At 53.7% G+C, this 57,671-nt stretch carries 56 protein-coding genes and 1 pseudogene; 7 read left to right on the forward strand and 50 right to left on the reverse strand.

Going from position 1 to position 57,671, the window contains the following annotated elements:
* Positions 1-284: 284 nt before the first annotated feature.
* The 10 genes from EDC14_RS21110 to EDC14_RS21155 all read right to left on the reverse strand — a co-directional run bounded on the left by EDC14_RS21110 (position 285) and on the right by EDC14_RS21155 (position 10,252).
* The gene (locus tag EDC14_RS21110; protein WP_243663058.1) at positions 285-1,058 is read right to left on the reverse strand and encodes an SDR family NAD(P)-dependent oxidoreductase; all 774 of its coding nucleotides are present in this window, start codon (positions 1,056-1,058) and stop codon (positions 285-287) included.
* A 294-nt stretch (positions 1,059-1,352) separates the two neighbouring features.
* Positions 1,353-2,468 carry an enolase C-terminal domain-like protein gene (locus EDC14_RS21115; RefSeq protein ID WP_132016303.1) on the reverse strand — a complete coding sequence of 372 codons (1,116 nt, stop codon included), beginning with the start codon at positions 2,466-2,468 and terminating at the stop codon, positions 1,353-1,355.
* Between the two features lie 69 nt (positions 2,469-2,537).
* Positions 2,538-3,380, reverse strand: coding sequence for a carbohydrate ABC transporter permease (locus EDC14_RS21120; RefSeq protein ID WP_132016304.1), 843 nt, complete (start codon positions 3,378-3,380; stop codon positions 2,538-2,540).
* A 12-nt stretch (positions 3,381-3,392) separates the two neighbouring features.
* The gene (locus EDC14_RS21125; protein WP_243663059.1) at positions 3,393-4,310 is read right to left on the reverse strand and encodes a carbohydrate ABC transporter permease; all 918 of its coding nucleotides are present in this window, start codon (positions 4,308-4,310) and stop codon (positions 3,393-3,395) included.
* Between the two features lie 81 nt (positions 4,311-4,391).
* Complete coding sequence (locus EDC14_RS21130) at positions 4,392-5,675, reverse strand: ABC transporter substrate-binding protein (RefSeq protein ID WP_132016305.1); 1,284 nt, start codon at positions 5,673-5,675, stop codon at positions 4,392-4,394.
* A 105-nt stretch (positions 5,676-5,780) separates the two neighbouring features.
* Complete coding sequence (locus EDC14_RS21135) at positions 5,781-6,551, reverse strand: SDR family NAD(P)-dependent oxidoreductase (RefSeq protein WP_132016306.1); 771 nt, start codon at positions 6,549-6,551, stop codon at positions 5,781-5,783.
* Entirely contained in the window at positions 6,548-7,765 is a 1,218-nt protein-coding gene (locus EDC14_RS21140; protein ID WP_132016307.1) for a UxaA family hydrolase, read from the reverse strand. Before EDC14_RS21140 ends, EDC14_RS21135 begins: the two co-directional genes overlap by 4 nt.
* 24 nt (positions 7,766-7,789) lie before the next feature.
* Positions 7,790-8,131: a UxaA family hydrolase gene (locus tag EDC14_RS21145; RefSeq protein ID WP_132016308.1), complete on the reverse strand. Its 342-nt coding sequence runs from the start codon at positions 8,129-8,131 to the stop codon at positions 7,790-7,792.
* A complete protein-coding gene (gene uxaC, locus EDC14_RS21150; protein ID WP_132016309.1) occupies positions 8,132-9,535 on the reverse strand; it encodes a glucuronate isomerase in 1,404 nt (467 codons plus the stop codon).
* A 51-nt stretch (positions 9,536-9,586) separates the two neighbouring features.
* A complete protein-coding gene (locus EDC14_RS21155) occupies positions 9,587-10,252 on the reverse strand; it encodes an RraA family protein (protein ID WP_132016310.1) in 666 nt (221 codons plus the stop codon).
* A gap of 120 nt (positions 10,253-10,372) precedes the next feature.
* Here EDC14_RS21155 and EDC14_RS21160 point away from each other — a divergent pair, with 120 nt between their 5' ends.
* Positions 10,373-11,242 carry an AraC family transcriptional regulator gene (locus EDC14_RS21160; RefSeq protein ID WP_132016311.1) on the forward strand — a complete coding sequence of 290 codons (870 nt, stop codon included), beginning with the start codon at positions 10,373-10,375 and terminating at the stop codon, positions 11,240-11,242.
* A 131-nt stretch (positions 11,243-11,373) separates the two neighbouring features.
* Here EDC14_RS21160 and EDC14_RS21165 read toward each other — a convergent pair whose 3' ends face one another.
* From EDC14_RS21165 to EDC14_RS21190, 6 genes are all read right to left on the reverse strand, one after another.
* Complete coding sequence (locus EDC14_RS21165; protein WP_243663060.1) at positions 11,374-12,957, reverse strand: glycoside hydrolase family 43 protein; 1,584 nt, start codon at positions 12,955-12,957, stop codon at positions 11,374-11,376.
* 51 nt (positions 12,958-13,008) lie between these two features.
* Entirely contained in the window at positions 13,009-13,899 is an 891-nt protein-coding gene (locus EDC14_RS21170) for a carbohydrate ABC transporter permease (RefSeq protein ID WP_132016312.1), read from the reverse strand.
* A 126-nt stretch (positions 13,900-14,025) separates the two neighbouring features.
* The gene (locus tag EDC14_RS21175) at positions 14,026-14,934 is read right to left on the reverse strand and encodes a carbohydrate ABC transporter permease (RefSeq protein ID WP_165908197.1); all 909 of its coding nucleotides are present in this window, start codon (positions 14,932-14,934) and stop codon (positions 14,026-14,028) included.
* Positions 14,935-15,120: 186 nt separating this feature from the next.
* Entirely contained in the window at positions 15,121-16,392 is a 1,272-nt protein-coding gene (locus EDC14_RS21180) for an ABC transporter substrate-binding protein (RefSeq protein ID WP_132016314.1), read from the reverse strand.
* A gap of 274 nt (positions 16,393-16,666) precedes the next feature.
* Positions 16,667-18,841 carry a glycoside hydrolase family 3 C-terminal domain-containing protein gene (locus tag EDC14_RS21185; RefSeq protein ID WP_132016315.1) on the reverse strand — a complete coding sequence of 725 codons (2,175 nt, stop codon included), beginning with the start codon at positions 18,839-18,841 and terminating at the stop codon, positions 16,667-16,669.
* Positions 18,842-19,057: 216 nt separating this feature from the next.
* The gene (locus tag EDC14_RS21190; protein ID WP_132016316.1) at positions 19,058-20,116 is read right to left on the reverse strand and encodes a LacI family DNA-binding transcriptional regulator; all 1,059 of its coding nucleotides are present in this window, start codon (positions 20,114-20,116) and stop codon (positions 19,058-19,060) included.
* 576 nt (positions 20,117-20,692) lie between these two features.
* Between EDC14_RS21190 and EDC14_RS21195 the strand changes: the two genes are divergently transcribed.
* The gene (locus tag EDC14_RS21195; RefSeq protein WP_132016317.1) at positions 20,693-21,094 is read left to right on the forward strand and encodes a hypothetical protein; all 402 of its coding nucleotides are present in this window, start codon (positions 20,693-20,695) and stop codon (positions 21,092-21,094) included.
* Here EDC14_RS21195 and rbsD read toward each other — a convergent pair.
* The 11 genes and pseudogenes from rbsD to EDC14_RS21250 form a co-directional block, all read right to left on the reverse strand.
* Positions 21,075-21,438 (reverse strand): annotated as a pseudogene (gene rbsD, locus EDC14_RS21200) (D-ribose pyranase). The gene EDC14_RS21195 and the pseudogene rbsD overlap by 20 nt on opposite strands.
* A 49-nt stretch (positions 21,439-21,487) precedes the next feature.
* Complete coding sequence (locus EDC14_RS21205) at positions 21,488-22,552, reverse strand: ABC transporter permease (protein WP_132016318.1); 1,065 nt, start codon at positions 22,550-22,552, stop codon at positions 21,488-21,490.
* 26 nt (positions 22,553-22,578) lie between these two features.
* Entirely contained in the window at positions 22,579-24,138 is a 1,560-nt protein-coding gene (locus EDC14_RS21210; RefSeq protein WP_132016319.1) for a sugar ABC transporter ATP-binding protein, read from the reverse strand.
* On the reverse strand, positions 24,139-24,849 hold the full coding sequence (locus EDC14_RS21215; RefSeq protein WP_165908198.1) for a DUF2291 family protein: 711 nt from the start codon (positions 24,847-24,849) through the stop codon (positions 24,139-24,141).
* A 112-nt stretch (positions 24,850-24,961) separates the two neighbouring features.
* Positions 24,962-25,918, reverse strand: a complete 957-nt coding sequence (locus EDC14_RS21220; RefSeq protein ID WP_132016321.1) for a D-ribose ABC transporter substrate-binding protein — start codon at positions 25,916-25,918, stop codon at positions 24,962-24,964.
* 87 nt (positions 25,919-26,005) lie between these two features.
* Entirely contained in the window at positions 26,006-27,418 is a 1,413-nt protein-coding gene (locus EDC14_RS21225; protein ID WP_132016322.1) for an L-fucose/L-arabinose isomerase family protein, read from the reverse strand.
* 41 nt (positions 27,419-27,459) lie between these two features.
* Positions 27,460-28,947 (reverse strand): glycerol kinase GlpK, encoded by a 1,488-nt coding sequence (glpK, locus tag EDC14_RS21230; protein WP_132016323.1) that lies wholly within the window; start codon positions 28,945-28,947, stop codon positions 27,460-27,462.
* 45 nt (positions 28,948-28,992) lie between these two features.
* Positions 28,993-29,940, reverse strand: coding sequence for a transketolase family protein (locus EDC14_RS21235; RefSeq protein WP_132016324.1), 948 nt, complete (start codon positions 29,938-29,940; stop codon positions 28,993-28,995).
* A 90-nt stretch (positions 29,941-30,030) separates the two neighbouring features.
* Positions 30,031-30,795 carry a DeoR/GlpR family DNA-binding transcription regulator gene (locus EDC14_RS21240; RefSeq protein WP_132016325.1) on the reverse strand — a complete coding sequence of 255 codons (765 nt, stop codon included), beginning with the start codon at positions 30,793-30,795 and terminating at the stop codon, positions 30,031-30,033.
* Between the two features lie 4 nt (positions 30,796-30,799).
* Positions 30,800-31,660 carry a transketolase gene (locus EDC14_RS21245; protein WP_132016326.1) on the reverse strand — a complete coding sequence of 287 codons (861 nt, stop codon included), beginning with the start codon at positions 31,658-31,660 and terminating at the stop codon, positions 30,800-30,802.
* A gap of 22 nt (positions 31,661-31,682) precedes the next feature.
* Positions 31,683-31,985: a hypothetical protein gene (locus EDC14_RS21250; RefSeq protein ID WP_132016327.1), complete on the reverse strand. Its 303-nt coding sequence runs from the start codon at positions 31,983-31,985 to the stop codon at positions 31,683-31,685.
* 242 nt (positions 31,986-32,227) lie between these two features.
* Here EDC14_RS21250 and EDC14_RS21255 point away from each other — a divergent pair, with 242 nt between their 5' ends.
* Complete coding sequence (locus EDC14_RS21255; RefSeq protein ID WP_165908199.1) at positions 32,228-33,238, forward strand: alpha/beta hydrolase; 1,011 nt, start codon at positions 32,228-32,230, stop codon at positions 33,236-33,238.
* An 18-nt stretch (positions 33,239-33,256) separates the two neighbouring features.
* Complete coding sequence (locus EDC14_RS21260; RefSeq protein ID WP_243663061.1) at positions 33,257-34,027, forward strand: rhamnogalacturonan acetylesterase; 771 nt, start codon at positions 33,257-33,259, stop codon at positions 34,025-34,027.
* Positions 34,028-34,057: 30 nt separating this feature from the next.
* Here the strand turns inward: EDC14_RS21260 and EDC14_RS21265 are convergent, their stop codons facing one another.
* Both EDC14_RS21265 and EDC14_RS21270 read right to left on the reverse strand, forming a co-directional pair.
* A complete protein-coding gene (locus EDC14_RS21265; RefSeq protein ID WP_132016329.1) occupies positions 34,058-34,438 on the reverse strand; it encodes an avidin-fold protein in 381 nt (126 codons plus the stop codon).
* A 517-nt stretch (positions 34,439-34,955) separates the two neighbouring features.
* Positions 34,956-35,975, reverse strand: coding sequence for a zinc-dependent alcohol dehydrogenase (locus tag EDC14_RS21270; RefSeq protein WP_165908200.1), 1,020 nt, complete (start codon positions 35,973-35,975; stop codon positions 34,956-34,958).
* A 467-nt stretch (positions 35,976-36,442) separates the two neighbouring features.
* On the opposite strand from EDC14_RS21270, the gene EDC14_RS21275 reads away from it, so the two are divergent.
* Genes EDC14_RS21275 through EDC14_RS21285 form a run of 3 tightly spaced genes read left to right on the forward strand, consistent with a single transcriptional unit; the run spans position 36,443 to position 39,667 of the window.
* Positions 36,443-37,102: an ECF-type riboflavin transporter substrate-binding protein gene (locus EDC14_RS21275; protein ID WP_132016331.1), complete on the forward strand. Its 660-nt coding sequence runs from the start codon at positions 36,443-36,445 to the stop codon at positions 37,100-37,102.
* A gap of 25 nt (positions 37,103-37,127) precedes the next feature.
* A complete protein-coding gene (locus EDC14_RS21280) occupies positions 37,128-38,843 on the forward strand; it encodes an ABC transporter ATP-binding protein (RefSeq protein ID WP_165908201.1) in 1,716 nt (571 codons plus the stop codon).
* Positions 38,840-39,667, forward strand: coding sequence for an energy-coupling factor transporter transmembrane component T family protein (locus EDC14_RS21285; RefSeq protein WP_132016333.1), 828 nt, complete (start codon positions 38,840-38,842; stop codon positions 39,665-39,667). Before EDC14_RS21280 ends, EDC14_RS21285 begins: the two co-directional genes overlap by 4 nt.
* Positions 39,668-39,829: 162 nt before the next feature.
* Here the strand turns inward: EDC14_RS21285 and EDC14_RS21290 are convergent, their stop codons facing one another.
* The 21 genes from EDC14_RS21290 to EDC14_RS21390 form a co-directional block, all read right to left on the reverse strand.
* Positions 39,830-40,594, reverse strand: a complete 765-nt coding sequence (locus tag EDC14_RS21290) for a nucleotide-binding protein (protein WP_132016334.1) — start codon at positions 40,592-40,594, stop codon at positions 39,830-39,832.
* An 87-nt stretch (positions 40,595-40,681) separates the two neighbouring features.
* Positions 40,682-41,482: an ABC transporter ATP-binding protein gene (locus EDC14_RS21295; RefSeq protein WP_132016335.1), complete on the reverse strand. Its 801-nt coding sequence runs from the start codon at positions 41,480-41,482 to the stop codon at positions 40,682-40,684.
* Positions 41,483-42,520, reverse strand: coding sequence for a FecCD family ABC transporter permease (locus EDC14_RS21300; protein WP_132016367.1), 1,038 nt, complete (start codon positions 42,518-42,520; stop codon positions 41,483-41,485).
* Positions 42,521-42,547: 27 nt separating this feature from the next.
* Positions 42,548-43,681 carry an ABC transporter substrate-binding protein gene (locus EDC14_RS21305; protein ID WP_165908202.1) on the reverse strand — a complete coding sequence of 378 codons (1,134 nt, stop codon included), beginning with the start codon at positions 43,679-43,681 and terminating at the stop codon, positions 42,548-42,550.
* A 200-nt stretch (positions 43,682-43,881) separates the two neighbouring features.
* Positions 43,882-44,154, reverse strand: a complete 273-nt coding sequence (locus EDC14_RS21310; protein ID WP_132016337.1) for a hypothetical protein — start codon at positions 44,152-44,154, stop codon at positions 43,882-43,884.
* A 56-nt stretch (positions 44,155-44,210) separates the two neighbouring features.
* The gene (locus EDC14_RS21315) at positions 44,211-44,930 is read right to left on the reverse strand and encodes a nitrogenase component 1 (RefSeq protein ID WP_132016338.1); all 720 of its coding nucleotides are present in this window, start codon (positions 44,928-44,930) and stop codon (positions 44,211-44,213) included.
* Positions 44,931-44,941: 11 nt separating this feature from the next.
* Positions 44,942-46,255 carry a nitrogenase component 1 gene (locus tag EDC14_RS21320; protein ID WP_165908203.1) on the reverse strand — a complete coding sequence of 438 codons (1,314 nt, stop codon included), beginning with the start codon at positions 46,253-46,255 and terminating at the stop codon, positions 44,942-44,944.
* A 491-nt stretch (positions 46,256-46,746) separates the two neighbouring features.
* Positions 46,747-47,196, reverse strand: coding sequence for a hypothetical protein (locus tag EDC14_RS21325; RefSeq protein ID WP_132016340.1), 450 nt, complete (start codon positions 47,194-47,196; stop codon positions 46,747-46,749).
* A 128-nt stretch (positions 47,197-47,324) separates the two neighbouring features.
* Positions 47,325-47,528 carry a hypothetical protein gene (locus EDC14_RS21330; RefSeq protein WP_132016341.1) on the reverse strand — a complete coding sequence of 68 codons (204 nt, stop codon included), beginning with the start codon at positions 47,526-47,528 and terminating at the stop codon, positions 47,325-47,327.
* Positions 47,529-47,592: 64 nt separating this feature from the next.
* Positions 47,593-48,096: a hydrogenase 3 maturation endopeptidase HyCI gene (locus EDC14_RS21335; protein ID WP_132016342.1), complete on the reverse strand. Its 504-nt coding sequence runs from the start codon at positions 48,094-48,096 to the stop codon at positions 47,593-47,595.
* Positions 48,093-48,446, reverse strand: coding sequence for a 4Fe-4S binding protein (locus EDC14_RS21340; RefSeq protein ID WP_132016343.1), 354 nt, complete (start codon positions 48,444-48,446; stop codon positions 48,093-48,095). The genes EDC14_RS21335 and EDC14_RS21340 overlap by 4 nt, the downstream gene beginning before the upstream one ends.
* Positions 48,447-48,474: 28 nt before the next feature.
* Complete coding sequence (locus tag EDC14_RS21345) at positions 48,475-49,422, reverse strand: complex I subunit 1 family protein (RefSeq protein WP_132016344.1); 948 nt, start codon at positions 49,420-49,422, stop codon at positions 48,475-48,477.
* Between the two features lie 17 nt (positions 49,423-49,439).
* Positions 49,440-50,636: a hydrogenase large subunit gene (locus tag EDC14_RS21350; RefSeq protein ID WP_132016345.1), complete on the reverse strand. Its 1,197-nt coding sequence runs from the start codon at positions 50,634-50,636 to the stop codon at positions 49,440-49,442.
* Complete coding sequence (locus EDC14_RS21355; protein ID WP_132016346.1) at positions 50,629-51,096, reverse strand: NADH-quinone oxidoreductase subunit C; 468 nt, start codon at positions 51,094-51,096, stop codon at positions 50,629-50,631. The genes EDC14_RS21350 and EDC14_RS21355 overlap by 8 nt, the downstream gene beginning before the upstream one ends.
* Complete coding sequence (locus EDC14_RS21360) at positions 51,083-51,601, reverse strand: NADH-quinone oxidoreductase subunit B family protein (RefSeq protein WP_132016347.1); 519 nt, start codon at positions 51,599-51,601, stop codon at positions 51,083-51,085. Before EDC14_RS21360 ends, EDC14_RS21355 begins: the two co-directional genes overlap by 14 nt.
* A gap of 7 nt (positions 51,602-51,608) precedes the next feature.
* Positions 51,609-51,938 carry a hypothetical protein gene (locus EDC14_RS21365; protein WP_132016348.1) on the reverse strand — a complete coding sequence of 110 codons (330 nt, stop codon included), beginning with the start codon at positions 51,936-51,938 and terminating at the stop codon, positions 51,609-51,611.
* A gap of 5 nt (positions 51,939-51,943) precedes the next feature.
* Positions 51,944-52,252, reverse strand: coding sequence for an NADH-quinone oxidoreductase subunit NuoK (locus EDC14_RS21370; protein WP_132016349.1), 309 nt, complete (start codon positions 52,250-52,252; stop codon positions 51,944-51,946).
* On the reverse strand, positions 52,245-52,745 hold the full coding sequence (locus tag EDC14_RS21375) for an NADH-quinone oxidoreductase subunit J (protein ID WP_132016350.1): 501 nt from the start codon (positions 52,743-52,745) through the stop codon (positions 52,245-52,247). Before EDC14_RS21375 ends, EDC14_RS21370 begins: the two co-directional genes overlap by 8 nt.
* A 13-nt stretch (positions 52,746-52,758) precedes the next feature.
* Complete coding sequence (locus tag EDC14_RS21380; RefSeq protein ID WP_132016351.1) at positions 52,759-54,207, reverse strand: complex I subunit 5 family protein; 1,449 nt, start codon at positions 54,205-54,207, stop codon at positions 52,759-52,761.
* A gap of 92 nt (positions 54,208-54,299) precedes the next feature.
* The gene (locus EDC14_RS21385; RefSeq protein ID WP_132016352.1) at positions 54,300-56,138 is read right to left on the reverse strand and encodes an NADH-quinone oxidoreductase subunit 5 family protein; all 1,839 of its coding nucleotides are present in this window, start codon (positions 56,136-56,138) and stop codon (positions 54,300-54,302) included.
* Between the two features lie 3 nt (positions 56,139-56,141).
* On the reverse strand, positions 56,142-57,563 hold the full coding sequence (locus tag EDC14_RS21390; protein ID WP_132016353.1) for an NADH-quinone oxidoreductase subunit 5 family protein: 1,422 nt from the start codon (positions 57,561-57,563) through the stop codon (positions 56,142-56,144).
* Between the last annotated feature and the right edge of the window lie 108 nt (positions 57,564-57,671).

Raw genomic sequence — 57,671 nt, forward strand, 5'->3', positions numbered from 1 at the left:
TACTATACACTTTCCGTTCTTTGACCACTACACTCAGCTCCTTAGTTCTTTATTCTACCCTTTAACTGAGTGTCTGGCAATTCGGGTAAAAGTCATCCCTTACAAGGATGGTTCTCATCCTAACAAGGATGAAGAATATCCTAGTTGGACGGAAGATCATACCTGACACGAGAGGGGATAGACTGATATATTAGGGAGCCGGGATGAGGATTCGATGGAGCCGGACAACCGGACGCGCCGGCGGAAATAGAATGTGGCCGTTCGTCCGTCCTGGACCTTTCTATTCAAAAGCCGAACGCCAACGCGCCGCCGTCCACCGCAAAATCCTGTCCGGTGATGTACCGGGCGGCGTCGCTCACTAAAAACAAGGCCATCGCCCCGATATCCGTGGGTTCGCCGAACCGGTGCAGCGGCATCCGATTCAAAATCTTCTCCCGCCGCTCTTCATCCATGACCCGCAGCGCCATCGCCGAAGGGAACCAGCCCGGGGCAAGCGAGTTTACCCGGATGTTGTCGCCCGCCCACTCCACCGCCAACCCGCGCGTCAGCCCGATCACCGCCGCCTTCGACGAACAATAAGGCGTCACTTCCGAAAATCCCAGATGCCCGGCCATGGAGGAGATATTAACGATCCGCCCGACATGCTCCGATCGTTTCAAATAAGGGTAGACGATCTGCGACAGATGAAATACCGCGTCCAGGTTGACCTCATGGATTCGCTCCCACAGATCGGCCGGAAATGACTCGGCCCTGGCACGATGAGTCATCCCGGCGTTGTTGACGAGAAAGTCGATCCGGCCCGTTCCGGCGGCAATCTCGGCCACGATTCGCTCTACTTTCGGCCGGTTGGTGACATCGGTTTGAATGCTGATGATCCGGTCATCCGCCATGACGCTGGCAAGAGCCGGAGTCCGGCTCAAGTCGTAGATCCGGGCGCCGGCCGCCGCCAATGTCTTGGCGATGGCTAGACCCAGACCGCTGGATCCTCCGGTGACGATCCCCACCCGACCCTCCAATGAAAATAACTCTTCCAGCGCAGCCGCGACTCTTGATTCCAAAACAATTCTCCCCTTTCAAAGCGTTGTGATAAACCCCGTCCGAAGGTCAGGGTGAACACAAAAGCTCAGAGAAGCAAGTGATAAAGTCGATATTTAAACCTTTTCAGGCTGAACTGATTGGAAAGAGACTTTATCCCATGGCTTTTAAAAGCGTTGTAATAAACCCTGTCCGAAGGCCAGGGTGAAGATAAAAACTCAGAAAAGCAAGTGATAAAGTCGTTTTTTAGTCCATTGAAAGGATAATTTCCGAATTGAAGGACTTTATCACCTGGCTTTTACATCAAAATCATTCGCTCATTCCAGGACCCGATACGATACACACTGCCGCTCAATCAACTCCCAATCGAGCTCTACTCCGATTCCGGGTCCCTCGGGAACCGTGATCATTCCTTGACCGTCGATGGGCAGCCTTCCTTTCATCGGGAATTGAAAATGGTCTTCCGGAACGAAGTATTCAAAATAATCGCAGTTCCGGATGGCGCAGGTCACGTGCAGATTGACCATATCCATATAATTCATGGTAGTGGTATGAATCTCGCAGCGCAGTCCGAACGCTTCGGCCAAATGAGCGATCTTCAAGGTCCCGGTGACGCCGTTCTTCCAGGAGACATCAGCCCGAACAATATCAGCGGCATGGCCGGCCACCGACTGCGCCACGCCCCAATGGCAGCCGCGCGTGGTTTCGGTGGCCGCCACCGGAATGTCCAGGCTCCGGCAGAGTTCCTGGTATTTGTACAGCTCGAAGTCGCGGAACGGCTCCTCCAGCCAGACATAGTTTAATTTTTCAAGCTGCCGGCCGACCTTGATCGCCTCATCCAGACTGTATTCGGCCACTGGATCGCTGAAGAGCAGACAGTCGTCTCCCACTCCTTCACGCAATGCCTGATGCACCCGAAGATCGATTTGAACCGGTCCGGGCGGATGGGCCTTATACGCCTTGATCCCTTGAGACTGATAATATAACGCTTCCCGGACGTAATCATCGACCGTGGCGTGAAATAAGCCGCTGGCGTATACCGGAACCTGTCTTCGATACGCTCCCAAATACCGGTATAGCGGCAGCCCTGCCGCCTTGGCCGCGATATCCCATAACGCCACGTCCACCGGGCCGGTCAGATAGACGGGAAAAAAAGTCAAGTGCCGGTCGATATTCCAAAGTTCCTGCCAGATCGCTTCCCGGTCGTATGGATCCCGGCCGACCAGGATCGGGGCCACATTCTCCTGCAACAGGGCTTCCGTTACGACTCCCGAACGGGCCGCCAATGCGGTCGCGAGTCCTTCAATCCCGCTATCGGTGGTAATTTTAATGACTATCACATCCCACGGCATGTTGCTCTTGCCCTGCCGTTTCCGGTCGAACAGGCACTGATCCCGTTTGACCCACCAGGTCTCAACTTTTACGATTTTCACAGTCATTTCTCCCTTCATGCCGATGAAACAGCCACGTCCGCCGGAACGGCGGGCTTTTCCGGCGGCCTTTTATCCCTTCAGAGCCCCTTCCATCAGCCCTTTTTCAATAAAATAATTCTGCATGCTCAAAAAGACGATCAACAAGGGGATCAGGGTCAGCGTAATCACCGCGCACAATGTCCCATATTGCCAGGAAGCGGCCTCATCCCGCAAGAAGGTGATCCCCACCGCCAAAGTCTGCGCAGCCGGCGAACTGGTAAGAGTCCGGGCAAACATGAATTCGCCCCAAACATTAATGAAAGCGAAGATCAGCACCACTGCCAGGCCCGGCCGGGACAACGGCAGCATTACCTTGGACCAGACCTGATAGAAGTTGCACCCGTCGATCCAGGCCGATTCGGCGATCTCATTGGGAATATTGATGAATATCCCACGCATTACGAAGATCGACATCGGCAGGTTGATGGCGATGTATGGCAGGATTAACCCCAGATGCGAGTCAACCAGTCCAGCCCGGTTTTCCATGATATAAATCGGAATCAAATAAATCGCATACGGTAAGGTCAGAATGATCATGATAAACATCAGATATATTTTCTTACCAAAAAAATCCAGTTTGCCAAAAGCATATCCCATCATCGCGCTCAACAGAACCGTCCCCGCCACACTCCAAAAGGTGATCGAGACCGTATTCCAGAAGAAATTGACGAACTCTTTCATCTGAGTCAAAACTTTCACATAATGCTCCAGTGTAACCACGGTCGGCAAGATAATGATCTGGCTCGAATAGATCTCCTGGTTGGTTTTGAGCGATGTGAACAACGTCCATAAAAACGGCACTAAAAACAGGAATGACAGCGTCAGAAGCAGCAGGAAAATGATTCCTCGGGCGAGGGAGAATGGCGCTTTCATAGCATGGCCTCCTTATTCGGCGCGGCTTAATTTCATATTTAACAACGACAGGATCAAAATAATGGCTCCCATCACATAAGCAATGGCTGAAGCATAGCCCATTTCGTAAAACTTAAATGCATTTTCCCAAGTGTACTGATAAAGAACCAGCGTCGACGTTCCCGGGCCGCCTTGAGTCATGATAAACGGTTGCTCAAAAACTTTGATCGATTGAATAATTGCCCAGATCCCGCAGATCACAAAACTTTCTCGCAGGTTGGGGAGGGTGATGCGCCACGCTTTCTGGAACTCCGACGCCCCGTCCACGGTGGCGGCTTCGTATAATTCCCGGGGAATGCTTTGCAACCCCGCTAAAAACAGCACCACCAGCATTCCCATGTATTTCCACAAGCTGACCCCAACCAGGCTCAGCATGGCCCAGTGTTCGTCGCCCAACCAGTTTTTGGTCAGAAAACCCAAACCGAGCAGGTCACTTAGGAAAAAATTCAATAACCCGTAATTCTGATGCAAGATCCATTGGAATACGATGCCGGTCAGAGACAGCGGGATCACCACCGGCAGAAAAATGGAGGTACGAAAGAACCCGGACCACGGCACCCGCTTGTCCAGAATGATCGCGACCAATAACGATAAAATCATTACCGCCGAGAAGAAAAGGGCGCTGAAAAACATGGTGTTTGCGAATGCGGCGGTAAAATAATTGTCAGTCAGCATTTTGGCGTAATTTTGAAACCCGTTGAAAACCGGCTTGGTGTCGAAGGCGAAGTTGTATGAGCAAAAACTTAAATGGAGCGAGTAAAACAACGGATAAATCATGAAGACGAAGATAAATAGGAACCCGGGCATCAAAAAAAAGTAACCGGGAATTTGCCGCTTCAACCATTGCCGGACTCCGGAATTGGGGCGGCTCCCCGCTGGCATTGCGTTCATTATTATCACCCCATGGCTTTAACGGGAATCGCGGCCGTTTCCGGCCCGCGATTCCCGTCATAAATTTCGGCGCTCTAATCGTTACTTCAATCCGGTGCTCAGATCCAGTGAGCTGATGGTTCTTTTCAGGTTGCCCAAGGTTTCCTCGACCGATTGTTTGTCGGTCAGGCATTTCTGAATCTCCACCTGCAGGGTCTTGTCAAACTTAGTCCAGTCTTTGTACAGCGGTTCGGCAACACCCCGTTTCACCGTTTCCAGCACCAGCTTCCATTCGGGTGCGATGGCGCTGGAGTAATGGGCCGCCATCGGTGACATCTTGCCGTATTTATTGACCGAATACATCTGGAAGTCCCGGCTTAGAAGCTGTTCCTTGATAAATTGCTTGGCCAGGGTTTGCGCACGCGAGACCTTGGGAATGACGATTCCGTGCATGTACACCACTGACCCGCGCCGGTCGGTTCCGGGGAGCGGAATGACCGAGACGTTGGCGGCTCCCAGCAGATCGCCGGCCTCAATCCAACGGGAGGCCGCGCTGATATGCATCGCCACTTTACCCGCTTTAAAATTGCTGCGGCCCGCGTCCATATCGGCGAAAGTGTCGGTGGGGCTGTAGCCGTCCTTGACCAGGCGTTTCCAAATCGATAAAAGCTCTTTCGCTTCCTTGCTGGTGAAATCGATGGTCCGCTTGTCGGACTCATACATGCTGCCGCGCATTCCCTGCAGAGACGCCAGATAGGAATGGGCCATGAAATTGGCGCCCCAGTCGATTGACAAGCCGGTTTGGACCACTTTTCCGTTCTCGATAATCGTCGCCTTTTTGGCAAACTCGTATAACTCGTCCCAGGTGGCCGGAATTCTTACATTACCGGCTCCATCCACCAACCCGGCGTTTTTCATTAACTTCTTATTAACCACGATGGACATTACTTCGCCGAGAAGCGGCAGCATATACTGGGTGCCTTCAAAATTGCCCATTTCCAAAAATACCGGGGAAAAATCATTTTTCTGCAATTTTCTGTCGAAAAAACCTTTATCGAAGTTGATGATGTAATCTCTCGCGGCAAAGATCACCGCTTGCGACGAGAGCGGCCCCAACACCAGATCGCAATTGGTTTTGCCCTGGGACCATTGCAAGACGTAAGTGGTGGCGTCGGAATTGTCAACCTTGTCGAAAGTGACCTTGACGCCGGGATGAGCCTTGGAGAATTGCTCTGCGGCTTCGGTAAGCCGGTATTTACCGAACAGCCACGCCTGAGCGCTGATCCGAAGCTCCTTGGGGGCCGCCAAACCCAACGTCCCCAATGCCGCGCAGAGCATTGCCACGATTAAAGTCGCGGCGATGACCCGTTTGGGATTTCTTTGCATCTTTCATTCCTCCCTTTTATTGATACACGGTGAATTTTCACCGCAATTCTATCTGTAGCCATGGGGCTCCCACTTCCCGGTCGGGGCGGACTCGTCCTCCCGTCCCTAAAATCCAATTAATGCTCCTCCGTCCACCGGCAAGACAATGCCGTTGACGAACGAGGCGGCGGGAGAAGCCAGATAAACACCGGCCCAGCCGATATCTTCGGACTTGCCGAATCGGGCCATGGGCGTTCGTCCCAGAATCTTGTTTTTCCGTTCCGGATCCCCATTCAATGCCTGATGCAGCATAGGGGTTTCGATCCAGCCCGGCGCGATGCCGTTGACCCGGATCCCGTACTCTGAAACCTCGGTAGCCAATGTCCGGACCATGCCCAAATACCCCGACTTGGCGCAGGAATAGGCGATCACATAGGGCTGTCCGATGAACGCAGTCATCGAGGCCTGAAAGATGATGTTCCCTTTCCCCTGCGCCTTCATATATGGAATCACCGCCCGCGACAGGGCGAACGCCCCCATCACATGCACGTCGATGACTTTCCGGAAATCGGCGTCGGTCGTCTCCTCGATCGGTTTTTTGCAATGAACCCCGGCATTGTTCACCAAAATCGTAACCGGCCCCAGCGTCTCGACCACTTCCCGGACGAAGTCCCCGGTCCGCTCGGTAGCGACAATGTCAAACCGTCGGTAATGAGCTTGCGGTCCCAGCTCTTCGCAGACTCGGCGGCCGGTCTCCTCATCCTCCAGCCCCACCAGAACCACTTCCGCGCCGGCGCTGACGAAACAGCGCGCCATGGCGTGGCCGAGGCCGGTGGTTCCTCCGGTGATCAGCGCCCGTTCGCCCTTCAGGCTGAACATTTCTTGATAGTCCTTCATGAGTTGCACCTCTTTGTTGATGTTTCCAAATTTTGATATTTATAGGGGATATAATATTCCTTGTGCCTCAGACGCTCGGCTTTGGTCGGCCGGCCGGCGCAGGCTTCCATCACGGCTTCGAGCAGTTCGGCGGCGAGTTCCGCCAAGGTTTTCTCGCCGCTGAGCGCCGGCCCGGCGCAAAAATCCAGATCATCCTCCATCCGCCGATAGGTGCGTTGGTTGCCAGTAATCTTGAGCACCGGCGCGACCGCGTTCCCCACCACCGTGCCCCGGCCGGTCACTAAAAACAGCAGTTGCGCGCCGCAGGAAGCCAGCACCGTCAGCCCCTCGTTGTCATTGGGATTGGTATAGCCGAATCCCATCCAATAAGGGTCGGGCGTGCTGTCCAGCAGCCACAGTCCCTTGCATTCCGGCCGCTGGGATGCTTTCAGCACCCCCTCGATGGGCCGGGAACCGCTTTTGGCCAGCGCTCCCATGCTCTTCTCCTCGATGGTGCTCAGCCCGCCCGCGAAGTTTCCCGGCGAAACTGAGAACTGGCGCACCGACTTGCAATACTCCAGCGCCTTGTCATAGGTGGCACCGATCTCCCGCCGGGCCCAGTCGGTCCGGCCCCTGGCCGTCAACTGCTCCCGCAGGCCGACCGCCTCGACGATCTCTTCGAAGATCGCGGTGCCGCCTGAGTCCACCAGCAGATCGAAGCATTTACCGACCACCACATTCCCGGCCAGTCCCGAGGTGAAGTCGGAGCCGCCGCATTCGGCGCCGATGATCAGATCGGCCAGGCCCATCGTTACGCGGACCGACTCGGCGGCTAACCGCTTCAAGAAATCCCGCACGATCTCCCGGCCCCGCGCCACGGATCCCGGAGTGCCGCCGCTCTCTTGAATCAGCAGCCACGCGCCGGGTTTGCCTGCTTCCCCGGCTTTCCGGGCCAAGCGGTCGGCCTGAATGTATTCGCAGCCCAGGCCCACCGCCAGCACCGCTCCCACATTGGGATGGCGGATCAGGGCCAGCAACATCCGGACGGCGTACTCATTGTCAGTGCAACCTTGGAAACCCACCACGTCCACGTCATCCTCGGGAAAGTCCGCCCCAATCGCCTTGGCGACGAATGAAGCGCATTCCACAGTATAGATCACCAACACTTTGTTCCGGATTCCCTTGGACCCGTCTCGACGCAAAAACCCCTGCCAGCTTCGAATGGGATCGCTCATCATCGCTGCTCCTCGGCCATTTTTTTACTTGTAGCGCGTGTCCGTCGGCGCTCCGGTCTCCGGATCCAGCGTGGACGAGCGCGCGTCATAGCGGCTGCGGCAGTTGTGCAGGTGCACCCATTCGCCCGCGCCGATAAGCCGGGTGGCCTCTCCGATGGCGATCCCGTATTTGATGATCGCTTCTCCGGCGCCGATGGGCCGGTTGGCCAATTTATGCCCGTTTTTGATCGGCGCGGCGATCGCAATCGCCGGATAGGCCGGTCCGCCGGTTACTTTCACCCATCCCGGCTCCAGATCGGAGAGGGCCGTGCAGACATTGTCCGCCGCTTCAATCTGAAAACACGTCTGGTGAAACCGGTCCGCCATTTACATCGCCTCTTCCCCGGAAAAATAACGCCGCGCGTTATGAAAGCAAATATCCTCCACCATCTTCCCCATCCGGTCCAGGTCGCGCGGGGCCCGGCCCGACTCGATCCAGCCTCCCAGCAAATTGCAGAGGATCCGCCGGAAATACTCGTGGCGGGGATAGGATAAGAAGCTTCTGGAATCGGTGAGCATCCCCACGAACCGGCCGAGCAGCCCCAGATTGGCCAGGGCCTGCAATTGCCGGAGGATCCCGTCTTCCTGATCATTGAACCACCAGCCCGAGCCGAACTGGATCTTCCCCGCTACCCCGCTGCCCTGGAAATTGCCGATCATCGTCGCCACCACCTCATTGTCGCTGGGGTTGAGACAATAAAGGATCGTCCGCGGCAGCTCATCACGCTGATCGAGCGCGTCCAGCAACAGGGCCAGGGGCTTGGCGAAGGGCCGGTCGCCGATGGAATCGAACCCGAACACTCCTTGCATCCGGGTGTTATTGAAACGCAGCGCGCCGATATGCAACTGCATCGCCCAGTCCAATTCGTGATAAAGCCGGCCCAGAAACAGCAGGGTCTCGGTTTGGAATGCCTCCGCCGCCGCTTGGGAGATCTCCCCGCCGCGCATCCGCCGGCGGAACGTCTCCGCCAGCGCGCCGGGGTCAGCCCGTTCGAAAACAACCTCATCCAAGGCGTGATCCGAGAGCTGGCAGCCCCGGGCGTGGAAGAAACGAGCCCGTTCCTCCAGCGCCTCCAGAAACCGGTGATAGGAATCATGGATCGCGATCCCGGCCGACTCCGCCAAGCGCTCCACCCAGTCCGGAAATTCGTCCGCCGCGATGGCCAGGGCGCGGTCGGGCCGGAAGGCCGTGGACACCCGGACCTGAAAATCGAAATCCTCCCAGATCTTTTGATGGCTCGACAGCGTATCCAGCGGATCCTCGGTGGTCATTATGGTATGCACGTTGGAGCGGCGGAGCAGATTCTTGACCGAAAACGCCTCGGTGGCCAACAGCGTGTTGCATCGCTCCCAGATCGAGGCCGCACTGTTCTCGTCGAGCAGGTCCCGAATACCGAAATACCGTTGCAATTCGAGATGGGTCCAATGATACAGCGGATTGCCGATACAATACGGCACCGTCGCCGCCCAGGCCCGGAATTTCTCATCATCCGGCGCGTTGCCGGTGACGAACCGCTCGTCAATCCCATTGCTTCGCATCGCCCGCCATTTGTAATGATCGCCGCCCAACCAGATCTCAGTCAGGTTGGCGAAGCGCCGATCGACGGCGATCTCCTCCGGCGGCAGATGACAGTGGTAATCGTAGATCGGCAACTTGGCGGCATAGCCGAAATACAGCTCGCGGCCGGCCGCGTTGTCCAGCAAAAAATTTTCGTCCAAAAATTCTCTCATGGCATGCTCCCGTCGTCACTGATTTCCAGAGGTCCCCCACGGGTACTCCGGCTACAAGATCCCGAACTGCTTAAACGCGTCGGTACTGGACATGCCGTTCTCGATCGCCCGGCGCACCACCTTTTCGCCGCGCGCCTTCTCCAGCGCTAGCGTGATCACGTCCGCCTCCAGCTCCGACGGGATAATTAACACCCCGTCCTGATCGGCGAAGACCAGATCGCCCGGACGGACCTCAACCCCGCCCACCTCAATGGGGCAACGATAATTGAGCACCTGGGTCCGGACTGACGAATCCTGTGCATAACGGCCCCGGGAAAACACCGGCCAATTTTGCTCCAAAACCATGGGCGTGTCCCGGTGGAAGCCGTTGATCACCGCGCCGGCCGCACCCCGTTTCCTGGCGGTGGCAGTCAGCAACTCTCCCCAATAAGCGCAACGCATCTCGCCGCCGCTGGCCAGGTAAACCTCGCCCTCCCGCAACTGGTCCAGAGCCTCCGTCAACAGTCCGAATGGTTTGGCCTGCTGGCCATAGACGTCGATCATTAGCACCGGCATCGCCCGGCCCGCCAGTACCATGCTCTCGCGCAGCGGCTGGATCGGCTGGGGCAGGAACTGATGATATCTTCCTTTTTGGTCGAGGATATCCCCGACCACCGGCGTATACAATTCGCTTTGCATCAGTTGGAAAAGCTCGCGGTCACTAGCCCATTCCGGCATGTTAAATCATCCTTTATTGATTGCTCGTTTACCTAATTGTGTTATAATTATAATATAGCTGTAACAAGATTACATTGCGAATAATTGCTTGAAAATCTATAAAAATTGCGGGAGTTTCCGATGAGCCGGTACTTGTACAAAGTCAACGACGCCTTCCTGCCGAAGTCGAAATTCATCTTGTATACCCCTGGCCCGTCCGCCAAAAGACTACCCTTCCGAGTCACAGCCTGTGGCCATTTTTTCGCTACCGCCGCCTACGAGGTGGAACGGGAAGGGTTGAATAATTGCCTGCTGATCCTCACCGTTTCGGGCACGGGAGAGATCACCTACGCCAACCGGAAATTTCAAGCCCAAAAGGGCCAGGCGTTCCTGATCGATTGCAACGGATATCATCATTACCGGACCGTGGGGGACGAATGGGAGATCCTCTGGGTACGTTTCGACTGCCACCCGGAGATCGATTACCTGCACCTGCTCAATGGCGACTCATTCGAGATGGTTCGGTTTGAGAACACGTCCAAGATTGAAAAAAACATCGAAAAAATTCTCGAATTGACCCAACGCCGCGAGTCGACCGTGGACTTAAGCCTCTCGCATCTGATGAGCAGCCTCCTTACCGAGCTCAGTCTCCGCAAACAGGAGCAGTCCGCCTCGCATCTACCATTGTCGGCTAAAACGATCATCAGCGACGCGAGCGCCTTTCTAGAAGCCCATTTTGCCGAAGAGATCCACATCGGTCAACTCGCCCGGAACTATTTTCTAAGCCAATACGCGTTTATACGCCTCTTCAAAAAACAGACCGGCCTGACACCGTATGAGTATTTGCTGAAGATCCGGATCACCGAGGCCAAGATCCTGCTGGAACGGAGCGACCGCACCATCAATGAAATCGCCGGGCTGGTCGGTTTCAACAATCAGAACAATTTCATCCGCAAGTTCAAGCTACTGGTCTCTACCACGCCATTACGCTACCGCAATCTGAACCGGTGACCTGGGCGGAGTGAAACGGGATTTACGATAAAAAAAGCCTCCGGTATTTGCGTCTTTTTTACTTAACGCAAATACCGGAGGCTTTTTCACGGGTTCATCCCGTGGTCACCAAAATGCCGTCCCGAAGCCGATTACTGAAAAAGCTCAACTCCCCGATACTCAAACCAGTCAAAATCGGCATGATTTTGGCTGGGCCGGCCATTGCTGCTGGTAAACATGCCAAGGTAGGTACCGACAAATCCTCCGGCCACATCGGTGCTGAGCATCCGGCCATCAACCTTCTCGATCAGCGCCTCTCCACAGGCCTCGTCCGCGCCATAATAAAAGCTGTACTCCTGGCCTCGCGCGGTGACTTTCAGATAGAGACAAGGCGAGCCAAAAGCTCGCTCCGCGAGGATCTCCTCTTCCCCGGCGGCGCAACGCACCAGGCGAAGCAGGGGTTGCCCGTCCCGTAAGGAATATTCGAAACGGAAATGATATTGGTTGCTCTGGACCAAGGCCAGGCCGGCGGTTTCCGCTACGCTGCCGGGCCGGAACTCCATTGCCGTGACGGCGACGAAATTCCGGTGTTGCTGCCGCCGCCCCACGAAAGCCGGATTCACCGTTTCCGAAAGTCTCTCGGGTTTGGTCCCAAGCCGCAACATTCCCGGACGCGCCGTAAGGCTCCAGAAGGGTTCCCGGGGCGTCCGGATGAAATTCCAAGTGTCATCGAGCCGGTCCTGATCGAAATCATCGCGGGCCGCCCGGATGGGGACCGGAGCTTCCGGCAGATGGGGCGCAGGATACCGCTCTTCGATCCTCCCGCTGCCCGGGCTGACGATGGGCCATTCATCCTCCCATTGCAACGGGATTAAAAATGTCTCCCGCCCCAGATTGCGATAGTAGCCGCCGTAGGGACGGGAGGCCAGGGCTACCATCCACCATTCCCCATGCTGAGTCCGGACCAGATCGGCATGACCCACATTGACAATGGGATAGGCTTTCCCCAAGTGACGATGGGTCAGGATGGGGTTGGCGGGATTTCCTTGGTAAGGTCCGGTCAGTTGACGGCTGCGGGCGATGGTCACCGCGTGGTGGTAGTCCGTGCCGCCCTCGGCAATCATGAGATAAAACCAATTCCCGATTTGGTAGAGATGAGGGCCCTCGGGCCAGATCGCCTCGCGGAGCGCACCGCGCCACAGCGGATATTTTTCACCGATCAACGCCATTCGGCCGAGGTCCAATTCCTGCAGCCAGATCTCCCAATTACCGAAATAACGCTCGCCCTCCGGCGCCGGCCGCGTACCGACGTAATAAGCCCGGCCGTCATCCGTAAAAAATAACGAAGGGTCGATCCCGGGGGCGTCCGGCAACCAATAAGGCTCCGACCACGGTCCGGCCGGATCGGCGGCGGTGACGACGAAATTGCCGCCTTTGGAGATATTGGTGGAGATCACATAAAAGAGCCCTTGATGATAACGGATCGTCGGAGCAAAGATCCCCTCGGAGTGGCCCACCCCATCCAGATCGAGTTGAGACGGGCGGTCCAGAACATGGCCGAGCTGTTCCCAATGGACCAGATCTCGGCTGTGGAAGATCGGTATCCCGGGAAAATAGGCAAATGACGAAGTCACCAGATAATAATCCTCAGCCACACGGCAGATCGACGGGTCAGGGTAAAATCCGGACAGAATCGGATTGTCGAAAGAAAGATCCGCTGTCATTGTTGGGTTCATGCCTCACCTTTATGCAAAGAATTGGAATCCGCGTTGCGACGCTCCGGAAAATCAACCTTTCAGCGCGCCGGCCAACGTGGTTCCCTCGATAATCTTCTTTCGGAAGATGATATATAAAATTATGGTCGGAGCGGCCGAAATGATCACTCCCGCGGCATACTGCGGGAAATAGTTGGCCCCCATCTGTCCCATGAATTGGGACACGCGCAACTGCAATGTGAAAAGATTCTGCGAATTGAGCAAAATGAGCGAGAGCATGAAATCGCTCCAAGCGCCCATGAAAGTGAGCAAAACCGCCAAGATCGAAGCGGACTTTGTCAAGGGAAGCATGATCCGGAAAAAGATCATCCAGTGCCCCGCGCCGTCAATCTTGGCCGCCTCCATCAGTTCCGCGGGCAGCGTACTGAAGAAAGAACGGTAAATCATAGTCCAAAACGGTATCCCAAACGTGGCGATGGCCAGGAACAAGCCCGGCAGCGTGTTGATCAGCTGCAGCTTGAGATCCAGTTTATACAGAGGAATCAAAACCATTTGCGCCGGCACAAAAAATCCGGCCATCACGACGTAGAATAGCACATTCGTCACCTTGGTGCGGTAGCGGGAAAAAATATAACCAGCCATGGCCGCAGGCGGAACTGTGGTAAGAATGGCGCCCAGACAGACAATGAAGGTGTTGAACATCCCCTGGCCAAGCTTCACCGCTTCCCAGGCGATCTGAAAGTTTTCCAACCGGAACTGCTGCGGTAAATTCCAAGGATGATAGGCAAATTCCAACGGAGTCTTGAATGCGAATAAAAATGGCAAAATCAACGGCAGGATAACCGCGCTCGCCAAAATGATCAGTATCAGGTGAATGACAACCGACGCAAGGCTAGGCCTGTTCTTTCTCGACTCTTCCAAATCCTCCAGCCCGGTCATTTTTAAATCTGGCTGCAATTTCATTCATGGTTCCCCCTTATCGCTTTTTACTCTAGGGACGCTATATAGGTTGAATTAAATTTCTATAGCCGATTTTAGGATTGCAAATCGTAGTAAAGAAATTTATTTCATCCTATCCAACGCCTCTCGCTAGTTCTGCGACTCCCGTTGTAAAGAGAATTGAACGATGGTGAAGGCCAGCGAGAGTAAAAAGATAATCACTCCAATGGCTGCCGCTTTTCCATACTGCCAATTTAGAAATCCTTCACGATACAACGTAATGCCCAAAGTGACCGTGGAAGTCCCGGGCCCCCCAGTGGTAACCATCCAGGGCAGGTCAAAAAGCTTCAGGCTGCCCACCGTGCAGAGGATCGCCTGAATGCGGAGCGCGTAGGATATCTGCGGAACCACAATGTAACGGGCGTATTGCCATTTATTGGCGCCATCAATCACTGCCGCTTCGCGAAGCTCGGCCGGGATCTGCTCAATATTCGCCATGAAATAAATAATGCCGAACCCGATATAAGCCCAGGTAGCCAAAGCAAAAACCGACCAGAAGGCCAGCTTGGGATCGCCGAGAAAGTCAATCCGTTCAAGCCATCCCCAACCTAACGTTTTCGCCAGGGTGACAATAACGCCGGAGTTGGGCTGAAAAATAAACAGCCCCAACATGGCGGTGATGGCCGACGGCAAAACATTGCTCAAGTAATAGACACCGCGCAACCCTTTGATCAAGCGCGTTTTGTAATTGGTACAGGTAAAAGCGATGAAAAAAGCGAGCGGGATTTGAATCACCACACTCCAAAATGCCCATTGAAAGACATGGAGTAAGCCCGCGAGAAACTCTTCGTTCGAGAATAGCTTGATATAGTTGTAAAAACCGATGAATACCTCCTCGCCGAGGCCACTGGCGCGCATCAGCGAGATGCGGAACGTCTCCACGATGGGATAAAACATAAAAATTCCGAGTATCAAGAATGCCGGCAATAAAAGCACAATCTTAAAAATCAGTTCCGACCAGTCAAAGCTCTTTTTCATCGTGTTTTGGGCAGTTGCCATGGATATACCACCCCGATTTTCGTAGTGATGAGTTTTGTTCTGCATTGATTCCGGAGAGAAGATTTTCATCCTCTCTCCGGAATCAATATTACATCCCTATCTGTTGAACAAGGTTTAATACCCGGTTGTTCAACAGACTCCTTATAATTCAAAAAAATTCTTCTGGCATCGCCAATTGAGGAATTGTTACTTCTTTATCGGACCCATGTTTTCTTCGACCAACTCTTCGAATTTGGTAAGCGCTTTTTTCACGTCCGTATCGGGGAGGTAGAAAGTCTGGATGGTAGTATTGATCGGCGTAGAGACCGTGGCGGGAAGATCCTGGTCCCACCAGAACTGTACTCTTTTCGCCTTCCCCAGAACATTGCTGGATGCCATGCCAGTGAGGCGCGTCGGCGGCTTGACACCGGGAACGGAACAAACCCGTCCGGTTTCGGCTTCGCAAGCTTCCACGCTCATCGCATATTTCATGAAACGGACAATGGCGGCTTTTTTCTTCTCGCCGAGCTTCGTGGCTGCGAATCCGACATCCGTCATTCCCATGACATCGCTGACCAAACCTTTGCCGCCCTTCAAAACCGGGACCGCGTAACAACCGATGGTCTGATCGGTCTGCTTCGGATCCGAGTACAGTCCGCACAACCAGGAACCGGAAATTTGCATCGCCGCTTTGCCCGTGGACATCAGCAACTGAGCGTCGCCATAACCTTCAGACAGCGGTTTTGTTCCAAAATACCCTTTTTTGGCCCAGTCCTGATATTTCTGAGCGGCCTGCACAAAAGGAACGGAATCAAACCGGACTTTTCTGTCGACGGCTTGCGGAAACACGTTGCCGCCGTAACGGTTGACCAGGTACATATAGGTGGCGAGGACCGGCCATTGATCCTTGGCGCCCACCGCAAACGGCTGAATGCCTTTGGCCTTTAAGGCATCGGCCACTTTTTCCAGCTCATCAAAGGTGGTTGGCACAGACAGCCCCAGTTCCTTGAATTTCCCCTCGTTCACAAACAAGCCGGCTACTGCGAAAAACGGCGCGACCCCGTATACCCGGCCCTTGTAACTCATCGCCGCTCTGGCAGCGGAGCTGGTTGGGACCTTGGCCAAATCTTTGGTCAAATCCAACAATTTGCCGGCCGCGGCAAACTGACCCATGAAAGAACCGCCCCAGGACTGGAAGATATCCGGGCCCTGGTTATTCGGCAGGGAAACCTTCAACTTATCATTCAAAGGCGAACCCTGGGTGCCGAAAGTAATCCAGTCCAGTTTGATGTCGGGATTTTTGGCTTGGAAATTTTTGAATAAGGCTACAAAATAAGCCGCTTGCGGATTTTGTGTTTCTGTCGGACCGTTAACGCCCCAGACGGTCAATGTTATCTGGGGAGCCGCGTAGACCGGAACCAATAAAGCAATCATCAAAGCCAGTACACAAACCATACAAAACAGTCTGGTGTTTTTCATTTCTTTATTTTTCCTCCCTTTCAAATTTGTCCGAATCGCTCATTACGTAAGCCAATGCCACGACGACCCGAGCCTTTTTGGATCAAAAACAAGCACCGTCTCCAATTTCATAAATCGTCCGGCTCGGCGCCGTTGCATAGAATATTCGTTTATGCTCTCACCTCCCTTTCGAAATGCCGATTGCGAAATTACGACTCCACATCATCCCCCTTGTGGTTATTTGTTCACTATCAACTCTCGACACGAATGTAAACCGGTAATATTCGACTTGGCATCAATATTCGATCTCCATTGCCGACCCTGTCACTTCGAATGTATCCCGCAACACTTTGGCTCCGGTTAACTTCTCACTCCTCGTATCCGGCTGGCTCCCTCCAACATAGACCTCGAACAAGCCCGGTTCCAGAATACATTTTCCGCTTTGATCCACAAGCGCCATCGAGCGCGGGGTTAAAAAAAACTCCACTTCCTTTTCTTCACCGGGATTGAGGTGAATTTTCCGTAAGCCTCGCAATTGCCAGCGGGGGACCTCCACACTGGCCTCGACATCTTTCAGATACAACTGGACTACTTCATCCGAGGCATATTTGCCAATATTCTTAACTTTAGCGCTACAAATAACGGTTTCACCCGCGTTAATTCGGTAACGATCCAATGTAAGACCGCTGTATAGAAACCGGGTATAACTTAACCCATAACCGAAGGGATAAAGCGCTTCGCAAGTCATATACCGATAGGTCCGATTTTTCATCGAATAATCACGAAAATCGGGAAGCTCTTCACTCGTCCGGTAAAAAGTTACCGGCAGCCGCGCCGACGGACTGTATTCTCCAAACAACAAAGCAGCAATCGCTTTTCCTCCCTCGGCGCCGGGATACCACGCTTGGATAATGGCTGGAATATTCTCATCCGCCCAGCCAACGGCCAGGGCACTCCCTGAGAGCAGGACCAGAATCACGGGTTTTCCGACTTGGAAAACCGCTTCTAAAAGTTGTTGCTGTAAACCGGGAAGACTGAGATCATTCTTGTCACCGCTGGCATATTCGTTGGAAGCATCCCCTTCTTCTCCTTCGATGCTTTCGTCCAATCCGAGACAGAGAATAACCACGTCACTCATTTCCGCGGCAGAGACGGCTTCGGCCAATCGATCCCCGGGTTCTCCCAGCCCTTCAGTTTTATCCTTATAAAGATGACAACCTTCGGCGTAATAGATTCGGGCATGTTCCCCGACCGCGGCGGTGATGCCTTCCAGGACCGTCGTATATTGGGAGGCGGTTCCATGGTAATTGCCGATCAACGCTTTTCGGCTGTTCGCATTGGGTCCAATGACCGCGATCGAGCCAATTTTGGTTTTATCCAAAGGAAGAAGCTGATCGGAATTTTTTAATAACACCAGGGATTTTTTCGATACTTCCAAGGAAAGTTCTCGATGTTCCCGGCAGTCGTTCCTTGCATACGGGATGGATGCATAAGGAACATGTTCGGGATTATCAAACATTCCCAGCTTCATCCGCGTCACCATCAGCCTGGTTACAGCCCTGTCGATGGTACTTTCATCCACGAGCCCTTCCTGACGGGCAATGAGCAAATTCAGATACATGTTGCCGCAATTCAGATCACAGCCGTTATTTACCGCAAGCGCCACCGATTCCGGAGCCGTACTGGTAACTCCATGGCCTTCATGAAAATCTTTAATCGCCCAGCAGTCGGAGGTGACATGACCTGAAAACTCCCACTCCTCGCGAAGTATCTTTTTTAGCAACCTTTCGCTGCCGCAGCAAGGTTCGCCATTGGTCCGGTTATACGCGCCCATAACCGCCTCAACCTTGGCTTCTTTGACACATTCCTTAAAAGCGGGGAGATAGGTTTCGCGCAAATCTTTCTCCGTAACCACCGCGTTAAAACTATGCCGTTCACTTTCCGGCCCGCTATGAACCGCAAAGTGCTTCGCGCAAGCAGCAACCTTTAAGTATTTTGAGTCATCTCCTTGAAGGCCTTTAATGAAAGCAACGCCTAACCTTCCGGTTAGATAAGGATCTTCTCCATAGGTTTCATGTCCTCTTCCCCAGCGGGGATCGCGGAATATATTGACATTGGGCGACCAAAGGGTTAATCCTTTATAGATGCCGTGGTCTCCTTTTCTTTGAAATTGATGGTATTTTGCTCTGGCTTCCGTGGCGATCACGTCCGCCACTTGATGGAGCAGATCTTCATCGAAGGTTGCCGCCATTCCAATCGCCTGGGGAAAAACTGTAGCCGTTCCGGCCCTGGCTACCCCGTGTAAACCCTCGCTCCACCAGTTATACGACGGAACCCCCAGCCTCGGTATTGCCGGTGCGGTAAAAACCATCTGGGAAACTTTTTCTTCCAGGGACATCCGGGAAACCAAGTCTCTCGCTCGCTCCTCAAAACTTAAGCCTTCATTTTGATATGCAGGTATTTCAGACATGGGTACCTCCAACTCTGATATGTTGATCTCGCTGCTTAAAGCCTTGCCTGGAAAGCATCCGGATTCCGAAACGATTTTTTACTCCACTCAACCAGGTAAACCATTCATATCACGCCATTTCAACGTTTCATCGTTCTAAAACAGAAGCTGGCGGGATGAAATGACTAATTTATTCCGGGAACGTTCCCGGAATAAGAAAAAATGCTTAACCATCCTTTACAAATGAACAACCGTTCGTGTTTCATTCCAGTCTTTATCCGCATTGTCAACCACTGCGCCACATGATTTTCGAACGACCAATTCTACCGGAAGGATTTTTTTAATTATATCCGCGTCTTCTCCCAACTCAATCCGATCAATTAAACTTTGAGCAGCCAACGAACCCATTTCAAACAAAGGCTGTCGAACTGTGGTCAACTGCGGATAAAACATCGCGGCGAAAGTAATGTCGTCATACCCGACCACGGCAATGTCACGGGGAACCGATAGGCCAAACTCGTTGATGGCGAGAATGGCGCCAAACGCCATCATGTCGTTGCAAGCGAATACCGCAGTCGGCCGTTGATTCAGGGATAATAACTGTTTCATCCCTTCATAGCCCTTTTCGTAGTGAAATCCTCCAATGGCGATGAGTTCTTCTTCTATCGCAAATTGATGGTTTCCGAGAGTGGCTTTATATCCTTCCAAACGCTCGATCGCGGTTTGATACAACAAATTTCCCGTTATACAGCCAATTCGCCGGTGTCCTAACCGGATCAGATGCTCTACCGCCAGAACAGCACCTTGGCGATTGTCCGTGACAATGCATGGAACCTTGGAGTCGGTGAAATACCGTTCAATCATCGCAATGGGAAAACCGCGGTTGATAATCTCCAGAATGGTTTTTTTATCCCCCAAATAGCTGCCGACTACAATCACCCCGTCCACTTTGTTGCTTTCCAGGACAGAGGCGATCAATAGCTTATGGTTCTGCAAATCATCGTCGGAATTATAAAAAACGACCCCCATGTTTCGGGCTGCTGCTACCGACTCAATCCCTTTGATGATTTTTTCATAAAACGGGTCCGAAACATGCGCCAGCATGACTCCGATCATATCCGTCTTCTGCCGGACCAAAGCTCTTGCTGAGGCGTTGGGATGATAATTCAATTCCCGGACAGCTTGCCATACGGCTGCAGCCGTTTTGGGATCCACATCGTTTTTCCCGTTTAATACTCTGGATACGGTACTTCTGGATACTCCGGCTCGTCTGCCTACATCATAAATGGTTGACATCAATGCTCCAAAAATTCATTTGCTTTATTCCGGCCTCCAAAAACCATCTTGGCTTACTGTTTTTACGCATTCAGGCCCATAAATTGCGTCATTATTCCGGGAACGTTCCCGGTATTATATATATTCAACCTTCCAATGGGAAGATCCTTCCTTCAGTTACAAATTTTTTAAGATAATTTAAGTATATAAGTTGAAATCAATTTTTGAATACGCTTTTCCATCCGTGAGAGCGGCTAGAAAAGGACCAGTCACGGTATTTATTTCAACTTATGAATCAAGGAATTATGTTGCAATGATTTTGAAGGTACAAAAACTGATTGCAACATATATAGTTGAACGGTCATCCCATGGATATGTTAAAAAACCCGCAGCTTACGCCCGGGCATTCCTTGATAATTTTCAATTTTCTCCTGCGTCTCCTCTTCCGCCGGATTTGCCTTAAGAAAAACCATCGCTATTTGTCGACCCACAGCGGCTTCATTTTCACTCCTTCATTATCCGCGGAAGCCGACCCGGACGACTTGGCCCTGATTCATCACGCAACTCGCTTGACTCCATGCATCCAGTCCGCATTCGATGCGGCACTTTTCTTTCTTTCTGACTAAAGCCCTGCAAGCAACGACTGCACATGTCCTTTTTATTCTCCAAGATCCTTCCAGAACCATTAAAGATGCCCGTTCAACAACAGAGAATGCCTACTTTGTTACGAAAGCCATACGCAAAGTTGCTGCACATGCTCTCTCGGTTACTGCACATGCTTTCTCGGTTACTGCACATGCTTTCTCGGTTACTGCACATGCTTTCTCGGTTACTGCGCATGCTTTCTCGGTTACTGCGCATGCTCTCTCGGTTACTGAAGATGTTCGCTCAGCTGTTGGGGATGTTTCTTCAGCGATTGAAGAAACTCTTTTAGTTGTCAAAGATGATTCCTTGGAAAAGAAGCTTCCTTGGCATCGTCCTACCGGAACAGCGTTTTGACTCCGGAAACCAGAATCATATTGGCATACGGGATGACTTCTCCGGTTCTTACCACAAATTTAGCTTCGGAAACTTTCTTTTTGAATTCGCGATGCGGTAAAAACTCCATGGGTATTTCTTTCAACAAATCGGATAATTTTTCGAAGAGCAACGGACTTTCCGTCCGAATCTCCTCCGCCAGAATCACTTTTTCCAAATCAATCTCCCGGGACTAAAGCGAGATCAATCCGACGGGACGTTCCGGGAATGGGAAGCCCGGCATCACAGATCACCGCCGTGTCATAATGCCCGAGTTCAGCCAGGGCTCCGCTCAAGGGAGCGTTTAGAATGCCACTTTTCTTCATCTTCCACACCTCGTCGCTATCCTTTACCTGCTGGCAGATCCGCCTCACGTTAAGCCTCTTTGTTCATTAAAGCCAGTTTGCTTTGGAGATTCCGCTGGAACTGATCGACGATGACGGCCAGGATAATCACCAGGCCTTTAATGACCATCTGCCAAAACTCGGAGATCCCGATCATCACCATGCCATCATTCAACACTCCAATGACAAAGGCACCGACGATGGTGCCGCCGATCGTTCCTATTCCGCCCGCCATCGAGGTCCCGCCCAACACTGCCGCTGCGATGGCGTTCATCTCCCAGGATTCGCCGGTGGCAGGATGAGAGGCGACCAGTTGGGAAGAGACGATCAGCCCGACCAAGGCCGAGCAAAAGCCGGAGAACATATAAACAAACAGCTTGACCCGGTTGACCCTGACCCCCGAAAGCTCCGCCGCCCGCTGATTGCCTCCCACCGCGAAGATGTGCCATCCCAACGGGGTCTTCTTAAAGATGTACGCCGCGATCAGCCCTATCACAATCAAAATCCAGATCGAGATCGGGATCCCCAGGAAATTGCCGGCCCCCAGAACCGGGAAACCGGTATTCCCCAACTCCGGTTCACCAATGAGATTGGGAAAAGTCTCGCCGCCCGACCGCAACAACGCAAAACCGCGCGCGATATACATGGTACCAAGCGTGACAATGAAAGGCGCCACTTTAAAACGGCTGATTAGAATGCCATTCACGGCGCCGACCAGCACCCCCAGGAGCACCGCCAGCAACATCACCATAAATATATTGAAATAGATCGCCACACCGAACATCGGTAAAACCAGGCCCTCATAAATGAGGCCACCGGCGAACATTCCGGTCAGGCCGACGATGGAACCGACCGACAGATCGATCCCGCCGCTGACAATGACGAAGGTCATGCCGATCCCGAGCAAGGCATACAACGTGACGTGCTTGGCCACCAGGATCAGGTTGTTGGTGGAAAAAAAATTTGGAGCAACAATGGAAAAGACTATCGTCAGGATGATTAAAGCAATGAACGTCCGGGCCTTTAAGAGAATCATTCCGAGCGATATTTTTTGCCGGGAGTCCCGCTTCACTTCCGGTTGAGTGATTGCATTCATAGAAGACAATCTCCTTTTACTTATGTTTACTTTTCGAACGGTTCGTGCCCAACCGCGGAGGCTTTGACCAGCGCTTCCTCGTGAATCTCTTCCCCGGCAAACTCTCCGGTTATCTTGCCATGGGACATTACCATGATCCGGTCTGATATGCCGATAATCTCTTTCAACTCCGAAGCGACTAAAATGATGGCCAGCCCTTGATCGGACAACATATCGATGATCCGGAAGACATCGGCTTTGGCGCCGATATCGATGCCGCGGGTCGGCTCATCCAGCAGCAATATCTTGGGATCGGTCAGGACTCCTTTGCCGATGACCACTTTTTGTTGATTGCCCCCGCTGAGGGATAAGATTTGCAACTTGGTGTCCGCCACCTTGATCCCGAGCTCTGCAATGATCTTCGCAATGCTTTGCTCTTCCCGCTCCCGGATCAGATGAAAACAGCGCGTGTAATTACCCAAGCTCGCCAGCGAGATATTTTTAGCGATCGATAAGGTTTGAATCAGCCCTTCGCGCTGGCGATCCTCGGGGATATGGGCAAAACCGCGCTCAATCTGTTCCCAGATATTTTGAGCCGCCATTTTTTTCCCTTCAAGATAAAGCTGACCGCGGTATTGCGGATTTAATCCCATCAGCGTTTCGATTAACTCCGTCCGTCCCGAACCCAACAAGCCATATATTCCCAAGATTTCGCCGCGGCGGAGTGAAAAGGATACCCGGTTTAGCGTGTATCCCCCACCTTCCCGGGGCAGCGTCAAGTCCTCCACTTTCAATATTTCCTGATCGGAAGGGCTTTTTTGCCGCCGTACCGTCCTGGCGATACTCTGGCCGACCATGTTCCGGACGATCCAGGCGATATCCACGTTCGCCGTGGGCGCCTCCGCCACCAGCCGGGAATCGCGCAGCACAGTCACGTAATCGCTGATCCGGGTGATCTCTTCCAACCGGTGCGAGATATAGACAATCGAGATCCCCTGCGCTTTCAGGTCGCAAATCAATTTAAACAGCACTTCAACTTCGGCGTTGCTCAATGAGGAGGTCGGTTCATCCATGATCAGGATATTCATGTGGGGTTGGATCATGGTTTTGGCGATCTCGACAATCTGTTGCTCGCCGACTTTCAGGCTGCTCACCAGCTTATTGGGGTCCAAAGGATGTTCCAGCCGCCGCAGCAAGTCCGCGGTCTCGGCGAGATGCTGCTGATGATCGAGAATGAAGCCGTGGCGCTTATGCTCCTGCCCCATAAATATGTTTTGGGCGATGGTCAGGTTGGGGAACAGGTTTAGCTCCTGATGGATGATGCCAATCCCCCTGGCGACCGCCTCGCGGGGATTATGAAGCTGAATGGGCGCGCCATCTAGATAGAGGCTGCCTTCGTCCGGCTGTTCGATCCCGGCGATAATCTTCATCAAGGTCGATTTCCCGGCGCCGTTCTCGCCGATCAAGGCATTCACCTTGCCCCGGTATACATTGAAATTGACCTTGTTCAAAGCTACTGTGCCGGGATAAACCTTGGTGATCGCCCTTGCGGCCAGACGGATTTCAGTTGTCTCCCGCGCTTCACCCGCTGCTGATTTCGGACTCATTTATTCGCCCCCTCCAACCGGCGCGACCCGGACCGGAACAATCATCAGCGCTCCGGAACCGTCGGCTGTAAACGTCCCGTCAAATTCCACTTCCTTATCTTTGAGGCTTTCAAAATTCAATTTTGACAGGATTTGGTTATATATTCTCAGATTGAAGGCATTGGCCAACCGGGCAAATTCGATCTGGTTCTCAAAATCATCGAAAGAGATGAAGTTCAGGGTATCGCGGATCGAAGTTCCTTTGATGACCGGTCCGATCTGAATTTTCAAGTCCGGCTGGTTGTCATAGGGCGGCAAATCCAGATCCACCGTTCCATTGCGGGAGACTGTATGGACGGCGACGATCCTGCCTCTGCCTTTGACAATAAAATTCCAAGGACTGCCCTCCGCGGAATCGCGGATGCCGTATTTCGAGCCGGCGGCATCGGTGCCCTTTTTCAGCTCCGGGATGACCAGCCGGACATCCACGGCTTTAGCCAGGATATAGGGGACGACCTTCTTCTCCCAGATGGCATCGACGTACTTGTCGGCGTCAAAGGCATTGTTATCGAAATATACCTTTACCTCCTGCCCCGCGTCAGCGTTTTTCTCCAGTCTTACCACGGTATATAATCTGCACGACGATAACAGGGCGGCCAACGCCAAGAGCAATATCGCCCCTAAGCCTGCTTTTAAAAACTTTATCCGCTCCATCCGAAAGATCCGTTGCATCGGCTTTTCACCTACAATTTCTCGACTTGTTGAAAACCATTTGGCTTTGGACCTAAAGAGGCGGGACTGGGCGGAGGTGGAATGACGCCATCTCCGCCGCGCCGCTTTTAGCCTAATTCTTGAGCATAAAAGTTTCCAGTTTATTGGCATTGGCCTTGTTGATCAAGATGCAATCCTTGAGCTGCTTCTCCCGTTCACCGGTGGAACCGGTCCGGAGATACCGGTCCGCTTGTTCCACGGCCAACTGGGCAATGCGATAGGCCGGTTGCAAAACCGTCGCTTTGATCTCCCCCCGGAGGATCGAATCCCGTACATCATTGCTGCCATCGAATCCCACTACAATCACATGCCCCATTCCGGCGGCTTTCAACGCGGCCATCGCGCCCATCGCCATCGTGTCGTTGCCGCAAATGACGCCTTTGATATCTTTGTTAGCCTGAATGATCGATTCCATCTTGGAAAAAGCCTCGGTCTGGCTCCAATTGGCACTCTGACGGGCCACCAGTTTCAAGTCGGGATATTGGTCGATGACCTCATGATATCCTTTGGAACGGATCCCGGCGTTGGTGTCGGACTCTTTCCCCACCAGCTCCACATACTTGCCCTTCTCCCCCATCAGGCGCACGAATTCTTCGCCGCCGAGTTTGGCGCCTTGATAGTTATTGGAGACGATCTGGGCCACCGCGAGGCCGGTGGCGTTGATCTCCCGGTCCACCAGGAAGGCGGGAATCCCGGCGGCTTTCGCCCGCCGCACCGGAGCGATGGTCGCGTCGGCGCCGGCGTTGTCGCAGATGATCGCCGCCGCTCTCCGGGCGATGGCCGTGTCGAACAGTTCATTCTGCTTATTGGCGTCATCATTGTGGATCAGCGTCAAGGTCTGGTAGCCCAACTCCTTGGCCCGCGCCTCGGCTCCGACCGCTTCCGCCTTGAAGAACGGGTTATCGTGTGACGGGGTGATGATCACGATCAGATTGGAATTCCGCTTCGCCGCGAAGACGCTCAGCGAACCGATCAAAAGGAACAGCGCAACCAACCATAGCAAACCTTTCTTCAACTCTATCCCTCCCATTTTCTCCTTATCGTTATTCGGCCTTCGATCCAGATTTCCGATACATCCCTCCTTTGTAAAGGCTGGGGAAATGATACGGATCCATGTCTAGCTGTCAGGATGGTGGTAAGTCTCCCAACCGAAATAGGTTACAAACGCCTCTTCCAGGATGACGGCGGTATGCGCCGGATTCATGGCGGTGTGATGTTCAAAACCGTTCTGGCAGATGAAACGGAGCAATTCTTGCAGGCGGGGAACAGCGATCACGGCGCGGCTTCCGAAAGTATCCAACGGATCAGCGGTATAAGTTCCCTCTCCGACGTAAGTCCGGATCGTCCCGTGCCGGTCATCGGTGCTGATCCGGGCGTAGCTCATGGGGCCGGATGCCACGCGCCCGACGATGGTGCCATAGGTATTTTCCCTTCCTAAGGTCGTGCCGAGAATCTCGGCCCATCCCATACAGGTCGCAGGGAAAAAGCTTTTAGCCCAGTTCCCGCAGTGGAACAGCACGCATTTATCGGGATCGTCGGCGTAATTGTTGTTCCAGTCCACCAAGGCGCTGGGCCGGCCGGAGGCCAACTGTAAGGCATACATCGATACCGCGCCGGTGACATCCACCTCACAAGCGCTCGGGAATAAGCGCTTGCTCATCATGCTCATCAACGCGCAGACATTGATGGCGTAATTGCTTTGCAACGAGTCCCAGCATTGAATGGCGGTGGCGTGCAGCTCGTTCGCAGTCATCCAATCGGTGATGACCGTTCCCAATTTGGCCATTTTCAGCAGGGGAAGTTCCGGCACAGCCGCGGTATCGGTATAATCCCTGATTTTATTCAGAAACTCCTTCACTTGCGGGTGGTCATCGGCCAACCGTTGGGTGGCTCCCAAAACCTCCGAAAGATCCAGGGTATTGACGGAGATTCCGTTGGCCTGCAATAGTTTTTCACTGTACCGGACGGTATTGAAAGCGGCCGGGCGCGCCCCGATGGCTCCCATCCTGGCCGTACGCACGCCATTCACCACCCGGCAGACTGCGGCGAACTTTTGTAACTCCGCTTTGAACTCCGCGCTATCGGGGTGCACGGTATGCGATTGGGTCAGGGAAAAGGCGTAACCGTACTGGCGCAGGTTGTTACAGACCGAGATCTTGCCGCAGAACGCATCACGGCGGTGCTCGACATTGAAACGGTCCAAATCATCGGGATAAGCCTGGATCAGAATGGGAACCCGCAATCCGGAGAGTTTGACCGTATCCGCCACGGCTCTCTCATCGCCGAAATTCGGCAGGATCACCAAGATACCGGCAATTCGGGAACGGTGTTTTTGAAACAGCTCCGCGCAGATCTTGGCGTCTTGCCAGGTCTCCACCGCGCCCAGCTTGGTCTGGTCCTCTCCCAGCATGACGGCGTCCATGTCCAGCTCGGCGAGGAGCTTGACGATATCCCGGCGTCCCTCCGCCACCAGGTGATCGGGGAAAAAATCACGGTTGCTGATGATGACGCCCAACGTTATTTTATTCATCCGACACTACCTCCCCAAAGAATCGTTGTAAAACTGGATGGTTACCGGGTGAGCGCCCGGGCCACCGCCTCCCGCCATTCTCCGAACAGCCGCTCCCGGACGGCGGCCGCCATTTGCGGATAAAAGCTGCGTTCGGCCCGCCAGTTGCCGGCAATCTCCGCCAAACTGCGCCAAAGGCCGGTTCCCAGACCCGCCAGATAAGCGGCGCCCAGAGCGGAGACTTCTCGGGCATGGGGCCGGGTGACGGGCACATTTAAGATATCCGCCTGAAACTGCATCAAAAATTCATTGCCCGCCGCGCCGCCGTCGGCACGTAACGCCGCCACCCCGATGCCGCTCTCCGCCTGCATCAGGTCGACGACTTCCCGCACTTGATAGGCGATGGCTTCCAGTCCGGCCCGGATGAGGTGTCCGCGGCCGGTGGCCCGGGTCAAACCGGTAATGATCCCGCGCGCTTCCATATCCCAATAAGGCGCAGCCAAGCCCACAAACGCCGGGACTAGATAAACTCCGTCGTTCCCCGGTAATTGGGCGGCAATCGCCGAACTGGCCGCCACATCGTCGATGATCCCCAAACCGTCCCGCAACCATTGCATGGTAGCGCCGGTCACATTGATGATCCCCTCATACGCGTAGTTGACCTCATCCCGCAGGCCCCAGGCCAACGTGGCGGCCAGCCCCTGGCTCGAACGGACCGGACAACTGCCGGCCTGCATCATCAGGGAAGTACCTGTGCCATAGGTGGCCTTGATCATGCCCGGCTCAAAACAGCCCTCGCCAAACAGCGCCGCCTGGGAATCGCCGATCAGGGCGGCGATGGGTAAGCCGGCCGGCAGGCCGCCGACCGCCGCCGTTTCTCCGTACCGATGAGCCGAGGGTAAAACCGCGGGCAGCATAGCCCGGGGAATTCCCAAAATGTCGAGGAGTTCTTCATCCCAATCCAGATCATAAATGTTATAAAGCAGCGTCCGGGAAGCGTTGGAGTAATCGGTGGCAAAGACTTTGCCCCCGGTAAGATTCCATAGCAGCCAGCTGTCGATGGTGCCGAAACAGACCTCGCCGCGCTGCGCCCGCGCCCGGAGCCCGGGAACCTGGTCCAGGATCCATTTCAGTTTGGTTCCCGAAAAATAGGGATCGAGGGGTAAACCGGTTTTCCGGCGGAAGAGCGCCTCATAGCCCCCGGCGATCAATTCCTTGCAAATTCCCACGCTACGGCGGCATTGCCAGACAATGGCGCGGTACAAGGGACGCCCGGTCCCGCGTTCCCATACCAAAGTGGTCTCGCGCTGATTGGTGATGGCCAACGCCCGGATCGATCCGCCGGCCGGCGTCTTGGCTAGAACCTCCTGAAGCAGATCGGCCACGCCGAGCCAGATCGCCATGGGATCGTGTTCGACCCATCCGTTCTCCGGGTAGTACTGTTGGATCTCGCCATAGGCCCGGCTCACGATCCGCGCTTGGCCATCGATCAACAAAACCTTGCTTCCGGTCGTCCCCTGATCAATGGCCAGGATGAACCCTTCGGACATTCACGATCCCTCCCTCGGATTGGTGTGCTATGGAGGATATTGGATTCAGGCGGAAGCTTTCGTGCTGCGGAGAAGCTCCTCAGCCTTTTGAGCCAGCGTTGCGGCAGTTAAACCGTAATGCTCCCAGATCTCCCGCTGATTGCCGACGACGGCAAATTCATCGGGAATGGCCATGATCTGCAGCGGCCGTGGCCGACAGCGACCGAGCAGCGCGGCGATGCTGCAGCCCAGACCGCCGTAAATGCTATGCTCCTCCATGACAATCAACGCTTGCGTTTCCTGCGCGGCTTGCAAGACGATCCGTTCATCCAGGGGTTTAATGGTATGAATCTCAATGATACGGGCGCTGATTCCTCTTTGATGCAAGATCTCACCGGCATCCAAAGCGATCCGGACCACTTCTCCCGTCGTCACAATCGTCAGATCCGTTCCCGGCAGCAGCAAACAGCCCTTCCCGATCTCCGGCACAAAAGCCCCATCATGAACATCGGGAACCGGCCCCCGGCCGGTTCTCAGGTAGACTGGACGGTCATAGCCGGCCAATAAACGGGTCAAATGCGCCGTTTCCCGGTTATCTGAGGGAATGATCACAGTCAAATCGGGTATTGCCTGCATTACGGCGATATCTTGCAACGAATGGTGCGTCGCGCCCAGGGCGCCGTAGCTTACACCGCCGCTGATTCCTACCAGCTTGACATTTTGATGGGAGTACGCCACATCGACTTTGATCTGCTCCACGCTGCGCATGGTCAAAAAGCAAGCGGGAGAGCAAGCGAACGGTTTTTTCCCACAAGACGCCAGGCCGGCGGCGATCCCCACCAGATTCTGTTCGGCGATCCCCACCTCGACGAATTGCTCCGGCAATTCGTCGGCAAACCGGTCCAAAGATGCAGACCCCCTGGAATCGCAAGCCAAGGCGATAATATCCGGATCGTTTCGGGCCAACTCCAACAAAGTTTCGGCGAAAACTTGACGGTTCGCGGCAGTGGGCATTGGGTTCTCCCTTCTGAATTTTCAACTTTTTCATAGCATGAAGCCCGCCTTATGAGGTTCCAAATCCAAGGGTTTTAATTCGGCCGGTTTTTATTGGACCTCGATGAGTTCCACCCGTTCTTCACTGAGGCTCCTTTTAAAGCTCTCCGGAACGGGAGCATTCATAATCAGCCGATTCATCATGCCGGCCGGGCCGACGTAGGCCACGGCGATCTTACCCAATTTGGACTGGTCGGCCACGCCGATCACCGTCTGGGAAGAAGCAGCCTTGGTCCGCTTCAATTGCACCTGATGCGGGTCGCCGTCGGAAATGCCGTGACCCGAAACCAAGGCGTCGATTCCCATGAAATACTTGTGAGCGCGGATCTTCGCGAAACTGTCGATGGTTTCGTGCCCATAAGCGACGAAGTTTTGGTGGCCGCAGACCCCGCCGATCAAGATGGTCGTGATATTGGTGTACGGCGTCAGCTCCAGGGCCACCTTGATTCCATTGGTAACCACGGTGATATTCTTGTCGCTCCGCAGCGCCCTGGCAACTTCGATACAGGTCGAGCCTTCATCCAAGATGATGGTCTCGCCGTTATTCACTAACGAAGCGGCTGTTTGGGCGATCTTCATCTTCACTTCCTGATTGAGCGTTTCTTTGGCGGTTAAGGGCCGGTCCAGGAACGGTTCGACATGTAACACCGCTCCGCCGTGAGTCCGGACCAGCATCCTTTCTTTCTCCAGCAACTCCAGATCGCGCCGGACCGTGATCGGGACCACCGCGAATAACTCACTGAGCGCGGCGACGGTCACCGAGCCGTTCTCCGCCAGCAGTTCTAGAATTCTTTTTCTGCGCTCTTCCGCCAGCATTCCATCACACCCTCATCTTGTTCAACTCGGAAACCGCTTGATTATATTCCGTTTCCTTGGGTACCCGGTGGTGCCAGCCGGAATCGCCTTCCATGAAAGAGATCCCCTTGCCCTTGACCGTGTGGGCGATGAGCAACGACGGATGGCCTTTTTCATAAGGCAATAGCGCCAGGCTTTTGCGGATCTCCGGAAAGGAATGGCCGTCCGTCTCCCGCACCCGCCAACCGAAGGAGCGCCATTTTTCCGCCAGCGGTTCGGTATCCATGATTGTCCGGGTCGGACCGCTGATCTGAAGGCCGTTGCAGTCGATGATACAGACCAAGTTATCCAGCCGGTAATGGGCGGCGGCCATCGCGGCCTCCCAAAGTGATCCTTCCGTCAGCTCGCCGTCACCGGTCAGACAGAAGACACGATAGCTCCGGCCGTCCATCTTGCCGGCCAGCGCCATCCCGGCGGCCACCGACAGTCCGTGTCCCAGCGAACCGGTGGCAATCTCGACCCCCGGTATTTTGGGATGGGGATGCCCTAGCAGCAGGCTATCGAATTTACAAAAACCCTCCAATTCGATTTTGGGAAAAAAGCCGCGGTCCGCCAGGATGGCATAGTAAGCTTCGCAACTGTGCCCCTTGCTCAAAATGAAACGGTCCCGGTCCGGGCTGTCGCAATTCTGCGGCGAAAACTTCAATACGTCATAAAACAGGGTTACCAAAAGATCGACGGTCGAAAGCGCCCCACCGATATGTCCGGTTCCGGAGCGATAGATCATGTTCAAAAGTTCTTTCCGAACATGGAGCGCTTTTTGCTCCAGAAACTGGCTGGACTTTCGCTGCGCCGGATTGGCGGATAATCCTTCGTCTTCAGGCATCATTTTTCGCTCCGTGATTGTTTTATAGCATTTTGATAAAACGTAAACGGCTTTGTTCGCGAACAGTACGGTGAAGCGTTCGCGCTTTTCGCTCCCAACCCGTCAACGCTTTCGCAAAATGCTGTATCCGAACATCATCACTCATCACCGGATCGTGTCCAGCCGACGTAATCTCGGCGATGACTTCTTTTCCCGTACACCCAGTAGCAATATATGAGCGCTCATGTACGATTATGTATTTTTTTGTTTGAAACGAAGCAACGCGATGTTCATCGAGGATGATCCGGGTAAAAGTCGTTCCATCGCGAAGAAGTTCTGGGGTCATTGGAGGTCCATCAGAATTCTTTCAGATTAAAAGACCTGCCGCTCATCCCTGAGCCGGCAGGTCTTTCATTCCAATATCGGGTTGTCGCCACCGTAAGGTTTTCGACCGGGCAACCAGCCATCCAACCCAACTGACAATCACCGCCGGCGGAACTGCCACGAAATATCGTTCCGACATTGACAGGCTGTCCCGTAACCGAGTACTATAAAATTATGGAAATAAAAGCTAAGGGGGATAAACTGATGAAACATGAGTTCCTGATCTCCCTCCCCTATCTGTTGATGATAGGAATGGTGGCTCTGGGAAGTCTATGGATGATGCCGGCGACCGCTGCCTCCGGGGATGCGGATGCCCCGCTCCGGGACGGGCAGGTCCTAAGCGTCTGGCCGGGAGTTGCGCCGGGTTCGGAAGGCCTGAGCTTCACGGAAGAGGTCAACGAGCGCAGCGAGGAACCGGAAAAACTCAAAGACCGGGCCGTGGTGAAGATCCTCCGGCCGACCCTCACCGTCTACCGGCCGGAGAACCCCAATGGCGCGGCGCTGCTGGTGGTGCCGGGAGGCGCCTACCAGCGGGTGGTCATCGATAAAGAAGGAGATGAACTGTCGCCATGGCTCAAGTCCCTGGGAATCACCTTCTTTGTGCTGCGCTACCGGCTGCCGGGCGACGGCCACCGGCAAGCCGCGGACGTGCCGCTCCAGGATGCCCAACGCGCGCTGCGCTTGATCCGCAAAAATGCCGCTTCCTGGGGGCTGGATCCCAAACGCCTCGGCGTGATGGGATTTTCGGCCGGCGGCCATGTGGCCTCGAGCCTCGCCGTGAAGTATAATCAAAAAGTTTACGAACCGCTGGACATCGTGGATGCGGTCAGCGCCCGCCCCGATTTCCTGGTGCTCGGGTATCCGGTCATCACCATGCGGGATCGTTACGCGCATCCGGGTTCGCGCGCGGAATTGCTCGGGAAAAACCCGACCCCTCAACAGTTGGACGCTTATTCCAATGAGCTGTTCATTACCAGGGACACGCCGCCCGCGTTCATCATGCATGCCGGCGACGACAGCTCGGTTCCGGTGGAAAATGCGCTCCGTTTCTATCTCGGATTACGGGACGCCGGAGTCCCGGCCGAGCTTCACATCTTCAAGGAAGGCGGGCACGGGTTCTCGATCCGCTTGGCCAAAGGCAAAACTGCGGAAAACTGGACGTTATTGTGCGGCGAATGGTTCCGAGCCATCGGCGTCGCCGGACCGCGACCATAAACTGAAGGAGTGACAACCTTGCGGCATCTCTCACGCATTCTGGTATTGGCGACCATCCTGATCGCCATGGGCTGTTTCTGGCTGACCCGGCGGGGACTGCAGGCGGCCGAGAAGCAGATTTCCGTTTATATCGCCGGAGACTCGACGGCCTGTGACTACCCACCGGACCGGGCGCCGCGCACCGGATGGGGCCAGGAACTGGGTCAATTTTTCACCGATCGGGTGGCGGTCCGGAATGAAGCGATCTCGGGACGGAGTTCCATGAGTTTCATCGCGGAAGGGGCTTTAGACGGGATCTTGGGCCGGATCAAGCCGAATGATTATTTGTTCATTCAGTTCGGCCACAACGATGCGAAGCAGGCGGACCCCTCCCGTTACACCGAACCTTTCACGAGCTACCAAGCAAATTTGCTCAAATATATCCAAGGCGCCCGGGACAAAGGGGCCATCCCCGTTCTCCTGAGTCCCATCAGCCGGTTCAGTTTTGACGCGGGCGGAAAAGTGCGGCCCACCCACGGCGATTACCCGCGGGCCATGCGCCAATTGGCGGAACGGGAGAAAGTGCCCTTCATCGACATGACCGAAAAGACCCGGCGACTCATGGAAGAGCTGGGTCCGGAAAAATCCGGGCTCTTCTTCATGAATTTAAAACCCGGCGAGAGCCCCAATTATCCCGACGGCTCGGAAGACGGAACCCACTTGCGGCTGGAAGGGGCCACGGCCTTCGCCCGGCTGGTGATCGAAGGGATCCGGGAAGCTGAGTTGCCGCTGGCGGAGTTTATCAAGTAAAGCGAAGCTTCAGCAATCGAAAAGCCAGCGTTAAGCCGGCTTTTCGATTGCCGCCGAAGCAGGCTGGACTGCAATCTCCTCAAACACATTCGTTCCCATGCCCTCTCGTGACGCCCATTGGAAATGTTCAAGCAAACGAATTCTCCCGTCAGGCAGGCGGCTGATTTCGCAAGTCGAATATCCGCCATCCAACCGGCCTTCCGTGTCTACCTGAGCATATCGGAAATGAAGTCCTTCCTCGGTCATCGTTCCCACTAAATAGCCAAGTTTCACTTTTCCGCCGGCATATTGCGCCGAAACAACCGCACCATTCTGAACAAAGCGGAATATGGTCTCCGAATTGACTTCTCCGCCTTCAGCCGTTTCCACCACGCACATTTGAATTCCATCCAGAGAGACGGGTTTTCCCATTGGCAACATTTCTCCTGCTCCTTTCAGTATTTGGATTTGTCCACTCATTATATTATACCATATTTTTCAAATGGGAATTTCAAAAAACGTTACAACCAGCTCACAAAAGAGCGGATTGGTATCATGCCGCTGACAACCGGCAGGCTTTCGGTCGTCTCTGCTTCGCTAATTTCCATTTCCATCTCACCAAGGATTCCCAATAGCCCCCTCAAGCTGACATGCCCCTTCCCAAAACGATGCTTCTTCCTCTCCGGCTCTATTTCTCATTCCCCGGGCGTGTCAGCCATGGGCTCCGGAAGGTCAGCTGTCCGCTTTAGAACGTTTGCCAAAAGCTTCGGAAGGTCCGCTATTGACACCGGCGAGCCTTCCGGAGCTTTCGGAACCCTTTCAGAAAGCTTCGGACAGCCCTCTCACTCAAAAGCAAACCCCGCCATCAAGTTGTAAAACCAACTTCATGGCGGGGTCGATTGGAAGGGTCTTCAGTTTTTCCACTCGGACAGCGGGAAAAGCAGGGCGCTTACGGCTTGAGGATGACCTTCACTGCCTTTTCGCTGGGAGTCAAGGCCACTTTCAGCGCTTTGTCGACCTCGGCCAGGGGCAGGACGTGGGAAACCAGCTTGCTCAGGTCGATGGTGTCGGTGAGGCCGATCGCGGTCTCAAAGTCCCAACAGTAACCCTGCGAACCTTGGACGGTAATCTCCTGGGAGACGAAGAGCGAGGCCGGGATCTGAATGGTCGGTTGCTCAAAGATGCCCAGCATCGTGGCGAGGCCGCCTTTGCACAGACAGGAGATGGCCTGGACGAAGGTTTCCTCGCGGCCGACACACTCAAAGGTCTTGGCGATGCCGCGTCCGCCCGTCATCTGCCGGACCACATCGACCACCGATTCATTGAGCGAATTGACGGTCCGGGTGGCGCCCATGGCGGCGGCCAATTCCAAACGCGCATCGGCGATGTCGGCGACGATGATCTCCTTGGCCCCGGCCGCTTTACTGACCGCCGCGACCAGGATGCCGATGGGGCCGGCGCCGATGATCAGCAGCTTGTCGCCCAAGGCGATCTTGGCCCGTTTCACGGCGTGGACCGCCACGGAGAGCGGTTCGACCAATGCTCCGGCCTCATAGGACAACTGATCCGGCAGCTTATAGACGTATCTTTGATCCACCACGAAATAGTCGGCCAGCGCGCCCTGGCCCTTCCGGTAATGGTAGCTCAAGTTGTCGCAATAGCCGTAATTGCCGGTCTGACACGGCGGACATTGGCCGCAGGCCACCACCGGTTCCACCGTGACCCGGTCTCCGACTTCAACCGTGGTAACCTTCGCGCCGACCTGAATCACATCGCCGGCCAGCTCGTGACCGACGCTCACCGGCAAGGCCGCCGACGGGTGCTTTCCTTTGTAAATATGCAGATCGCTGCCGCAGATGCTGCTGGCCTTGATCGCGATCACCACTTGCGTCTCTCCGGGATTCGCCACTTCCACCTCGACCAATTCGGCCAGCCCGGGAGATTGAACCATCGCCATTCTCGTTTTCATCGCCATCCACCTCTGTTCTAAAATCGCCGGCCCGCCGCGCCACAATCACACCGGCGGTCCGCCCCCGCTATCTCAATCCTCCCTGTAGGTAGGGGAGATCAGACTGCATGTCTATTCAGATGGGGGTTCGACTTTCGCTCCCCCAAATCCTGCTGTCCGATGCGCATTTTATCAAGGTTCCCAAAAGTTAACTTCCAGCTTGGAGAAGTTTTCCAGGCATTTCGCCGCGCAGCCGTTCACCGGCATCGCGGAGATCGATTCTGTACGCCGGAGCGGTGAATTCTCCGCTGCTCCCGGTGCTGGCGCTGTCAGTAATTTACGCCCCATGGAATCTCTCTGTAACATTTCAGTTGCATTTCCAAGAAATTACCTTATAATGAACTTGGAAATATCTTCATGAACCGGGCAAGGAAAATCGATCCCGGCCGCGAATCTTACCTGAAAATAACATAAAAAGGGGGTTCACCATGAAATTTATCAACGGATTCGTCAGTTCGCTCGGCACCAAACAAGGCATCATCTCCGTCCTCATTGTGATCGCGGTTGCCATCCTGTTCTTCGCGATCGGTAAGAAGAAAGGCCACGGCCTCTCCACCCGCGACGTGGTGGCCATCGGGATCGGCGCTGCGCTCTACGGCGCGCTGTCGATGATCGCGATCCCGATCGGGCCCAACACCTCCTTCCGGATCGCCGTCGCCTTGCTGGTGATCTTCGGAGCCTTATTCGGACCGGTCGTCGGGTTTCTGGTCGGATTCATCGGCCACGCCTTAAACGACGCGCTGATGTACGGCTCCGTATGGTGGAGTTGGGTCTTCCTCTCGGCCATTCTCGGACTCAGCGGCGGTCTGGTCAAGTTCGACCGCAGCTTCGACGCGCTTTCCGGGAGGATTTCAAAATCCCATTACTGGCAGCTTTATCTCTATTCGTTGCTCGGCATCGTCATCGGCAGCGTGGCCGCTTTCGCGGGCGACGTCTTGCTGTACGGCGAACCGCCGCAAAAAGTCTGGCTGCAAATTATTCTCGCCAGCGTATCCAATTTCATCGTGCTGGCGGTGATCGGCATCCCGGTCGTCATCGCCCTGGCCAAGATGCGCGGCAAAAACACGAATCTGCAGATCAGCGAATGACAAACTTAAGAGGAGCCTACCGAAATTGCCGGACATCTCATTTCAAAATTTTTCTTTCCGGTACGACAATCTCAAGGAACCCACTTTACAAGCGATCAACCTGACCATCGCGGCCGGCGAAAAAGTATTAATCGCCGGAGCCAGCGGCAGCGGCAAATCGACCTTAGCCCATTGTATCAATGGGCTAATTCCTTTTACCTACCCCGGCGCGATCGGCGGCGTTCTGGAGATCGGCGGAATACGCCCCTATGAGCGGAGCATCGATGAGATCAGCCAGTGGGTCGGCACTATCCTGCAGGATCAGGACGGACAGTTTGTCGGCCTGACCGTCGGAGAAGATGTCGCTTTCGCCGCCGAGAATCGCGGCGTCGACCAAGATACGATGCGGGTTCAAGTGACCGAGGCGCTGAATGAAGTCGGAATGGTGGAGTATATCGATGAAACGCCGCATAATCTCAGCGGCGGCCAGAAACAGAAGGTGGCGATCGCCGGCATCCTGACCACGAATGCTCCGATCCTCCTCTTTGACGAGCCCTTGGCCAACCTGGATCCGGCCAGCGGCAAGCGGGCGATGGCCACCATCCGGAACATCCATGAACAGACCGGCAAGACGGTCATCGTCATCGAACACCGTATCGAAGACGTACTGGAGCACGGCTTCGACCGGATCGTGGTCATCGACGCCGGCCGGATCGTGGCCGACGGCCCGCCCGACCAGGTCCTGGCAACCGACGTCTTATCCCGGCACGGGCTGCGTGAGCCGCTGTATATCGAAGCCCTGAAACGGGCGGGAGTCCGGTTGACTCCTTCCGACCGGATCTCCGCCATCGCCCATGTCGCCAAATTCAAAGCACAGGTCGGCGCCGCCTATCCCCGGCAGGAGCCCCCGCCGCCACCGGCCGCCGCAGCGCCGCTCCTGCGCGTATCCGGTGTCAGCTACCGTTATTTCGAGGATGGACCGGACATCCTGCACGATATCTCCTTTACGATCCAGCAGGGCGAGATGCTGGCGATCCTGGGCAATAACGGCGCGGGCAAGTCCACCTTGCTGAAAGTCCTCACCGGCATCGCCCGCCACCAAAAAGGAGGCATCGAATATCAGGGCGAATCGATCGCCCGCTGGTCGATCCGCAAGCGCGCCACCATCATCGGCTACGTCATGCAAAATCCGAATCAGATGATCACCAAGCCGCTGATCTTTGACGAAGTCGCTTTCGGCCTGCGCAATCGCGGCTGCGCCGCGGAACTGGTCGGTCGCCGGGTCGAAGAGGCCCTGCGCATCTGCGGGCTCTACCCCTACCGTAAATGGCCGGTGGACTCCCTCAGCTACGGCCAGAAAAAACGGGTGACGATCGCCGCCATCCTGGTACTGCAGCCGCGACTGATCGTCCTGGATGAACCCACCGCCGGTCAAGATCACCGGACCTACCAGGAGTTCATGGGTTTCCTGGAACGGATTAAACAGACCGGAATCAGCGTGGTCCTCATCACCCACGACATGCAGTTGGCTCTGGAGTATGCCGACCGGGCGCTGGTGCTGTCCGGCGGAACCATTATCGCCGCGGACTCGGTTTTTCGGATTCTATCCGATCCGTTCATCACCCGCCGGGCCAATCTGAAGGAAACCTCCCTCTCCCAACTGGCGCATTGGTGCGAGATAGATGATGCCGGCGGCTTGATGGCCAGTTTCATCAGACAGGCGAAGCACCCAAATTCATTTTCCATGGAGGGCAACCGATGAACCGCTCCGGAGCGCTCTACATCGAACGGGATTCCTTCTTTCACCGGCTGGACGGCAGCGTCAAATTGCTGATGCTGGTCGCCTGGTCGGCCTTTGTCTTCATGTTCATGGACCTACGGATCTTCGGGGGCTTGATTGTAGCCGGAGCGTGGCTGCTCTACCTATCCAAGCTACCCTTCCGGGCGATGAAGCCGCTGATCATCTTGGTGATGGTCTTTACCTTCTTTAATTCCCTCTTTTTGATCCTGGTCACTCCGGAGTACGGTTCCCAGCTGGCCGGCAGGCGCACGGTGGCGCTGCAACTGTGGGGCGTCGGACTCACTTGGGAGACGCTCTGCTTCGCCTTGACGCTGTCCCTCAAGTATCTGGCCATTCTCCCCATCACCCTGCTGTTTCTGCTGACCACCCATCCCAGCAGCTTCGCCGGCAGCCTGAACCGGCTGGGCGTTCCGTATCAAGTCGCCTATGCCGTGAATATCGCCCTGCGTTACATTCCGGATGTTCACGAAGAGGTGCAAACGATCATCCACGCCCAGGAAGCCCGGGGCGTCGAGTTCCAAAAAGGAGAAGCCGGGATCCTCCGGCGGCTGAGGAACTATGGCACCGTCCTGCTGCCGCTGCTCGTTACCTCGCTGCACCGGGTGGAGGTGGTCTCCAACGCCATGGACTTGCGCGGCTTCGGGAAACATCCGGCCCGGACCTGGTATAGCCGGAAGCCGCTGACGCGACAGGATTTGATGGCGGCTCTTGGATCGCTTCTGCTGGTGGGAGTGGGGCTTTATTTACGGAAGCGGGGCTTGGGGAAGTTTTGGGTTATCGGATAACGATACCGGGATTCTTTCGCATAGCGGAATGTAGTATCTTCAGCGGCGGGAAAACCGCCGACCGGAGATCATTCTCGCGATCGGCTTGGTTGTTAAGTGAAATAGATCGTCAACAATCTTCTCCATCCTTATGCCTATTGGGGCTTGAAAAAACGCTTATCCCTACCCCGCCGCTTGATTTGTATCATGGATGATCAATTCCGCCAACGCCCGGTAAACCCCGCTCATTTCGCAGTCCGGGAAAGCTTCGATAACGGTACACCCCAGATTCTCAGCCTGCTGGACATGGCCGTCCCGCGGAATGAAATGGACGATCCCGGTTCCGATCTCCCGGGCCGCTTTGGCGACCAGCTCGTATTCATCCGTGATGCCGCGGGCGTTGAGGAGTAATCCTTTCAACCGCGCATAGCCGCGGCTGCGGAACTGATGAATGGCGCTGGAGATATTGACGGCGGCGTAAAGCGACATCATCTCCCCCGAGGTCACAATATAGACATCCTCGGCATAACCGTCCCGGATCGGCATGGCAAAGCCGCCGCAAACCACATCGCCCAAGACATCATAAAGCACGATGTCCGGACGGTGGTATTCAAAAGCCTGCAGCTCGGCCAATTTTTCGAAAGCGGTGATAATCCCCCGCCCGGCGCAACCGATCCCGGGGGTAGGGCCGCCCGCTTCCACACAAAGCACGCCGTTGAAACCCTCGAAGACGATGTCTGCTAACGCCAACCCGTCTTTCTTCTGTTTAATGCTGTCCAGTACCGTGGGTATCTTGCAGCCCTGCATCAGATTCTTAGTGGAATCGGCTTTGGGGTCGCAGCCAATCTGGATGACCTTCATTCCGAGCAAAGATAAGGCGGCCGAAAGATTGGAGACCGTCGTCGACTTGCCGATCCCGCCTTTGCCGTATATCGCAATTTTTTTCATCGCTTCCTCCTTTATGATGTACTGATATCCTTCATCGAAAACCGTGAGCCCGATGATTGCGCTGGAGCGAAGCCTTGACAGCGCGGACTAAAGAAACGCGGTATTTGCCAGCTCCACCGGGAATATCGTATTGAAATCGCGCTCTCCCTCCCGGAAAGGCAGGATCCGGACCCGGACCCCGAAAAACTCCCGCAGATTTTCCTCGGTAATAACTTCCCGGGTTTCTCCAAAGACGTATCGCTTGCCGCGTCCCAGCATCAATGTCCGGTCCGAGATGCGAAAGGCATTCTCGGGATAATGGGTGTTGATGACGCAGCTGATTCCTTTTTCAGTGGCGACCCATTGCAGTTTCTCCAGTACTAAAAGCTGATTGCGGAAATCGAGATGGGATTCGGGTTCGTCGAGGATGACCAGCTTGGGACCGGCGACCAGCGCTCTGGCGATTAACGCCAATTGCAGCTCGCCGCCGCTAATCCTGGAGCATTGCTTATTCTGCAAATGGAGAATCCCCAAGCTTGCCATGGTCTCCGTGGCGATCTCATAATCCATTTTCCCCGGTACCGAAAACACGCCAATGTAAGGGGCCCGCCCCATGACCACCATCTCCCGGACGCTGTAAGGCACGGCAAAGTTCTTGGCCTGGGGGACATAGCTTACTTTCTTCCAAAACTCGGCAGCAGGGATCTGCGGAACCGGCCGATCCTCCAGCAGGCTCCGGCCGTCCTGCCATTTCAGCAAGCCGACCATGCATTTCAACAATGTGGTTTTGCCGGCGCCGTTAGGCCCCAAGATCGTCAGGATCTTTCCTTCCGCCAGCGAAAAATCGATCCCATTCAAAATACGGTCCTCCCGCTCATAGCCGAAGACCCCGTTTTGGACCCGAAACATTTACCCCCAACCTCCTCCGGTTTTTCTCAATAGATAGGCAAAAAACGGTGCACCCGCGACGGCCGTCAGGATCGATAAGGGGATCTCCGAAGCGGTGGCGGTCCGCGCAATCAAGTCAATTATCAGCATGTACGTTGCTCCAAGCAGCAACGACGCCGGCAGGATGGCCCGGTAGTCGCTGCCCACCAGCATTCGTGCGGCATGCGGGATGATCAGGCCCACCCAGCCGATGAAGCCGCAGGTGGACACGGTCGCCGCGGTGACCAGCGTGGCAGCGCCGATCACCGTCCAGCGCAGTAGGGTAATATTGACTCCCATGCTCTTCGCCTCTTCCTCGCTCAGGGAGAGCAGGTTGATCCGCCAGCGCAACAGCAGCAGAATCGCGGCACCCACGGCGATGATGCCCGCGACGACGGCCAAGTCGCGATAGGAGGCCGTCGCCATGCTCCCCATCAGCCAGTAGGTGATTGTGGGCAACTTGGACTCGGGGTCGGCGATATATTTGATCAATGAGATCATCGCCTGGAAAAAAGAGGAGACAACCACGCCCGAGAGGATCAGCATCAGTACCTGTTGTCCCTTGCGCAAGCGGCTGATCAGAAAAGTGAGTCCGATGGCGACCATGCCGAAGAACAGCGCCCATAGTTGAACGGCGATCATGTTGCGATCGAAGAGCAGCAGCGCCAACGCGGCTCCAAATCCGGTGCCGGATGAAACGCCCAGCGCGTCCGGGCTTGCCAACGGGTTTCCAAAGATCCCCTGGAAAGACGCTCCGGCAATCGACAGGGCCGCCCCCACCAGCATGGCCAATAACACGCGGGGCAACCGGACCTGGCAGACCACCGAATAATCAAACTCCCGCCACGTAATATCCAACGGCAGCAGGTGCGAACCGAGAATCCTGACCACCGTCGCCGGCGCGACGTAGTACCGTCCGATCGCCAGCGACATTAGAAAGCAGACGACCGGCAGTAACGCCAGGAGGAGCCAGCGGATTCGGTTTCGCTTTAAGACCTTTAAGACTTGGTTATGATCCATGGTGCTCTTGTCCATATGGATTCATCCTCACGAATCCTTGGCGGCGTCACGCGGCGGATTCAGTATTTGCCGGACTTGGCTGTCCCGCAACTGGTAATGGTAAAATTGCCGAAAATATTTTTTAATCTCGGTCTCAATGGAATAATCATTGAACAGACCGGGATAATTCTTCTGCGCCAGCCATTTGAGCATCAAGGGAACATCGGTGCTGGGCGGATACCAACGGTAGATTCCCAGCGGCTCTTTATAGACTTTATGATTCTTGACCGCCTTGACTCTGCTCCAATCCTGGCCGTTCACCTTGTTGCCGAGCAGATCCTCGGGCAGCGTTTCCGTGAAATTCGTGATGTAAATGATATCGGGATCCCATTTATAAATCTGCTCCATGTTGACCACGGCGGTTCCCTTGATGTCAGCGGCGACATTAACCGCTCCGGTCGCAGTCAGCCAGAAATGACTGAAATGGGCGCTTCCGGCGACCGTGATCGCCTTCTCATCGTCTTTGTAAAGGAACAGGGCCCTGGTCCGCTTTTCCACGGGGATAGTCTTGACCCGCTCCTGAATCATGTTTAACGCCTGAAGCGATTGGCGCTTGAACTCTTCGGCCTTGGACTGCTTCTCGCTCTTTCCGAGCACCTGTTCCAGCAGTTTCATCCAGGTGTATACGTTTTCGATGCTGTTGCCGTCCGCCAACGAGGTAGTCCGGAACCCGACCGCCGGAATTCCCGTCTTCTCCAGCTTTTCCTGCTCGGGCGCATTCTCGCCCCGGAATAACACCACGTCCGGCCGGAGCTTCATCAGCTCTTCCAGATTGACATCGTTTCCCGTAGCAAAGACCGTCTCGGCCTTCATGATCTCCGGAGCCATCGCCGAGAGCATGGAAGGGCCCGCTGCGCTTCGGGAGGCCGGGGGTATCCCGACCAAGCGTTTGGTCGAACCGTCCACCATGTAAAAAACCGACGGCAGCGGCCAGATCGTGGTGACCACCACCCGCTTTACTTGTACCGGGAGCTTCACCGTCCGGCCATTTTGGTCGACGACTGTCCGGGTCTTTGCAGTCGCTTTCCCCCACACCGCATTGCCCGGTCCGGAGCCGGCGGCAACCGCCAGAACCGCTGCCAACAGCAAAAACATCGCCATGCTTCGTTGCAATTTTCGCATCAATGAATTCTTCCTTTCATCTGCTTTTTCCATGGATGACTTGAAATCCAACTAATCGGCGCTTTCCACCCAGATGCGCTCTAAAAGCGTTGTGATAAACCCTGTCCGAAGGCCAGGGTGAACACAAAAGCTCAGAGAAGCAAGTGATAAAGTCGATTTTTAATCCTTTGAAAGAGTGATTTCCGAATTTGAGGACTTTATCACATGGCTTCTAAACCTTCGGCAATCATCGCGTTCCCCTCCTCTCTCAGATAACGGCGGCGGTCCGTGTGATAGATCTTGCTGGATACGGCATAATGGGGGATTCCAATGTACTTCGTCCGCGCCGGTTGCACCAGAGGCTGGTACAAGGGATCGCCGATCACCACCTTGTATTCGCCGTTCATCGCCAGTTCCGCCAGATCGTCCTCCGATTGCAAATGACGATCGCCCGCCGCCAGCAATGCGGCATCCATATTGAAATAGGAAGCCACGTCCACCCGCTGAAACCCAAAATCATCCTGCAGGCAACAGCGTATCGAATTGGCGGTTATCTGCTCACCGGAATGCCGGTCATAAAAGGGATGCCGTATTGACTTTCCAGATAGCGGGCGGCGGCCAACCCCGTCCCGGAAACCACCAAATTCAAGCCGGCCTCCGCCGCGCGGCCGACATCCCCCAGATCGGCCCCCATCGACCAACAGGATACGATCGTATAACCCGCCTTTTCCAGCCCCTGGCGTAACGCTTGCAGATTGTCGGGGCTCAGATCGAGCGGCGTGGCGCCGATGATATTCAATCCGTCCGCCAATTTCCGCGACGGCGGCTTTACAAATTGACGCGCCACCGCCAAGAACGCCTGGGAAGCCCCCTGATCGTAATAATGCATTCCACTGGTGTCAAAGGCCAGCACCGGCAGATCAAAGCGCTGCGACATCTCCGCGGCGACCGCCGCATAGTCCATGCCAATCACCATCGGTGCCGGACTTCCCAGTAAAGCGATGAACGCGGCGCGGCGGCGCCCGAGATATTCTTGGACTTTACGAAAGAGTTTCGCCTCGTCACCCAGGACTGCGTCCATCTCGCGCAACCCGGAACAGTACACGTTGCCGGGACCGCCATACCAACGTGGTTCATCATAGCCGGTATAATTGCCCGTGCATCCGGAGGCATCGAGAATCACCGAAACCCCTCCCAGCTCGAACAGGGCTGAGCAGACCCCCGAATAATCCGGGGCGAACGGCGGCAGGAACTTGAACAAGCGTTTCATCCTAATCTCCCCTATATCACAATCGTCGCATTCAAGATCACATCTTGAAGGTCCCGCGGCGGTTCTTCCCACGCGGCAATCATCGCATTCAATAAATAAACGATTCCCCGGTAGCCATAGGGCTGACAGTCCATGGTCAGCGGAACGGTCCGGGGACAATTGCAATAATAACCGGCCGAAAGGCCGATCGCCAGATCCACCTCATTCCGCCCAGCCGCAAAAACGGGCATGCCGGGATGGACATTCGTCAGCACTTGCGTAGCGGGTGAATTTTGCACCAGCCATTCCAGGTGCTCGGCATCAGCGTCCATCATCTCGTCGCAAAAGATATAGGCCACCTCGAACCCAAATTCCGTCAAGGCACGACTCAATTCAAACGGCATGGCGTTGGCGGTCGAGCAAACGGCGAGCTTTAACGGCCCCAGTCTGGCCCGGGCCGCCGCAATAGCGTCGACAGCCTCCCGCCTGTAGCACTCGGTTTCCAGCCTACAGCCCAAAAATTCGGCCATGTCCTGGTATCCTTTGGCAATGGCCTCCAGACCGTATACGACCGGCGTGAAACAAAAAGGAATGCCCAGCTTATCCCGGAGGAAAGCTGCGGCCAGCCGGCCCTCGGCGCGGATTAACAGGTTATGTGCCGAACGGGACATCTTCTCCAGCTCAGCCAGGGTCGCGCACTGGCCGATCTGGCGCACCGGCCCAAAACCGGCCCGCCCCAACAGTTCATAGAGTTCACTGTGCTTTTCCACTGGAACAAAGTTACCGATAATGTTAATGCCATTGTCCTTCTCCGGCGGCTGCGGCATGAAGCTATAAACCGTCTTTTGCATGTTAGGCTGGGGCGGCGTCCGGCTATCCATCGCGATGGGATTCATGTAGCTGAGCCGCACCGGAATCTCAAAATCCGCTTCCAGTTCCCTGACGATCGAATCAAAGTCCGAGCCGAGCAGGTAATCCACGCAACTGATACAGATGATCAATGCTTGCGGCCGGGGTTTGGCGGTAGCGAATATTTCCGCCACCGCCCGCGCGACCAGGTCCAAGTGCCCCCCGGTCACCAAATCGACCTCATCGACATACAGGTAAAAAAGGCGCTGCTTAAAACCCTGCTGAAACCCGGCGATCGCGCCGTGCCGGCCACAAGCGGGCGGCGCGATGAACAACATCACCGATTGCGGCACCAACATACCGACCCGGACGATTCCCCATCCTCCATGGCTGGGCGACGTATATTGCAGGCAGTGCTCGAAAAGCCGCTTGCCGCGCAACAACGAATCGCTCCGCCCGGCTTCGGCCAGGCTCATCCTCAAAAACTCTTCACTCATCATCATCCCACCACGATTCCGATAATTGAACCAAGCTTGGCACCAAAAACCATTCAGACGAGACCCACTTTTCATAAATACCAAGCTTAAATTCTACTTACTGCTCCTCTAGAAGCCATGTGATAAAGTCCTCTAATTCGGAAATCATCCTTTCAATGGACTAAAAAACGACTTTATCACTTGCTTTTCTGAGCTTTTGTGTTCACCCTGGCCTTCGGACAGGGTTTATCACAACGCTTCTGGACCATCCAAGAAAGATTGCGTTCGTCAAACACTTAACTATCGGTTCTTGCAATAAAATGTTAGGAATGACTAACATTTTGCCAATGATTTTACCTCCTACTATTTCATTTGAATATATCCCTTAAGGAAAATCATTTCATTGAAATATTGTTAGCCACGACTAACATAAACTAAATTATCGTTTTTTCCTTTCGTTGTCAAGAGGTTTATTTAAAATTTTAGACGATTATCAAGTTCGCTCCGCTCACTCACGAAGGGATTGAAGGATAAGTCATGGCGTCGTTTGGCGGATACGTGACCGGATCGAGGAGCTGAAAGAGAACGTTTTGTGAATCATGGATCGCTTTGGGTGACTGAGAGAGCTCATTCAGTCGCTCAACAAGCTCGTTTTGTGAATAAGTGAGCTTACTCAGTCGTTCAGCGAGCTCTTTTTGTGGATGAGCGAGCTTGTTTTGTGAATCAGTGAGCTCGCTCAGTCGCTCGGCAAGCTCTTTTTGTGGATGAGCGAGCTTGTTTTGTGAATGAGAGAGCTTGCTCAGTCGTTCAGCGAGCTCTTTTTGTGGATGAGCGAGCTTGTTTTGTGAATCAGTGAGCTCGCTCAGTCGCTCGGCAAGCTCTTTTTGTGGATGAGCGAGCTTGTTTTGTGAATGAGAGAGCTTGCTCAGTCGTTCAGCAAGCTCTTTTTGTGAATAAGTCATCTATTTTTGTGGATAAACGGTTCCGTTTAACGTGGTTAATGGTTTTGGCTGTGGATAAGTCGGGGAAGTGCGGCTAAAACCGGGTAAAGTTAGAGGGTGAGCAGAGCTAAGTTGATACTCAGTAAATTTTAAAACTTCTGAAAAATGAGCAGCTCAATCAAATATAAAAATGGCGCCATTACTTTTGACGCAACGAAAAAACCGACTGCCGAATCTGGTGCGACAGCAGCGTAATTTACCATGCTGTTACGGCAAATCACATCCCCACTGCGGAATAAAGTGCGCGCGGCCCCTCGATCCAAGGCGATATTTTTAACTCCATGGCGCATCATGATAAAAAAACCGCCCCTACGGGCGGCTCATTCGATCGATAACATCAATTGCAGTCTATTTTGCTTAATTGCCGTGGGCTGTTACCGTCCTTACAAACTCCCGCACAAACAGCGCCGCTGCCTTTTCAACCACCTGGGACAAAGGATACGCAAACTCTAGATATTGGGGTTGCACTCCGACCACAACCACTGTACAGCCGGCAGTGGTTATCAAATAGTTGGCGAGAATATGCAACGGCAACATATGAGTACAGAAACTGGCCCCACCGATGTCCTCGCATTCGATCAGCCGGAATTGACCGGGTTCCGCGTCAAACTCGGCCGCGTCGAAGATAAACAGCACGTCCGGGGCAAACTCGCGGATCGCTCCGGAGAAGTTCTCCGGAGCCGATTCGCCCAGATAGAAACGGAGTTGCTTGGTCGATGCCGCTTCAAGCCGCTTTTGGATCTCATCCACCAAAAACAATCCAACCGAATCATCGGCCCGCAGCGGGTTTCCCACACCTAAAAACGCAATTTTGTCAGCCCCTTGCCAAGCTTGGGCGAGCCGCTCGATGACCTGTTTCATTCCTGATCTTCCTCAAGTTTCTCGCGGTCATAATGGGCCAACTCAAACTCGGAACTTGATTTTAGCGCTTTCCGGGGACAGGAATCTACGCATTGCGCGCAATAAATGCAACGGTCCAAATAAAATTTGGCCTTAAATACCTTCTCTTTGTCGGTCGGAGAGATCTGAACCGCCTTGGCCGGGCAATCCCGCATGCAGATCTTGCAACCGATACAAGCCTGGGAATCAAATTTGATTTTACCGCGAAAGTTCTTGGGAATCATCGCCTTTTCCTTGGGATAGCTGGTCGTGGCCGGCTTCTTGAAAAGCGATTTGATAACCTCAGGAACCATCTTCCCGGGATGTTTCATCGTAATCCACCTCGTACACGGAGATCGGTTATTTCAAAACCGTCATTTTAAACAGCACATCAATTAAGAGTTGCAACAAGGCTGCCGGCGCCAGATACTTCCAGCAGAAGCGCATCATCTGCTCGATCCGGACCCGGGCGGTCACCGTCCGGAAAACGGTCAGGATGACCACGATTGCCAAAGTCTTGACGACAAAAAATAAGAAAGCCCACACCGGCGTGAGGCCGAGCGAACCGCCCCAAAAGACGGCCGACAATAACGTGGCGACCACTACCATTTCCAGATCGATGGCCAAGCGAAAGATGGCCAAAAGTTTGCCGCCATACTCAGTAAAACTGCCGCCGACGATCTCCGTCTCCGCCTCCGGAATGTCAAATGGCACCCGCTCCAGTTTTCCCTGGGCTGCTACCAAGGCTACCACAAAACCAATGATATTAACGAACAGATAAGCGGGGTGTTCCGTGAAGAATTGGTTCATACCGCTGATCGACCAAGTTCCCGCCAATAATGCCGGTCCAAGCAAGACCAACAGCAATGGGACTTCATAAGCAAACAGCTGGGTCAAATTCCGGACCGAACCCAATGTAGAAAAGAGCGAAATCGAGTTCCACCCGGCCAGGAAAAAGGTCATGGTCGGAATGGTCAATAAATAGAAGACCACCACCAGATCGCCTTCAAACGAGAAAATGGCCTGAGTTCCCAATACCGGAATATACAGAAAAGCAGTCAACACCGCGGCCAGCGCGAAGATGGGCAGCATTCTAAACATCACCGGATCCGCCGCTGCGGGGATGATCTCCTCTTTGGCCATTAGTTTGATGAAATCAGCCTCGGGCTGATACCATGGCGGACCGATCCGGTTTTGAAAACGGGCATATAATTTCCGATCCACCCATTCGCAAATCATCCCGTAAGCGCTCAAAAAGAGCAGACCGGGAAATACCAGCATATAAAAGAAATTAGCTCCAATTTCCATCTTTACACCACCAAACCCTATTGATGTCGGGAAAGATCGATCCCGCGGTGCTTTTTATACCAGTTGATCCCATACTCGCGCAACTGGCCCCAGTCCATAATCTCGGATTTCTTGCCCTGTACGACCTTGATCGCCCGGTCCGTGCAGGAGAAACAAGGGTCAATCGCCGCGATGACGATCGGGAAGTCCGCCAGGTAGCCACCGCGCAACATATGCCGGATCGAAGGCAGATTTGCCAAGGTTGCGGCACGAATTTTTACCCGTTCCGGAATTTCGCTGCCATTGGAACGGACATAGTGAATATTCTCGCCGCGCGGCGCTTCATTACGGGACACAGCCTCGCCGGCCGGAATTTTGCGCGGCACTTTGACGGCGATGGGTCCTTCCGGCAATTTTTCAAACATTTCTTTCAGCATTTTATAGCTCTCTAGCAACTCAAAGACCCTGACAATGGACCGGCCCAACACATCCGCGTGCTGGTCGGTGATCACGTTAAACTGGATATGTTGATAAACCCCGTATGGATCATCTTTGCGGGTATCGCGGCTGACTCCCGATCCCCTGGCCGTTGGACCCACCGCCCCATAAAGTTCGGCATCCTCCTTCGAAAGTTTGCCGACTCCCAATAACCGGCCGATAAAGGTAGGTTCTTCAGTAACGACTTTGATGTAATATTCGGTCCGGGCGGTCAGTTGCTCGAGGGTCTTTAGAGCCTGTTGTGTCTGCTCCGAATCGATGTCCCGCCGGACCCCGCCAACGGTATTAATCCCGTAATTCACCCGGTTGCCGGAGAGTAGCGCCAATAAATCCATCACTAACTCCCGATCCCGCCAGGCGTACATAAAGAGGGTGTCGAAACCGACTTCATGGCCGGCAACCCCCAACCAGAGCAAGTGACTGTGGACTCTTTCCAGCTCGCCGATGATGCCGCGGATGAACTGACCGCGCGGCGGCACTTCAACCTTGGCAATCTCTTCAACCGCCTGAATGAACGCGGTTGAGTGAGTATGCGAGCAGATTCCGCAGACTCGTTCGGTTAGGTAGAGACTCTGAATGTAGCTCCTGCTTTCGCAAGCTTTCTCGATACCGCGGTGATTATAACCCAATTTTACTTCAGCGTCGACGATCCGCTCTCCTTCTAAAATCAGGTTGAAACTCTCCGGCTCTTTTAACGCGGGATGTTGCGGCCCCATCGGAACTTTGATCTCAGCCATCCTGCTTCACTCCTTCCTCGGGAAAACCTTTCCAATCTTTTCGCAGCGGATAATTGCCTTCCGGCCAATCATCCGGCAACGGGTAACGTCTTCCCGGCGGAGTACCATCCACTACGATTCCAAACATGTCCATTAGCTCCCGCTCATAAAGGAAAACGCCAGGATAGATATGAGAAACGGTGGGAATCCGAGGTTCTTCCCGAGGGATGAAAACTTTCAGATTCAATAATAAGCCCTCATTATTATACATATGGTAAATCAATTCGAAATGGGACCCGCTATCCAAGCCGGTTATCGTACCGATCTCAGCCATACCCCATTCCCGCAAGGCCGCTACGACATCCACCAATTTCTCGGCAGTCACCGTACCGAAGACCCGCCGTTCGCGCGGGGCCGACACATCCGTGACCGCTTCCGAAAAATGTTGGGCTAAAAATTCTGTCAAATCAGTGCTGTTCATTGTCTGACACTCCTTCAGTTGGAGATTGTTCGGATGTAGTCGGACCAATCTCCACCGGATTCATCTCATCGGGGCTGTCCGGATGATCGATCTTTTCCAGCAATTTAACGACTCCGTCAATGATCGCCTCGGGTCGTGCCGGGCAACCGGGGATATAAGCTGCCACCGGAATGGTGCTGTCGATGCCGCCCATCACGTTGTAGCAGCCACTGAATACCCCTCCGGAGCAAGCGCAAGTTCCAACGGCGACGATGAATTTGGGTTCCGGCATCTGTTCGTAGACCCGCATCAGCCGATCCTTGATCTGCCGGGTCACCGGTCCGGAACAAAGGATGATATCCGCATGGCGCGGGGTACCTTTCAACTGAACGCCGAAGCGTTCGAGATCAAAGCGCGGCGTCAGAGCGGCAATTACCTCAATATCACATGCATTGCAGGCGCCCGTATTAAAATGCAACACCCAAGGGGATTTGACCCGGGCCCAGCGAACTACTTTCTCTAGCATCGATGACTCACCTCACCATCAGAGTGTATAAAGACAAGGCCACGCCGGTCAAATATAATATGCCCATGAAGGCAATGTTTCCCGCTGGAATCGTGGCCATAATCAAAGCCGTGACGTGAATAATGGTGAAAAACAGCGCAAAAGGAAAGAAATTGGCATAGTCCGGTTGAACCTTATTTGCCGGGACATCCTCACCGCAAGCATAAGGAGTCCCTTTTCCGGTGTATGCCCTGCCTTGGGCGGCCATCTTTGACCCGAGGAACATGAGGAGCATTCCAACCAGCAAAAAGATGACAAAAGCGACTGGCGGAAAAAGCATGATTTGTCCGAAGTTCATCTGGCTCATCCTTTCAGTTTGGTCAGTTTACGAATGTCCAACGATTTGGTCCGTCTGTACGCTAACATCACAATCGCCAGGGCAATCGCGATGAAAACCACTTCCACCACGATCACGGTGATTGCCAAACTCTGGCCGAGAGCGATATTGCCATTGGCGGACCCGGCTGTAACAATCGCCAACGTGACGGCCTTTCCCATTATCTCAAAACCGATCAGCATCCGGATCATGCTTTTGGCCGCGATTAATGCATAAATTCCGATCACTAACAATAACACGACAAATGTCCAATCGACCGCGAAATAATTAACCATTATTCTTCCCTCTCCTAAACAAGACTACCACGCCATAAACTCCCACCAACATGATGGCAACCTGCCCGATGAGATCCAACCCGCGCACATTCCAAAGAATCTCCCCTACGGTTCGAGTCTCCTTCACGTGAGCCAAGGGGAAAGCCACATTCCAGCGGCCCAGATTGAACCAGAGCATCGTCCCGGCAACCAGCACCACAACCAACATCCAGGCAAAACGCTGGTAATGCTCTTCTTTTCTTTCCGAACGCTCTTCGGGAGTCAGTACCCGGCTAAGACTGATAGTGTTAATGAATAATACGGTAATTAACCCGGCACAAACCGATAATTCAAATACCGCCGCCCATGGAGCGTTTAAGTCGAATAACAATAATGTCAAGCCGACACTGCATACGAGCAAGGCAATAGCGGCCCGTAAGAGATCAAACGTAAACACCGCCAAAAGTGCCGGGATTAAAAATAATCCGATTAGGATTAATAGATGGGTCCCCATTTTTACACCTCCATTACTTGACGATCAGTTCCAAGACCTTTTGGGCAGGAAGAATTAAGTGATTGAAAAATACCGGATAAAAGAGGCCGGTTACGATCGCGATAGCCGCCAGCAGGATAGCAGGCCAGTAAAATGAGGGGGTAACTTCTTTTATCCCTTCCAACCCTTCCTTTACTTTACCGAAAAAGACCTCCCGCTGCAGAGTCAGCAAATAGGCCAATGTGATCACACTGGCGAATACGGCCAACATGGCGTAGACTGGAAAACCGGCCTGCCACAGTGCGATGATAATGACCAGCTTGCTCCAGAAACCGCCCAATGGCGGAATTCCGGCGGCGGAGAGTAAACCGATCACCGAGGTTACGCCGGTAACCGGCATTCGTTTGGCTAACCCGCCCAATTTATCAAAGTTCCGGGTTCCCGTAGCCTGCTCGACTGCTCCTGCATTCACGAAAAGCAAAGATTTGAATACCGCGTGATTAAAAAAATGGAACATTGCGCCGAGCAATCCCAAAGGCGTCCCAACCGCAAAACCGGCCATGATATAGCCGATCTGACTAATGCTCGAAAACGCCAGCATCCGTTTGAAATCTTTCTGCCCGAGAGCAAAAAAGGCTCCCAAAATCATAGAGACGGATCCGAGGAATAGTACCAGGGATGTAAAAGACTTGGTGAAACCGAAGACTTCGATAATGACGCGCATCAAAGTGTACACACCGGCAATCTTGGTTACGATTCCGGCCAGCAAGATGGAGACCGGCGCCGGAGCGGCGGTATATGCATCCGGGAGCCAGCCATGAAACGGCATGACTCCGGCTTTGAGGACAAAAGCGAAGGTGATCGCCGCCAGCGCCAATTGAAAGCCGAGGCTATTCGACAATGCTCCTGCCTTCTTTAAAGCCGTGAAGGTTACATTCCCGGTCATTGCGAAAAGCAAAGCAATCCCTACTAACAAAATTGTAGTGGCCACCGCCGACAGCATCATGTATTTAAAAGAACCTTCAACTCCTAACTCATCCAGGCGGCTGGCAATAAGAATAAAAGCGCTAACTGAAAGAATTTCCAGAAAAACATAAAGTGAAAACAGGTCCGTTGCCATGACTAAACCATTCATACCAGTAATCGTCAGTAGCATCAGAGCGTAACACCCGGGCCGACGGTCTGGATTCCAAGGATAGCGGAATGAAAAAAAGGCTGCGACCAGAGCTACTAAGCTGATGGAAACCAATGCCACTAATGATAAACCGTCAATCCGGAGAGCCAAGTGACCCTCCCGCCAGACCTGAATGAGTCTGCCACTCCAATGAGCAGTTACTTGCTCATGAATCAGTGCGATGGAGTTCACCAATAAGAAAGAGGTAATGAGACCAATAACGATGGTTGCTCCTTGCTTCCAAATCTTGCGGAGAATCGGCATCAGTGCCGCTCCAAGCAAGGGGACGAAGATAAAGGCTAAAAGCACAGTAATTTCCTCCTAATATATGTAGCAATAAACTTCGATAACGCCTGATGAATTGCGACATATTTCCTTGATCTAGAATCGTTCCCCGCGGATCATCGGATAAACCAAGTAATATAAAAGACGATCAAGATTAAACCACCCACCGACCATGCAAGATAATTGCTATATAATCCATTATGAATCCTACGCAATGAACTGACCCTTGCCGCCACCGCGGGAGCAAAGCTTTGGAATACCCAATCAACCCCGCGATCGATTCGAAAGAGCGTCAATGCAAGAGGTTGGAATGCTTTTTTGCTTTGATCATAGGGATCAAAATACCTTTCCTCGGCTAAACGATAGATTGTCGCTAATCCGGGAAGCCGCCGGATATGATTGGCAGCCTCAACCGCCCGACCGGTTAATTTTACGCCAAGCCAATGATTGAGAATGCCTAGTACGGTCACTGCTACCGTCACCCAGAAGAGCCACCCCAAATTGAAGGCAAAGTGAACTTCGGAGGCATGCTCTCCGAGACCCGTTGCAATTAAGGACGGCTTCACCAGCGTATTCAAAGGCCATGCCTGATAGATGCCAAAGAGAACGCAGCCGATAGCTAAAATCGTTGCCGGCAACAGTAAGGTCCCCGAAGCTTCTTTGGCCTTTTCCGTATGAGCTGTTGAATTACCTAGAAATACCGCATGCCCTAACTTCAATGTTGTGGCTAATGTGATAAAGGCGCCGGCTACCGCCGCGAGAAAGAAAATTGGATAGCCAGCTTCAAGCGTACCCTCAAAAATCAATTCTTTGGATACGAAACCGCTGAAAAGAGGAATCCCGCTTAGAGAAGCCGCTGTCACAATAAAGCAGACGAAGGTCCAAGGCATCTTTCGGCCTAAACCGCCTAATTTCCGAAGATCACTGGTTCCGGTCTGCTGCTCCACTGCTCCCGCTGTCAGAAAAAGAGCCGATTTATACATCGCATGATTGATCAGATGAAAGAGACCGCCGACCACGCCCGCTGGCACGCCAGTCCCGATGCCTAGTACCATATAGCCGACTTGCCCAATGGCGCTGTAAGCTAAAAGACGCTTATAGTCATTTTGCACCAGAGCCATCATATCCGCGCAAATAATGGTAACCGCGCCTATCAGCATTACCACCAACCGCATGATAGGGTCCGGAGTGAAAAAGTCCAAAACGATCCGAGTGACCAGATAAATTCCTAAAAGCTTCTCCACCGCGGAAGGAATCAAGGCCACAAAAGGCAAAGGAGCGTCCACTGCAGCATCCGGAATCCAGCTGTGAAACGGCATAGCGCCCGCTTTTCCCAACGCACCAATGAGCAGTAATAGGAAAGCGACTCCATTCAGTCCGGTAGTTGTCAAATGAACATCGGTCATGACAAACGTTCCGGCTTGAACCCCGATCAGCATTATGCCCAACATTAAACAAAGATCGGTAAAACCGACAATGATGAAGGTTTTCATTCCGGTGCGATAGGAGCGTTCATGGCCAAGAGCGATCAATGCATAAAGCACGATCAAGAGCCCTTCCCAAAAGAAGATTAAGAGAACCAAGTTATTGGCTAAGACCGCTCCCATCGCCATGGCCTCTGCAATAAACAGGAAGCCATAGAACTGATTGTTGGTAGAACGGCCAGTCATATATTTTTGCGAATAAATTGCGATTAACAACGAAAAACCGGCGATGGCCATTGCCATAAATTGGCTAAATGCATACCAGCGCAGTTGAAAGTCGATACCAAATCCTACCCACGGGAGACGGAGGTCGATTTGCTTTCCCCAGAGTAGCAGCGGGAGAAAGAACAATCCTCCTGCGGTCAAAATCGCCAATACCGCTTGAAGGTATTTCATCCGGGATGGAACTGCCAATAAAATTAGGCCAATGACCGCCGGAATCAAAATCAGCGATAAAAGTATCTGGTCCATGGCTTAACTCCCTATCATTTGCCGTACGGCAAGTTGTATGAATTGACTTGGATAATGGATTAGCAATCCGCTGAGTAACGCAACTATAGCTAGAGTGCTGACTGCGACGAGCATTATGGGGGTTCCTTCCCGAGGCGTTTCGTGCTTCGTTTCCCCCATAAAAACGATTGTGAACACGCGGAACAAATAAAGAATCGTCAGCAACGAGCCCACCATGAATACCCCAGCCAGCCATGGATGACCGCTCTGTACCGTTCCACTGATAATCATGTATTTGGCGAAAAACCCGCTAAAAGGCGGAATGCCCATTACTGACAACGAGCATAAAGCGAACGCGGCGGCAGTAACCGGCATCGATTTGGCAAGACCGCCCATTTTTCGAATGTCTTTCGTATGAACGGTATGCTCGACGATGCCGGCGCATAAAAATAAGCCACCCTTTGCCAAGGCGTGGGCTAAAATAAAAAACAATCCGCCAGTGATTGCCAACGGGTTGTTCATGAACAATCCCAGGAATATGAATGCTAATTGACTGACGGTTGAGTAGGCGATAACCCTCTTAATATCATTTTCGACTAAAGCCGCCCCTCCGGTTATTATCGCGCTGGCGGCGATGACCAGCGGCAAAACCTGATGCCATACCGCCCCGATTTCCAAAGTACCCACAAAAATCCGGGCGAAAACAAAAACTCCGATTTTCACTAGCACTGCGGCATGGAGCAGTGCAGTCACAGGCGAGGGAGCAACACCGGCATCGGGCAGCCAGGTATGGAACGGCAAGGTTGCCGATTTGGAGAAAATACCAAACAGGATCAACAAAACTGCCAGATCGGAGGCGGTCTTTCCTTCCATTTGCTGAAGGTTGAATGTTCCAAAGTCGCCGTGCAGGATTATAAATCCCAGGAGCATGGCCAAAGCACCGAAGACCGTAACTAAAAAAGCCTTGTCAGCCCGCAGGCCCACTTCCCGCTCCCGGTAAAACCCAATCAGACGCCAACTGCAGATCGATGAGATCTCCCAAAAAAGATAAATGAAGATCAGGTTCTTCGAGTAAACCAATCCCATCATGGCTCCTAAAAACAATACAACCATTAAGTAGTACTCATTCTGGTTTTCCTCATGTTTAATATATCCAAAAGAGTATAGCACAATAAAAAGACTTACAAACGATGCTGAAAGCGCCATAAAGACGGCCAACGCGTCGGCCGTTAAATTCAGATCCAGGCCTAAAACCAAAGGGATGAATAGGTTGACTGTCCGATTGGAAAGAATCAGACCCGTCAGCGAAGCCGAAGCTATAAAAGCCCCCGCCACCAGCAAAAAAGCAAGTAGATTTCTGAATTTTGGCGATATTCTACCGATGAAAGGCAATGAAAAGGCGCCGATAATCGGCAGTAAAATCGCAAGCAACATCATGTTTCCCATTCTCTTTCCTCACTTGCCGAAATTTATCTATCGAAACGGTCACGAAGACCCGCTGAAAAAATGGAAATTGGCAATCCCAAGATTGTCTCGAAACCTTACAAAGTTATG

Origin of the sequence: Hydrogenispora ethanolica (genome assembly GCF_004340685.1) — a bacterium.
GTDB classification, from domain to species: domain Bacteria; phylum Bacillota; class UBA4882; order UBA8346; family UBA8346; genus Hydrogenispora; species Hydrogenispora ethanolica.

Excerpts from the sequence above, each read along its gene's own strand:
- EDC14_RS21120 (WP_132016304.1), bottom strand. The coding sequence starts at position 3,380 with ATGAAAGCGCCATTCTCCCTCGCCCGAGGAATCATTTTCCTGCTGCTT.
- EDC14_RS21125 (WP_243663059.1), bottom strand. The coding sequence starts at position 4,310 with ATGAACGCAATGCCAGCGGGGAGCCGCCCCAATTCCGGAGTCCGGCAA.
- EDC14_RS21130 (WP_132016305.1), bottom strand. The coding sequence starts at position 5,675 with ATGCAAAGAAATCCCAAACGGGTCATCGCCGCGACTTTAATCGTGGCA.
- EDC14_RS21135 (WP_132016306.1), bottom strand. The coding sequence starts at position 6,551 with ATGAAGGACTATCAAGAAATGTTCAGCCTGAAGGGCGAACGGGCGCTG.
- EDC14_RS21140 (WP_132016307.1), bottom strand. The coding sequence starts at position 7,765 with ATGAGCGATCCCATTCGAAGCTGGCAGGGGTTTTTGCGTCGAGACGGG.
- EDC14_RS21145 (WP_132016308.1), bottom strand. The coding sequence starts at position 8,131 with ATGGCGGACCGGTTTCACCAGACGTGTTTTCAGATTGAAGCGGCGGAC.
- uxaC (WP_132016309.1), bottom strand. The coding sequence starts at position 9,535 with ATGAGAGAATTTTTGGACGAAAATTTTTTGCTGGACAACGCGGCCGGC.
- EDC14_RS21155 (WP_132016310.1), bottom strand. The coding sequence starts at position 10,252 with ATGCCGGAATGGGCTAGTGACCGCGAGCTTTTCCAACTGATGCAAAGC.
- EDC14_RS21160 (WP_132016311.1), top strand. The coding sequence starts at position 10,373 with ATGAGCCGGTACTTGTACAAAGTCAACGACGCCTTCCTGCCGAAGTCG.
- EDC14_RS21165 (WP_243663060.1), bottom strand. The coding sequence starts at position 12,957 with ATGAACCCAACAATGACAGCGGATCTTTCTTTCGACAATCCGATTCTG.
- EDC14_RS21170 (WP_132016312.1), bottom strand. The coding sequence starts at position 13,899 with ATGAAATTGCAGCCAGATTTAAAAATGACCGGGCTGGAGGATTTGGAA.
- EDC14_RS21175 (WP_165908197.1), bottom strand. The coding sequence starts at position 14,934 with ATGGCAACTGCCCAAAACACGATGAAAAAGAGCTTTGACTGGTCGGAA.
- EDC14_RS21180 (WP_132016314.1), bottom strand. The coding sequence starts at position 16,392 with ATGAAAAACACCAGACTGTTTTGTATGGTTTGTGTACTGGCTTTGATG.
- EDC14_RS21185 (WP_132016315.1), bottom strand. The coding sequence starts at position 18,841 with ATGTCTGAAATACCTGCATATCAAAATGAAGGCTTAAGTTTTGAGGAG.
- EDC14_RS21190 (WP_132016316.1), bottom strand. The coding sequence starts at position 20,116 with ATGTCAACCATTTATGATGTAGGCAGACGAGCCGGAGTATCCAGAAGT.
- EDC14_RS21195 (WP_132016317.1), top strand. The coding sequence starts at position 20,693 with ATGCGGCACTTTTCTTTCTTTCTGACTAAAGCCCTGCAAGCAACGACT.
- EDC14_RS21205 (WP_132016318.1), bottom strand. The coding sequence starts at position 22,552 with ATGAATGCAATCACTCAACCGGAAGTGAAGCGGGACTCCCGGCAAAAA.
- EDC14_RS21210 (WP_132016319.1), bottom strand. The coding sequence starts at position 24,138 with ATGAGTCCGAAATCAGCAGCGGGTGAAGCGCGGGAGACAACTGAAATC.
- EDC14_RS21215 (WP_165908198.1), bottom strand. The coding sequence starts at position 24,849 with ATGCAACGGATCTTTCGGATGGAGCGGATAAAGTTTTTAAAAGCAGGC.
- EDC14_RS21220 (WP_132016321.1), bottom strand. The coding sequence starts at position 25,918 with ATGGGAGGGATAGAGTTGAAGAAAGGTTTGCTATGGTTGGTTGCGCTG.
- EDC14_RS21225 (WP_132016322.1), bottom strand. The coding sequence starts at position 27,418 with ATGAATAAAATAACGTTGGGCGTCATCATCAGCAACCGTGATTTTTTC.
- glpK (WP_132016323.1), bottom strand. The coding sequence starts at position 28,947 with ATGTCCGAAGGGTTCATCCTGGCCATTGATCAGGGGACGACCGGAAGC.
- EDC14_RS21235 (WP_132016324.1), bottom strand. The coding sequence starts at position 29,940 with ATGCCCACTGCCGCGAACCGTCAAGTTTTCGCCGAAACTTTGTTGGAG.
- EDC14_RS21240 (WP_132016325.1), bottom strand. The coding sequence starts at position 30,795 with ATGCTGGCGGAAGAGCGCAGAAAAAGAATTCTAGAACTGCTGGCGGAG.
- EDC14_RS21245 (WP_132016326.1), bottom strand. The coding sequence starts at position 31,660 with ATGCCTGAAGACGAAGGATTATCCGCCAATCCGGCGCAGCGAAAGTCC.
- EDC14_RS21250 (WP_132016327.1), bottom strand. The coding sequence starts at position 31,985 with ATGACCCCAGAACTTCTTCGCGATGGAACGACTTTTACCCGGATCATC.
- EDC14_RS21255 (WP_165908199.1), top strand. The coding sequence starts at position 32,228 with ATGAAACATGAGTTCCTGATCTCCCTCCCCTATCTGTTGATGATAGGA.
- EDC14_RS21265 (WP_132016329.1), bottom strand. The coding sequence starts at position 34,438 with ATGGGAAAACCCGTCTCTCTGGATGGAATTCAAATGTGCGTGGTGGAA.
- EDC14_RS21270 (WP_165908200.1), bottom strand. The coding sequence starts at position 35,975 with ATGAAAACGAGAATGGCGATGGTTCAATCTCCCGGGCTGGCCGAATTG.
- EDC14_RS21275 (WP_132016331.1), top strand. The coding sequence starts at position 36,443 with ATGAAATTTATCAACGGATTCGTCAGTTCGCTCGGCACCAAACAAGGC.
- EDC14_RS21285 (WP_132016333.1), top strand. The coding sequence starts at position 38,840 with ATGAACCGCTCCGGAGCGCTCTACATCGAACGGGATTCCTTCTTTCAC.
- EDC14_RS21290 (WP_132016334.1), bottom strand. The coding sequence starts at position 40,594 with ATGAAAAAAATTGCGATATACGGCAAAGGCGGGATCGGCAAGTCGACG.
- EDC14_RS21295 (WP_132016335.1), bottom strand. The coding sequence starts at position 41,482 with ATGTTTCGGGTCCAAAACGGGGTCTTCGGCTATGAGCGGGAGGACCGT.
- EDC14_RS21300 (WP_132016367.1), bottom strand. The coding sequence starts at position 42,520 with ATGGATCATAACCAAGTCTTAAAGGTCTTAAAGCGAAACCGAATCCGC.
- EDC14_RS21305 (WP_165908202.1), bottom strand. The coding sequence starts at position 43,681 with ATGCGAAAATTGCAACGAAGCATGGCGATGTTTTTGCTGTTGGCAGCG.
- EDC14_RS21315 (WP_132016338.1), bottom strand. The coding sequence starts at position 44,930 with ATGAAACGCTTGTTCAAGTTCCTGCCGCCGTTCGCCCCGGATTATTCG.
- EDC14_RS21320 (WP_165908203.1), bottom strand. The coding sequence starts at position 46,255 with ATGAGTGAAGAGTTTTTGAGGATGAGCCTGGCCGAAGCCGGGCGGAGC.
- EDC14_RS21325 (WP_132016340.1), bottom strand. The coding sequence starts at position 47,196 with ATGACTTATTCACAAAAAGAGCTTGCTGAACGACTGAGCAAGCTCTCT.
- EDC14_RS21330 (WP_132016341.1), bottom strand. The coding sequence starts at position 47,528 with ATGATGCGCCATGGAGTTAAAAATATCGCCTTGGATCGAGGGGCCGCG.
- EDC14_RS21335 (WP_132016342.1), bottom strand. The coding sequence starts at position 48,096 with ATGAAACAGGTCATCGAGCGGCTCGCCCAAGCTTGGCAAGGGGCTGAC.
- EDC14_RS21340 (WP_132016343.1), bottom strand. The coding sequence starts at position 48,446 with ATGAAACATCCCGGGAAGATGGTTCCTGAGGTTATCAAATCGCTTTTC.
- EDC14_RS21345 (WP_132016344.1), bottom strand. The coding sequence starts at position 49,422 with ATGGAAATTGGAGCTAATTTCTTTTATATGCTGGTATTTCCCGGTCTG.
- EDC14_RS21350 (WP_132016345.1), bottom strand. The coding sequence starts at position 50,636 with ATGGCTGAGATCAAAGTTCCGATGGGGCCGCAACATCCCGCGTTAAAA.
- EDC14_RS21355 (WP_132016346.1), bottom strand. The coding sequence starts at position 51,096 with ATGAACAGCACTGATTTGACAGAATTTTTAGCCCAACATTTTTCGGAA.
- EDC14_RS21360 (WP_132016347.1), bottom strand. The coding sequence starts at position 51,601 with ATGCTAGAGAAAGTAGTTCGCTGGGCCCGGGTCAAATCCCCTTGGGTG.
- EDC14_RS21365 (WP_132016348.1), bottom strand. The coding sequence starts at position 51,938 with ATGAACTTCGGACAAATCATGCTTTTTCCGCCAGTCGCTTTTGTCATC.
- EDC14_RS21370 (WP_132016349.1), bottom strand. The coding sequence starts at position 52,252 with ATGGTTAATTATTTCGCGGTCGATTGGACATTTGTCGTGTTATTGTTA.
- EDC14_RS21375 (WP_132016350.1), bottom strand. The coding sequence starts at position 52,745 with ATGGGGACCCATCTATTAATCCTAATCGGATTATTTTTAATCCCGGCA.
- EDC14_RS21385 (WP_132016352.1), bottom strand. The coding sequence starts at position 56,138 with ATGGACCAGATACTTTTATCGCTGATTTTGATTCCGGCGGTCATTGGC.
- EDC14_RS21390 (WP_132016353.1), bottom strand. The coding sequence starts at position 57,563 with ATGGGAAACATGATGTTGCTTGCGATTTTACTGCCGATTATCGGCGCC.